The 56,997-nt window shown below is 74.2% G+C and carries 43 protein-coding genes and 1 pseudogene (2 of these 44 only partly in view); 21 read left to right on the top strand and 23 right to left on the bottom strand.

Annotated elements, in window-relative coordinates:
- From ANAE109_RS04330 to ANAE109_RS04375, 10 genes are all read left to right on the top strand, one after another.
- A protein-coding gene (locus ANAE109_RS04330; protein WP_011985163.1) for a hypothetical protein crosses the window boundary here: on the top strand, nucleotides 1-381 show its 3' portion. Its footprint begins 63 nt before the window's first position; 381 of the gene's 444 nt are visible here — the last part of the coding sequence; its start codon lies off the left edge, out of view; the stop codon is at nucleotides 379-381.
- Nucleotides 378-1,229 (top strand): SCO family protein, encoded by an 852-nt coding sequence (locus ANAE109_RS04335; protein ID WP_011985164.1) that lies wholly within the window; start codon nucleotides 378-380, stop codon nucleotides 1,227-1,229. Before ANAE109_RS04330 ends, ANAE109_RS04335 begins: the two co-directional genes overlap by 4 nt.
- On the top strand, nucleotides 1,226-2,281 hold the full coding sequence (coxB, locus tag ANAE109_RS04340) for a cytochrome c oxidase subunit II (RefSeq protein ID WP_011985165.1): 1,056 nt from the start codon (nucleotides 1,226-1,228) through the stop codon (nucleotides 2,279-2,281). Before ANAE109_RS04335 ends, coxB begins: the two co-directional genes overlap by 4 nt.
- Nucleotides 2,256-3,923 (top strand): cbb3-type cytochrome c oxidase subunit I, encoded by a 1,668-nt coding sequence (locus tag ANAE109_RS04345; protein ID WP_011985166.1) that lies wholly within the window; start codon nucleotides 2,256-2,258, stop codon nucleotides 3,921-3,923. Before coxB ends, ANAE109_RS04345 begins: the two co-directional genes overlap by 26 nt.
- Nucleotides 3,913-4,548, top strand: coding sequence for a cytochrome c oxidase subunit 3 family protein (locus ANAE109_RS04350; RefSeq protein WP_011985167.1), 636 nt, complete (start codon nucleotides 3,913-3,915; stop codon nucleotides 4,546-4,548). Before ANAE109_RS04345 ends, ANAE109_RS04350 begins: the two co-directional genes overlap by 11 nt.
- Before the next feature lie 13 nt (nucleotides 4,549-4,561).
- Nucleotides 4,562-4,963 (top strand): cytochrome C oxidase subunit IV family protein, encoded by a 402-nt coding sequence (locus tag ANAE109_RS04355; protein ID WP_011985168.1) that lies wholly within the window; start codon nucleotides 4,562-4,564, stop codon nucleotides 4,961-4,963.
- Nucleotides 4,964-5,268: 305 nt separating this feature from the next.
- Nucleotides 5,269-6,663: a sigma-54 dependent transcriptional regulator gene (locus ANAE109_RS04360; RefSeq protein WP_011985169.1), complete on the top strand. Its 1,395-nt coding sequence runs from the start codon at nucleotides 5,269-5,271 to the stop codon at nucleotides 6,661-6,663.
- Nucleotides 6,664-6,775: 112 nt separating this feature from the next.
- The gene (locus ANAE109_RS04365) at nucleotides 6,776-7,435 is read left to right on the top strand and encodes a hypothetical protein (RefSeq protein ID WP_011985170.1); all 660 of its coding nucleotides are present in this window, start codon (nucleotides 6,776-6,778) and stop codon (nucleotides 7,433-7,435) included.
- A 506-nt stretch (nucleotides 7,436-7,941) separates the two neighbouring features.
- Entirely contained in the window at nucleotides 7,942-12,552 is a 4,611-nt protein-coding gene (gltB, locus tag ANAE109_RS04370) for a glutamate synthase large subunit (RefSeq protein ID WP_041448827.1), read from the top strand.
- 63 nt (nucleotides 12,553-12,615) lie between these two features.
- Nucleotides 12,616-14,103 (top strand): glutamate synthase subunit beta, encoded by a 1,488-nt coding sequence (locus ANAE109_RS04375; RefSeq protein WP_011985172.1) that lies wholly within the window; start codon nucleotides 12,616-12,618, stop codon nucleotides 14,101-14,103.
- On the opposite strand, the gene ANAE109_RS04380 is transcribed toward ANAE109_RS04375, so the two are convergent.
- From ANAE109_RS04380 to fdh, 7 genes are all read right to left on the bottom strand, one after another.
- Nucleotides 14,100-14,966, bottom strand: coding sequence for a DMT family transporter (locus ANAE109_RS04380; protein ID WP_011985173.1), 867 nt, complete (start codon nucleotides 14,964-14,966; stop codon nucleotides 14,100-14,102). The genes ANAE109_RS04375 and ANAE109_RS04380 overlap by 4 nt on opposite strands.
- Nucleotides 14,967-14,971: 5 nt before the next feature.
- The gene (locus ANAE109_RS04385) at nucleotides 14,972-17,842 is read right to left on the bottom strand and encodes a DUF748 domain-containing protein (protein ID WP_041448119.1); all 2,871 of its coding nucleotides are present in this window, start codon (nucleotides 17,840-17,842) and stop codon (nucleotides 14,972-14,974) included.
- 84 nt (nucleotides 17,843-17,926) lie between these two features.
- A complete protein-coding gene (locus ANAE109_RS04390; RefSeq protein WP_011985175.1) occupies nucleotides 17,927-19,255 on the bottom strand; it encodes an OFA family MFS transporter in 1,329 nt (442 codons plus the stop codon).
- A 21-nt stretch (nucleotides 19,256-19,276) separates the two neighbouring features.
- Nucleotides 19,277-20,332: a GTP 3',8-cyclase MoaA gene (gene moaA, locus ANAE109_RS04395; protein ID WP_011985176.1), complete on the bottom strand. Its 1,056-nt coding sequence runs from the start codon at nucleotides 20,330-20,332 to the stop codon at nucleotides 19,277-19,279.
- Complete coding sequence (gene nrfD, locus ANAE109_RS04400; RefSeq protein WP_011985177.1) at nucleotides 20,316-21,485, bottom strand: NrfD/PsrC family molybdoenzyme membrane anchor subunit; 1,170 nt, start codon at nucleotides 21,483-21,485, stop codon at nucleotides 20,316-20,318. Before nrfD ends, moaA begins: the two co-directional genes overlap by 17 nt.
- Entirely contained in the window at nucleotides 21,485-22,414 is a 930-nt protein-coding gene (locus tag ANAE109_RS04405) for a 4Fe-4S dicluster domain-containing protein (RefSeq protein ID WP_011985178.1), read from the bottom strand. The genes nrfD and ANAE109_RS04405 overlap by 1 nt, the downstream gene beginning before the upstream one ends.
- 2 nt (nucleotides 22,415-22,416) lie before the next feature.
- Complete coding sequence (gene fdh, locus ANAE109_RS04410) at nucleotides 22,417-25,698, bottom strand: formate dehydrogenase (RefSeq protein WP_083776796.1); 3,282 nt, start codon at nucleotides 25,696-25,698, stop codon at nucleotides 22,417-22,419.
- 179 nt (nucleotides 25,699-25,877) lie between these two features.
- Here fdh and ANAE109_RS04420 point away from each other — a divergent pair, with 179 nt between their 5' ends.
- Complete coding sequence (locus tag ANAE109_RS04420; RefSeq protein WP_011985181.1) at nucleotides 25,878-27,989, top strand: ATP-binding domain-containing protein; 2,112 nt, start codon at nucleotides 25,878-25,880, stop codon at nucleotides 27,987-27,989.
- Between the two features lie 171 nt (nucleotides 27,990-28,160).
- Nucleotides 28,161-28,664 (top strand): thiol peroxidase, encoded by a 504-nt coding sequence (tpx, locus tag ANAE109_RS04425; protein WP_011985182.1) that lies wholly within the window; start codon nucleotides 28,161-28,163, stop codon nucleotides 28,662-28,664.
- A 62-nt stretch (nucleotides 28,665-28,726) separates the two neighbouring features.
- Here the strand turns inward: tpx and ANAE109_RS04430 are convergent, their stop codons facing one another.
- The 7 genes and pseudogenes from ANAE109_RS04430 to ANAE109_RS04465 form a co-directional block, all read right to left on the bottom strand.
- Complete coding sequence (locus tag ANAE109_RS04430; RefSeq protein ID WP_011985183.1) at nucleotides 28,727-29,728, bottom strand: cupin domain-containing protein; 1,002 nt, start codon at nucleotides 29,726-29,728, stop codon at nucleotides 28,727-28,729.
- A 366-nt stretch (nucleotides 29,729-30,094) separates the two neighbouring features.
- Nucleotides 30,095-31,041, bottom strand: a pseudogene (locus ANAE109_RS23935) (HNH endonuclease).
- 1,135 nt (nucleotides 31,042-32,176) lie between these two features.
- Nucleotides 32,177-33,289: a hypothetical protein gene (locus tag ANAE109_RS04445; protein WP_011985184.1), complete on the bottom strand. Its 1,113-nt coding sequence runs from the start codon at nucleotides 33,287-33,289 to the stop codon at nucleotides 32,177-32,179.
- 8 nt (nucleotides 33,290-33,297) lie between these two features.
- Nucleotides 33,298-35,895: a TonB-dependent receptor domain-containing protein gene (locus ANAE109_RS04450; protein ID WP_011985185.1), complete on the bottom strand. Its 2,598-nt coding sequence runs from the start codon at nucleotides 35,893-35,895 to the stop codon at nucleotides 33,298-33,300.
- Between the two features lie 5 nt (nucleotides 35,896-35,900).
- A complete protein-coding gene (locus ANAE109_RS04455) occupies nucleotides 35,901-36,641 on the bottom strand; it encodes a TonB family protein (RefSeq protein ID WP_011985186.1) in 741 nt (246 codons plus the stop codon).
- Nucleotides 36,638-37,063 carry a biopolymer transporter ExbD gene (locus ANAE109_RS04460; protein ID WP_011985187.1) on the bottom strand — a complete coding sequence of 142 codons (426 nt, stop codon included), beginning with the start codon at nucleotides 37,061-37,063 and terminating at the stop codon, nucleotides 36,638-36,640. Before ANAE109_RS04460 ends, ANAE109_RS04455 begins: the two co-directional genes overlap by 4 nt.
- A gap of 27 nt (nucleotides 37,064-37,090) precedes the next feature.
- A complete protein-coding gene (locus ANAE109_RS04465) occupies nucleotides 37,091-37,813 on the bottom strand; it encodes a MotA/TolQ/ExbB proton channel family protein (RefSeq protein ID WP_011985188.1) in 723 nt (240 codons plus the stop codon).
- Nucleotides 37,814-38,062: 249 nt separating this feature from the next.
- On the opposite strand from ANAE109_RS04465, the gene ANAE109_RS04470 reads away from it, so the two are divergent.
- From ANAE109_RS04470 to ANAE109_RS04485, 4 genes are all read left to right on the top strand, one after another.
- Nucleotides 38,063-39,145: an LA_2272 family surface repeat-containing protein gene (locus ANAE109_RS04470; protein ID WP_011985189.1), complete on the top strand. Its 1,083-nt coding sequence runs from the start codon at nucleotides 38,063-38,065 to the stop codon at nucleotides 39,143-39,145.
- An 81-nt stretch (nucleotides 39,146-39,226) separates the two neighbouring features.
- Complete coding sequence (locus tag ANAE109_RS04475) at nucleotides 39,227-39,730, top strand: RNA polymerase sigma factor (RefSeq protein ID WP_011985190.1); 504 nt, start codon at nucleotides 39,227-39,229, stop codon at nucleotides 39,728-39,730.
- Nucleotides 39,727-40,497 (top strand): hypothetical protein, encoded by a 771-nt coding sequence (locus tag ANAE109_RS04480; RefSeq protein ID WP_011985191.1) that lies wholly within the window; start codon nucleotides 39,727-39,729, stop codon nucleotides 40,495-40,497. Before ANAE109_RS04475 ends, ANAE109_RS04480 begins: the two co-directional genes overlap by 4 nt.
- Before the next feature lie 71 nt (nucleotides 40,498-40,568).
- Nucleotides 40,569-42,680: a caspase family protein gene (locus tag ANAE109_RS04485; RefSeq protein WP_041448833.1), complete on the top strand. Its 2,112-nt coding sequence runs from the start codon at nucleotides 40,569-40,571 to the stop codon at nucleotides 42,678-42,680.
- A 10-nt stretch (nucleotides 42,681-42,690) separates the two neighbouring features.
- On the opposite strand, the gene ANAE109_RS04490 is transcribed toward ANAE109_RS04485, so the two are convergent.
- Complete coding sequence (locus ANAE109_RS04490; protein WP_011985193.1) at nucleotides 42,691-44,775, bottom strand: ABC-F family ATP-binding cassette domain-containing protein; 2,085 nt, start codon at nucleotides 44,773-44,775, stop codon at nucleotides 42,691-42,693.
- 138 nt (nucleotides 44,776-44,913) lie between these two features.
- Between ANAE109_RS04490 and ANAE109_RS04495 the strand changes: the two genes are divergently transcribed.
- The 3 genes from ANAE109_RS04495 (at nucleotide 44,914) to ANAE109_RS04505 (ending at nucleotide 47,494) form a co-directional block, all read left to right on the top strand.
- Nucleotides 44,914-45,351, top strand: coding sequence for a Spy/CpxP family protein refolding chaperone (locus ANAE109_RS04495; RefSeq protein ID WP_011985194.1), 438 nt, complete (start codon nucleotides 44,914-44,916; stop codon nucleotides 45,349-45,351).
- 80 nt (nucleotides 45,352-45,431) lie between these two features.
- On the top strand, nucleotides 45,432-46,136 hold the full coding sequence (locus tag ANAE109_RS04500) for a response regulator transcription factor (protein WP_011985195.1): 705 nt from the start codon (nucleotides 45,432-45,434) through the stop codon (nucleotides 46,134-46,136).
- The gene (locus ANAE109_RS04505; RefSeq protein WP_011985196.1) at nucleotides 46,133-47,494 is read left to right on the top strand and encodes a cell wall metabolism sensor histidine kinase WalK; all 1,362 of its coding nucleotides are present in this window, start codon (nucleotides 46,133-46,135) and stop codon (nucleotides 47,492-47,494) included. Before ANAE109_RS04500 ends, ANAE109_RS04505 begins: the two co-directional genes overlap by 4 nt.
- A 52-nt stretch (nucleotides 47,495-47,546) precedes the next feature.
- On the opposite strand, the gene ANAE109_RS04510 is transcribed toward ANAE109_RS04505, so the two are convergent.
- On the bottom strand, nucleotides 47,547-47,753 hold the full coding sequence (locus ANAE109_RS04510) for a hypothetical protein (protein ID WP_011985197.1): 207 nt from the start codon (nucleotides 47,751-47,753) through the stop codon (nucleotides 47,547-47,549).
- 90 nt (nucleotides 47,754-47,843) lie between these two features.
- Here ANAE109_RS04510 and ANAE109_RS04515 point away from each other — a divergent pair, with 90 nt between their 5' ends.
- Together ANAE109_RS04515 and ANAE109_RS04520 are read left to right on the top strand one after the other, a co-directional pair.
- Entirely contained in the window at nucleotides 47,844-48,488 is a 645-nt protein-coding gene (locus ANAE109_RS04515) for an ABATE domain-containing protein (RefSeq protein WP_011985198.1), read from the top strand.
- A gap of 27 nt (nucleotides 48,489-48,515) precedes the next feature.
- Nucleotides 48,516-49,229 carry a TetR/AcrR family transcriptional regulator gene (locus tag ANAE109_RS04520; RefSeq protein WP_011985199.1) on the top strand — a complete coding sequence of 238 codons (714 nt, stop codon included), beginning with the start codon at nucleotides 48,516-48,518 and terminating at the stop codon, nucleotides 49,227-49,229.
- Here the strand turns inward: ANAE109_RS04520 and ANAE109_RS04525 are convergent.
- The 7 genes from ANAE109_RS04525 to ANAE109_RS04555 form a co-directional block, all read right to left on the bottom strand.
- Nucleotides 49,193-50,044 (bottom strand): SDR family NAD(P)-dependent oxidoreductase, encoded by an 852-nt coding sequence (locus ANAE109_RS04525; protein WP_041448835.1) that lies wholly within the window; start codon nucleotides 50,042-50,044, stop codon nucleotides 49,193-49,195. The genes ANAE109_RS04520 and ANAE109_RS04525 overlap by 37 nt on opposite strands.
- Before the next feature lie 117 nt (nucleotides 50,045-50,161).
- A complete protein-coding gene (locus ANAE109_RS04530; RefSeq protein WP_041448123.1) occupies nucleotides 50,162-50,611 on the bottom strand; it encodes a hypothetical protein in 450 nt (149 codons plus the stop codon).
- A gap of 29 nt (nucleotides 50,612-50,640) precedes the next feature.
- A complete protein-coding gene (pruA, locus tag ANAE109_RS04535; protein ID WP_011985202.1) occupies nucleotides 50,641-52,272 on the bottom strand; it encodes an L-glutamate gamma-semialdehyde dehydrogenase in 1,632 nt (543 codons plus the stop codon).
- A 120-nt stretch (nucleotides 52,273-52,392) separates the two neighbouring features.
- Entirely contained in the window at nucleotides 52,393-52,974 is a 582-nt protein-coding gene (locus ANAE109_RS04540; RefSeq protein ID WP_143827896.1) for a hypothetical protein, read from the bottom strand.
- 139 nt (nucleotides 52,975-53,113) lie between these two features.
- Nucleotides 53,114-54,487 carry a sigma-54 dependent transcriptional regulator gene (locus tag ANAE109_RS04545; RefSeq protein WP_011985204.1) on the bottom strand — a complete coding sequence of 458 codons (1,374 nt, stop codon included), beginning with the start codon at nucleotides 54,485-54,487 and terminating at the stop codon, nucleotides 53,114-53,116.
- Nucleotides 54,484-55,806 (bottom strand): PAS domain-containing sensor histidine kinase, encoded by a 1,323-nt coding sequence (locus tag ANAE109_RS04550; protein ID WP_041448836.1) that lies wholly within the window; start codon nucleotides 55,804-55,806, stop codon nucleotides 54,484-54,486. The genes ANAE109_RS04545 and ANAE109_RS04550 overlap by 4 nt, the downstream gene beginning before the upstream one ends.
- Before the next feature lie 64 nt (nucleotides 55,807-55,870).
- On the bottom strand, nucleotides 55,871-56,997 hold the 3' portion of the coding sequence (locus ANAE109_RS04555) for a TolC family protein (RefSeq protein ID WP_234945240.1). The gene runs 256 nt beyond the window's last position; only the last 1,127 of its 1,383 coding nucleotides appear in the window; the start codon falls outside the window, past its right edge — the gene reads right to left on this strand; its stop codon occupies nucleotides 55,871-55,873.

Here is a 56,997-nt window from a genome sequence, read left to right on the forward strand (position 1 = left end):
CGGTCCGAGGAGGATCGGATCTCGAGCGGCAAGGTCGTGTCCGTCGGCGTCGCGTCGCTGGTGGTGTTCTTCCTCGCCTCCCTGGCCGCCGTGGGCTACCTGCGCCTGCGGCAGAGCGAGCACCCGAAGGCCCCGGTGCCGGCGGAGCTCGGCCAGTCGAAGATCGCGATGGTCGAGCAGGACGTGTTCGACCTGGCGGTGCGCGGGGCGCGCGACCGCGCCCGCAAGCGGGAGCGGCTCGGCTCGTACGGCTGGGTGGATCGCGAGGCGGGCGTGGCGCACATGCCCATCGAGCGGGCGATGGACCTGGTCGCCAAGGGCGTCCGGCCGCCGGCGGCGCCGCGGGGCGCCGAGGCGGCGCCGCCAGGGGCGCAGCCATGACGCGCCGCCTGGCCGCCCTCGCCGCGCTCCTCGCGCTCGCCGGGCCGCGCCCGGCCGCGGCGCAGTTCTGGACGCGCGAGCCGCCGAAGGGCCCGCCCACCGATCAGCCGCCGGCGGTGCTGCAGGACGTGGGGGTCGAGGAGCGGCTCGGCAACCGCGTGCCGCTCGAGCTCACCTTCACGGACTGGACGGGCCGTCCGTTCCGGCTCGGCGACGCCTTCGACGGCCACAAGCCGGTGGTGCTCACCCTCGTCTACTACGACTGCCCCATGCTCTGCGGCCTCATCCTCTCCGGCATGGCGAAGGCCATGCGCGAGAACGGCCTCGCGCTGGGCCGGGACTACGCCGCGGTGACCGTCTCGTTCGATCCGGAGGAGAAGCCGGCGCAGGCGGCGGAGCGCCGCCGCGGCTACCTCCAGTCGCTCGGCCGCGAGGACGAGGGACGCGAGTGGCCGTTCCTCGTGGGCACGGAGCAGGCCTCCCGCCAGCTCGCCGACGCGGTGGGCTTCCGCTACGCGTACGACCCGGCCACCAAGGAGTGGGCGCACATCGCGGCGATCTTCGTGCTCACGCCGGACGGTACGGTGTCGCGCTACCTCTACGGCATCGAGTATCCGCCGAAGGACTTCCGGCTCTCGGTCGTCGAGGCCGCGGACGGCAAGGTCGGCACCAGCTTCGACAAGTTCCTCCTCACCTGTTACCGCTACGACCCCGCGTCCCGGAAGTACGAGCCGTACGCGTGGGGCTTCGTGCGCGCCGGGGGCCTCGCGGTGCTCCTCGCGCTCTCGAGCCTCATCGGCGGGCTCGTCTGGCGGGAGCGCAGGGGGAAGGCGAGGCGCACGTCATGAACGAGCTCCTCCGCAGGCTCCTGTTCCTCCCGGAGCAGGCATCGGACTACGCCCGGCAGGTCGACGGGCTGCACTACTTCATCATCGCCACGACGATGATCGCGGCGGCGGGGGTGTTCCTCACCGCGATCTTCTTCTTCGTCCGCTACCGGCGGCGCACGGGCAGCGACGTGACGCCCCACGTCGCGCCGCGCGGGATCCACGAGGCGCTCTTCGTGGGCGTGCCCCTCGCGCTGTTCCTCGTGTGGTTCGCGATCGGCTTCCCCCAGTACGTGAAGCTCCAGCTGCCGCCCAAGGACGCGATGGACGTCTTCGTGCAGGGCAAGAAGTGGATGTGGAAGTTCGCCTACGCGGGCGGCCCGAGCTCGATCGACACGCTGCGGGTGCCGGCGGGCCGCCCGGTGCGGCTGCTCATCACCTCGCGAGACGTCATCCACTCGTTCTACGTGCCGGCGCTGCGCGTGAAGATGGACGCGCTGCCCGGGCGCTACACGCAGACCTGGTTCCAGGCCGAGAAGGCCGGCCGCTACGAGATCTTCTGCACGGAGTACTGCGGGCTCGGCCACTCCGCCATGCTGGGCGAGCTCGTGGTGATGCCGCAGGAGGAGTTCGACGTCTGGATCGCCGAGCAGCGCCGCGGCGCCGCCGCGGTGGCGCAGGACTCCTCGCCCTCCGGCGAGCGCGTGATGCCGGCGGCGAACATCGCCGAGGAGGGGCGCCGCGTCGCCTCCGAGCAGGGCTGCCTCAAGTGCCACAGCGTGGACGGCACCCGGCACATCGGGCCGACCTGGGTGGACCTCTACCTCCGCCAGGAGAGGCTGAAGGACGGCAAGACGATCGTCGCCGACGAGGCGTACCTCACGAAGTCGATGATGGACCCCGCCGCGGAGATCGTGGCCGGGTTCCAGAACGTCATGCCCACCTACCAGGGCAGGCTGTCGCCCCCCGAGGTGGCGGCGGTCGTCGAGTACATCAAGACCCTCAAGACGCAGGCGGTCCGCTCCGGCCCGTCGGAAGGCCCGGTCTATGAATCCATCCCTCGCCCGCAGTGAAGTCCCGGAGTGGAACCCCCGGAACTACCTGAACTCGCCCGCGACCGGCCTCAAGTCCTGGCTGCTCACGCAGGACCACAAGCGCATCGGGGTGATGTTCCTCGTCGCGACGACCATCTCGTTCGCGCTGGGCGGGTTCTTCGCGCTCCTCATCCGGCTCGAGCTGCTCACGCCCGGGCCGACGATCATGGACGCGATGACCTACAACCGCATGTTCACGCTCCACGGCGTGGTCATGATCTTCCTCTTCATGATCCCCGCCATCCCGAGCGGCTTCGGAAACTTCCTCCTGCCGATCATGATCGGCGCGAAGGACGTGGCGTTTCCCAAGCTGAACCTGCTCAGCTTCTACGTGTACCTGGCGGGCGCGGTGGTCGCGCTCTTCGGCATGGTGCAGGGCGGGGCGGACACCGGCTGGACGTTCTACACGCCGTACTCCACGACGACGATCACCAAGGTGGTGCCGGTGCTCCTCGGCGCGTTCATCCTGGGCTTCTCGTCGATCCTCACCGGGCTCAACTTCATCGTGACGACCCACACGATGCGCGCGCCCGGCATGGGCTGGACGCGCCTGCCGCTGTTCGTGTGGTCGATCTACGCGACCTCGGTCATCCAGATCCTCGCGACGCCGGTGCTCGGCATGTCGCTCCTGCTCGTCGCGGTCGAGCACGCGTTCGGCTGGGGCATCTTCGATCCCGCCCGCGGCGGGGACCCGGTGCTCTTCCAGCACTTCTTCTGGTTCTACTCGCACCCCGCCGTCTACATCATGGTGCTGCCGGCCATGGCGGTGATCTCGGAGGTGGTCTGCGCCTTCTCGCGCAAGAACATCTTCGGCTACAAGGCCGTCGCCTACTCGTCGCTCGGGATCGCGTTCGTGGGCTTCTTCACGTGGGGTCACCACATGTTCACGTCGGGGCAATCCGCCTTCAACGGCGGCGTCTTCGGCGTGCTCTCGATGTTCGTGGGCATCTTCACGGCCATCAAGGTCTTCAACTGGACCGCCACCCTCTACAAGGGCTCGATCTACTTCGCGACGCCGTTCGCGTACTTCGCCGGCTTCCTCTTCTTCCTCGTCTTCGGGGGGATGACCGGGATCGCGCTCGCGACGGTGTCGCTCGACGTGCACTGGCACGACACCTACTTCATCGTCGCCCACTTCCACTTCATCATGGTCGGCGCGACCGTGATGGCCTTCCTGGCCGCGCTCCACTACTGGTTCCCGAAGATCGCGGGGAAGCGGCTGCCGGAGGGGTGGGGCCTCGTCGCCGCGGTGATGATCATCCTCGGCTTCAACTTCACGTTCATCCCGCAGTTCCTGCTCGGGAACGAGGGGATGCCGCGCCGCTACTTCTCCTACCCGGAGAAGTTCTGGGCGCTGAACGTCGCCTCGACGGCCGGCGCGTCCGTCCTCGCGCTCGGCCTCGTCATCGTGCTCGTCTACACGCTCATCGCGCTGAAGTGGGGGCCGGTGGCGGGCGCGAACCCATGGAACTCCCGCGGCTTCGAGTGGGCCACGCCGTCGCCGCCGCCGCCCGAGAACTACGAGACCACGCCGGTCTACACGCACGGCCCGCACGAGTACGACACGCCGGACACCGAGCTCCCTCCGGCCGCCACTCCCGAGCCGAAGCATGCCAGCTGACACGACCTACCTCGCGCACCACTTCGAGAGCCTCGACAAGCAGACGCACGCCGCGCGGCTCGGCATGTGGCTCTTCCTCGCGACCGAGGTGCTGCTGTTCACCGCCCTCTTCGCCGGCTACGGCGTGTACCGCTTCCTGTACGCGGACGCGTTCCGGGTCGCGAGCCGGGGCCTCGCGACCTGGATCGGCGTGGTGAACACCATCGTGCTGGTGACGAGCTCGTTCACGGTGGCGATGGGGCTCGACCGCCAGACCCGCGGCGACGGGCGCGGGACGCGGCTGCTGTTCGCCGTCTCGTTCCTGCTCGCGGTCGTGTTCCTCGGCTTCAAGGCGGTGGAGTACTCGCACCACTTCCACGCCGGGGAGCTGCCGGGGCGCTTCTACACGAGCGAGCACGCGCAGGGGCCGGGCGGGCCCATCTTCTACGCCCTCTACTTCCTCATCACCGGGCTGCACGCGATCCACGTCGTCATCGGCATGACGGTCCTGGCCATCATCGGCTGGCGCGCCGGCAGCGGCGCCTACACGGCCGAGTACCACGTCCCGGTGGAGCTCGCCGGGCTGTACTGGCACCTCGTCGATCTCATCTGGATCTTCGTCTTCCCGCTCATCTACCTCATCTAGGAGGGCGTCCCGCATGGCCTCGCACGGCAACGGCAACGTCTCGCACGCCGAGCACGACCTCATGCACCACTCGCACGCGGGCCGGTACGTCGTGGTCTGGGGCGCGCTCCTCGCCCTCACCCTCGCCACGTACCTCCTCGCGAAGATCCACATCCCGGGCGGCTTCGGGATCGCGGTGGCCCTCGTGATCGCGACCGCGAAGGGCGCGCTCGTGGCGCTCTTCTTCATGCACCTGTGGGATCAGCGGGGCGCGAACCGGCTCGTGTTCGTCACCTCGCTCGTGTTCGTGGCGCTGCTCATCGGCCTCACCGTCGCGGACTACGCCACGCGCTTCCCGCTGGCGAACCCGCCCGGCAGCGAGGGCGCGCTCCCCGCGAGCGACTACTCGCCCCCGCCGGCGTCGCGGACGCACTGAGGCTCCGCCCGGCGCGCGGGGCAGGTTCGCCTGCGTACGGACTCCGCGCACCCAGGCGCCTGGCGCCCGTCGGGGCGCCCGCGATCCGCGACGCCGCCGTTCGAGGCTCCCCGCGTGCGCGCAGCGCTGAAAAGGCGAGGGCGCGTGCGCCTCGACGTGCGTCGGGATATTCATCAAGGGCGGCGGGCCGTTGGCGGCGTGCGGGCCCTCGGACGGCCTGAGAAGCGAAGCGCAGGCCCGCAATTCCTGCACGAAAAAACGTGCGAAAGCCGGGTACGCCGCTTGCTACGCGTTCGGCCGGTTTCATGTCTCGAGATCGCATCCTCGTCATCGACGCGAACCCGCTGGAGGGTGCGTCGCTCAGGGCCGCCCTGTTCGAGCGCGGGTTCGACGCCGTCGAGGCGTCGACCGCCGACGGGGCGATCGCCCTCGTGCCGACGTTCGGCCCGGGGGCCGTCCTCGCCGACGCGACGCTCCCCGGCTGCGACGGCGCCGCCATGGTGGAGCGCCTGCGCGCCGTGCGCTCCGACGCGTCGGTGGTGGTGTCCACGCCGCCCGATCGGATCGACGCGGCCGTCGCTGCCATGCGGGCCGGAGCGGAGAGCTACCTGGTCCGGCCGCTCGATCCCGCGCAGACCGTGATCGTGGTCGAGAAGGCCCTCGAGCGCCGCCGGCTTCGCAGCGACCGCGCGGCGCTCCGGGAGCGCGTGCGCGAGCGGGCGGCGATCGTCGGCACCTCCCCCGAGCTGACCGCGCTCGTCGAGGTGCTCCGCCGGGTCGCGCCGACCAAGGCGACCGTCCTCGTGCAGGGGGAGGTCGGCGCCGGCAAGGCGCACGTCGCGCAGGCGCTGCACGAGGGCTCCCCGCGCCGCGACCACCCCTTCGTGCGGGTGAACTGCGCGGCCCGTTCGGAGGCGCTGCTGGAGGCCGAGCTGTTCGGGCACGAGGCGGGCGCGTTCGGCGACTCGGAGCAGCGTCGGCCCGGGCGGCTCGAGGAGGCGGATGGCGGCACGCTCTACCTCGACGAGGTGGGGCGCCTCCCCGCGTCGGTCCAGGTGAGGCTGCTGCGCGTGCTCCAGCAGGGCGAGCTGGAGCGCGTGGGCGGGCGAGAGACGATCCGGGTGGACGTGCGCGTGGTGGCCGGCACGCAGCGGGATCTCGCCGAGGAGATCCGCGCCGGCACCTTCCGCGACGACCTGTACTACCGCCTCAACGTGGTGTCGCTCGCGCTTCCGCCGCTCCGCGCGCGCAAGAGCGACATCCCCGCGCTCATCGCGCACCTCCTCGCGACGTCGCCGGCCGCGGCGGCGAAGCGCATCACGGGCGTGACGCCCGGCGCGCTGTCGGCGCTCTTCGGCTACGACTGGCCCGGCAACGTCCGGGAGCTCGCCTCGGTGGTGGAGCGCGCGGTCGCCGTCGCGCGCGGCACCGAGCTCGCCGCGGAGGATCTCTCGCCGGTGCTCCAGGGCGGGGGCGCCGAGGACGCGGGCGTCATGGCGCTCATCCCCGGCGCGTCGCTGTTCGAGATCGAGCGCGAGGCGATCCTGCGGACGCTCGAGCAGGTGGGCGGCTCCACCGCGCGCGCGGCCGAGATCCTCGGGGTCTCCGTCCGGAAGATCCAGTACCGGCTGAAGGAGTACCGGACGGGCGGCGCGCCCCACGACGCCGCGATCATCGCCCTCGACCTGCCGAGGCGCTGATCCCGCGCCCGCGCCCCGACGATCCCGCCGGCCGCTCGCCGCGGCGGTCGCCTGACGAACGGGCGCGCCCGGTGGAGGTGACCTCGATGAAGTCCGGTCACTATTTTCGGGAATGGCTTCGGAACGAATCGAATTCGGCAGCGTCCTGGAGAAGAAGGGCTCGGACGCCAAGCTCTGGCTCCTCATCATCCCCGCGATCGTGGCCGTCGTCGGCGTCGCCGGCTACGGCATCGCCCAGACCTCCAAGATCGGCGCGCTGGAACGTGACGCGCAGGCCGCGCGGCAGCAGGCGGCCGAGCTCCAGAAGACCGTCGAGCAGCGCGACAAGCTGCTCACGGAGGCGCGCGCCGACGAGACGGTCCAGCGCTCGGCCGGCGCGGCGGTCGCGCTGTTCTACGGCGTGAACCCCCGCGCGCACGAGAGCGGGGTGGCGTTCGCTCACCCGTCCGAGCACGCCGTCCGGGCCTACTTCTACGGGCTCACCGCGCCGCCCGAGGGGCAGGAGTACGTGGTCGCGGCGCGCACCAGGGGCGGGGAGGCCAAGGCGCTCGGCTCCGTGCTCCCCGGCAACGACGGCACCGGGTTCCTCCTCGCCAAGGACGTCCCCGAGGACACCGTGGCGGTCGAGCTCCTGCTGCGACCGCGCGGCGAGGAGCGCCTCGACGGCGCAGAGCCGCGCGTGTCGGCGAGCTACCCGGGCCAGGGCCAGCGCGGCGTCCTCACCGAGGCGCCCGCAGTCCAGGCGCGGCGCGGCCGCCCGACCCGCGGCTAGGGCTAGGGCGCGAGCGGCGCCAGGGGAGGCGCGGTCGCGCGCAGGGAGGTGAGACGCTCCCGGCGGCGGAGCTGGTCGGGGTTTCCACGCGAGCGGAGCGTCGGGCGAGGCGACCCCTGGGCGGCGCGATCTCCGTCGGGCGGATCGGGCGGGCGTGCGTGCGAGCGTCCACGGGGAGAGCACGCTTCCCGGGCATCCGACGCGCCGTTGCACGTCCGCCGAGCAACCGCTCAGCGCGCGTGCTCGATGAGCGGGCAGCAGCGCGCCCGGATCTCGTGCACGCCGCGAATGCGTGGCGGGCAGTCTTGACGGGCGCGGGTCCCGTTCGAGAAACTCGTTTCCTTGCTCGAGCAGCGGTTCTCCGCACCCGGTGCGTCCGGGTGCGCGGCGCGCCCCGGTTGAGCGGCGGCGGCGCACGGCGTGCAAACGCGAACTCCGATGATCCCGTCGAGCGGAGGCGCCGCGGCCGTCGCGGCGCGGAGGATTTTCAAAAAGTGAAGGGGAAGATGATCGAGACAGGCTATCCCGGGAAGCAGGGCCTCTATGACCCGCAGTACGAGCACGACGCCTGCGGGTTCGGGTTCGTCGCCGACATCAAGGGCCGCGCCTCCCACGACATCCTCTCCAAGGCGCTCCAGGTGCTCGTCAACCTGGAGCACCGCGGCGCCGTGGGCGCCGAGAAGAACACGGGCGACGGGGCGGGCATCCTGTTCCAGCTCCCGCACGCCTTCCTCGCGGCGGAGAGCGAGAAGGTCGGGCGCCGCCTGCCGCGGCCGGGCCACTACGCGGCGGGCATGGTGTTCCTGCCGCCGAACGAGGCCGGCCGCGCCGAGTGCGCTCGCATCTTCGAGGCGGTGGTGCGCGAGGAGGGGCAGCAGGTGCTCGGCTGGCGGGACGTGCCCGTCGACGGCGGCACCCTCGGTCCCACCGCGCAGGCCAGCCAGCCGGTGATCCGGCAGATCCTGGTCGGGCGTGGCCCGGACTGCCCGGACGCGATGAGCTTCGAGCGGAAGCTCTACGTGATCCGGCGCCTCGTGGAGAAGAAGGTCTCGCGCTCGGCCATCCCCGGGCGGACGCACTTCTACGTGCCGTCGCTGTCCCACAAGACCATCGTCTACAAGGGCATGCTGAACGCGCCGCAGCTCCGCGCGTTCTACCCGGACCTGTCGCACCCGGCGCTCGTCACCGCGATCGCGATGGTCCACTCCCGCTTCTCGACGAACACCTTCCCGTCCTGGTCGCGGGCGCACCCGTACCGCTACATCTCGCACAACGGCGAGATCAACACGCTGCGCGGCAACATCAACTGGATGCACGCGCGGCAGTCGATGATGCGCTCGTCGCTGTTCGGCGAGGACATGCAGAAGATCCTCACCGTGGTCGACAGCGAGGGCTCCGACTCGGCGATGTTCGACAACGTGCTCGAGCTGCTCACGCTCTCCGGGCGCGAGCTGCCCCACGCGATGATGATGATGGTGCCGGAGCCGTGGAACCGGCACGAGTCGATGACCGCGGCGAGGCGCGCGTTCTACGAGTTCCACTCCTGCCTGATGGAGCCGTGGGACGGCCCGGCCTCCATCGCCTTCACGGACGGCGTCCGCGTCGGGGCGGTCCTCGACCGCAACGGCCTGCGCCCCTCGCGCTACTACGTCACGAAGGACGACCTCGTCGTGATGGCGTCGGAGGTGGGCGTCCTCGACCTCCCCGCCGAGCGGATCCTGCGCAAGGGCCGGCTGCAGCCGGGGCGCATGTTCCTCGTCGACACGTCCGAGGGCCGCATCGTCGCCGACGAGGAGCTGAAGGAGCGCATCGCCAAGCAGCACCCTTACCGCGAGTGGATCGAGCGCTACGCCGTGCGGCTCGACGAGCTGCCCCGGCCGGAGCGGGTGATCGAGCCCGACCACGAGACGGTGCTGCGGCGGCAGGAGGTCTTCGGCTACACCGCCGAGGACGTGAAGATGCTCATCACGCCCATGGCGATCGAGGGCACCGAGCCCATCGGCTCCATGGGCAACGACGCGCCGCTCGCGGTGCTGTCGGAGAAGCCCCAGCCGCTCTTCGCCTACTTCAAGCAGCTCTTCGCGCAGGTGACGAACCCGCCGGTCGACGCCATCCGCGAGGAGATCATCATGGCGGTCGAGACCGCCGTGGGGCCGGAGGGGAACCTCCTCGAGCCGGGGCCGGACGCCTGCCGGCAGCTGTCGCTCCCCACGCCGGTGCTGCGTAACGAGGAGCTCGAGAAGATCCGCGGCCTCGACGGCGGCCAGGCCTCGAAGGGGCTCCGCGCCATCACGCTGCCCATCCTCTTCCGCGCGAAGGACGGCGGCGCCGGGCTGCGCAAGGCGCTCGAGGACCTGCGCTTCAAGGCCTCGGAGTGCATCGCCGAGGGCTACAACATCATCGTCCTGTCGGACCGCGGCCACGACGCCGAGGACGCCCCCATCCCCTCGCTCCTGGCCGTCGCCGCGGTGCACCACCACCTCATCCGCGAGGGCACCCGCACCCGCATCGGGCTCGTGCTCGAGTCCGGCGAGCCGCGCGAGGTGCACCACTTCGCGCTGCTCGTGGCCTACGGCGCGTCCGCGGTGAACCCCTACCTCGCCTTCGAGACCATCCACGATCAGGTGAAGCTCGGGCTCATCTCCGGGACCGGCGCCGACGCCGAGAAGAAGTACGTGAAGGCGGTGAGCAAGGGGATCGTGAAGGTGATCTCCAAGATGGGGATCTCCACGATCCAGAGCTACCACGGCGCCCAGGTGTTCGAGGCGGTGGGCCTGAACCAGGACTTCATCGACGAGTACTTCACCTGGACGGCGACGCGGGTCGGCGGCGTCGGCATCGACGTCGTCGCGAAGGAGGCGCGGCTCCGCAACGAGCGCGGCTTCCCGCCCAAGCGGCCCATCTACCACACGAGCCTCCCCGCCGGCGGCCAGTACAAGTGGCGCGCCACGGGCGAGCACCACCTCTTCAACCCGGAGACGGTGCACAAGCTCCAGTTCGCGTGCCGCTCGGGGAGCTACTCGCTCTTCAAGGAGTACACGGCGCTCGTCGACCACCAGGCGCGCAACCTGAACACGCTGCGCGGCCTCATGGACCTCGTGCCCGGTCCGAAGCCGGTCCCCATCGACGAGGTCGAGCCGGTGGAGTCCATCATGCGCCGCTTCAAGACCGGCGCCATGAGCTACGGCTCCATCTCCCAGGAGGCGCACGAGGCGCTCGCCGTCGCGATGAACCGCATCGGCGGCAAGTCGAACACCGGCGAGGGCGGCGAGGACCCGGCGCGCTACGAGCGGTCGCCGGGCGGCGACTCGAAGAACAGCGCCATCAAGCAGGTCGCCTCGGGGCGGTTCGGCGTCACGAGCCAGTACCTCGTGAACGCCCGCGAGCTGCAGATCAAGATGGCCCAGGGCGCGAAGCCGGGCGAGGGCGGCCAGCTCCCCGGCTCCAAGGTCTACCCGTGGATCGCGAAGGTGCGCCACGCCACCCCGGGCGTGGGGCTCATCTCGCCCCCCCCGCACCACGACATCTACTCGATCGAGGACCTCGCCCAGCTCATCCACGATCTCAAGAACGCGAACCACCGCGCGCGCGTGTCGGTGAAGCTCGTGGCGGAGGTCGGCGTCGGCACCATCGCCGCGGGCGTCGCGAAGGCCCACGCCGACGTGGTGCTCATCTCGGGGCACGACGGCGGCACCGGCGCCTCGCCGCTCACCTCCATCAAGCACGCGGGCATCCCCTGGGAGCTCGGCCTCGCCGAGACGCACCAGGTGCTCGTGATGAACGACCTCCGCTCGCGCATCGTGGTGGAGGTGGACGGTCAGCTGAAGACCGGCCGCGACGTCGTCGTCGGCGCGCTCCTCGGCGCCGAGGAGTTCGGCTTCGCCACCGCGCCGCTCGTGGTCCTCGGCTGCGTGATGATGCGCGCCTGCCACCTGAACACCTGCCCGGTGGGCGTGGCGACGCAGGACCCCAAGCTCCGCGCCAAGTTCACCGGAGATCCGGGCCACGTCGTCACCTTCATGCGCTTCGTCGCCCAGGAGGTCCGCGAGATCATGGCCGAGCTCGGCTACCGCACCATCGACGAGATGGTCGGCCGGTCCGAGCGCATCGAGATGCGGCGCGCGGTGGACCACTGGAAGGCCCGCAACCTCGACTTCGGCCGGATCCTGTTCAAGCCCACCGTCCCGAGGAGCTACGGGCGCACCTGCCAGATCCCGCAGGACCACGGCATCGAGCAGACGCTCGACGCGACCACGCTCCTCGACCTGGCGCGCCCCGCCCTGGAGGAGGGGAAGCCGGTGCGCGCGACGCTGCCGATCCGGAACACCATGCGGGTCGTCGGCACGATGACGGGCAGCGAGGTGACCCGCCGGTACGGCGCGGCCGGTCTGCCCGAGGACACCATCCAGCTCCACTTCAGGGGCTCGGCGGGCCAGTCCTTCGGCGCGTTCGTCCCGCGGGGCATGACCCTCGTCCTGGAGGGCGACTCGAACGACTACGTCGGCAAGGGGCTCTCGGGCGGCAAGATCGTCGTCCATCCCCCGCGCGACGCGACCTTCGTCCCGGAGGAGAACATCATCATCGGCAACGTCGCCTTCTACGGGGCGACCGGCGGCGAGGCGTACGTCCGCGGCCTCGCCGGCGAGCGGTTCTGCGTGCGCAACTCCGGCCTGCACGCCGTGGTGGAGGGCGTCGGCGATCACGGCTGCGAGTACATGACCGGCGGCCGGGTGGTGGTGCTCGGGCCCACCGGGCGCAACTTCGCCGCCGGCATGTCGGGCGGCGTCGCGTACGTCCTCGACCAGGACGGCCAGTTCGCCACCCGCTGCAACAGGCAGATGGTCGGCCTCGCGCGCCTCGAGGACGTGGAGGAGATCGCGGCGGTCAAGGCGATGATCGAGAAGCACGTGCAGTGGACCGACAGCGGCCACGCGCGCCGCCTGCTCGAGCGCTGGTCCGACACCGTGCCGCGCATCGTGCGCGTCCTGCCGAACGACTACCGGCGCGTGGTCGAGGCGCAGGCGAGGATGCGGGAGAAGGGCCTCACCGCCGAGGAGGCGGAGATGGCCGCGTTCGAGGAGAACGCGCGCGACGAGGCGCGCGTCGGCGGGAACTAGGAACCCTTCGACTTCGGGCGCGCCGGGAGCCGGCGCGCCTACGCTCAGGGTGAACGGAAAAGCATGGGAAAGCCCACCGGATTCATGGAGTACCCGCGCGAGCCGAAGCACGATCGGCCGCCGCTCGAACGCATCAGGGACTGGAGCGAGGCCCACCCGCCGTACGGGGAGGACACCCTCCGCGCGCAGGGCGCCCGCTGCATGGACTGCGGCATCCCGTTCTGCCACACGGGGACGCTCATCGCCGGCATGGCCGCGGGGTGCCCGGTCAACAACCTCATCCCCGAGTGGAACGACCTCGTCTACCGCGGCCAGTGGCAGGAGGCGTACATCCGGCTCGCCAAGACGAACAACTTCCCGGAGTTCACGGGGCGCGTGTGTCCTGCGCCGTGCGAGGGGAGCTGCACGCTCGGCATCGACGAGCCGCCCGTCACCATCAAGCTCATCGAGTCGGAGATCATCGACCGCGCGTTCGCCGAGGGGTGGGTGGTCCCGCAGCCGCCCGCGGTGCGGACGGGCAAGCGCGTCGCGATCGTGGGCTCCGGCCCCGCCGGGCTCGCCGCCGCGCAGCAGCTCAACAGGGCTGGCCACACCGTCACCGTGTTCGAGCGGGCCGATCGCGCCGGCGGGCTCCTCATGTACGGGATCCCGAACATGAAGCTCGACAAGGGCGTGGTCGAGCGGCGGGTGCAGCTCATCGCCGACGAGGGCGTGCGCTTCGTCACCGAGACGGAGATCGGCAAGCACATCCCGGCGCAGCGGCTGCTCAAGGACTTCGACGCCGTGGTGCTCGCCGGCGGCGCCACGCAGGCGCGCGACCTGCCCGTCGAGGGGCGCGAGCTGCAGGGCATCCACCTCGCCATGGAGTTCCTGCACGCGAACACGAAGTCGCTGCTCGACTCCCGCCACGCGGACGGGCGGTTCGTCTCGGCGAAGGGCCACGACGTGGTGGTCATCGGGGGCGGAGACACCGGGACCGACTGCGTCGGCACCGCCATCCGCCACGGCGCGCGGAGCGTCGTCCAGCTCGAGATCCTCCCCCAGCCGCCCCTCGAGCGCGCGGCGGACAACCCGTGGCCGCAGTGGCCCAAGGTCCTCAAGGTGGACTACGGCCAGGAGGAGGCGAAGGCGCTGTGGGGGAACGATCCCCGGCGCTGGCGCGTGCTCACGAAGCGCTTCGTGGGCGACGCCGAGGGCCGCGTGAAGGAGCTGCACGTCGTGGACGTCGAGTGGGCGAAGGGCCCGGACGGACGCTTCGGGCCGAGGGAGCTCCCCGGCTCGGAGCGCGTCATCCCGGCGAACCTGGTCCTCCTCGCGCTCGGCTTCGTGGGGCCCGAGAAGCCCATGCTCAAGCAGCTCGGCGTGAAGCTCGACGACCGCGGCAACGTCTGGACGGACGAGGCCAAGATGACGAGCGTGCCGGGGGTGTTCGCGGCGGGTGACATGAGCCGCGGGCAGTCGCTGGTGGTGTGGGCGATCCGCGAGGGGCGGGAGGCCGCGCAGTCGGTGGACCGGTACCTCTCCTACGGAGAGACCGTCCTCCCTCCCTAGCCCCGCCGGCGAGCGAGCGTCAGCGCGATCCCGCACAGGATCGCGGCCGCCGAGAGGACGAGCCGCGCCGTGACGTGCTCGCCGAGCAGCGCCACGCCGCCGGCGGCCGCGAGCACGGGCACCGCGAGCTGGAAGGCGGCGGCGCGCGTGGCGCCGAGCGCCGGCACGACGGCGTACCAGAGCGTGTAGCCGCCGCCGGACGCGAGCGCGCCCGAGGCGACGGCGAGCACGGCGCCGGCCGCGGTGAGCCGCGCCTCCGAGGCCAGGAGGTGCGCCGCCGCGAGCGGCGCGGCGAGCGCCGTCGCGCGGACGAAGTTGTCGGCGGTCGTCGCGAGCGGATCGCGGGCCGACCGCCCGCGCAGCGAGTAGACGCCCCACGCCGCTCCCGCGAGGACCATGGAGGCGGCCGCGGGGACGGTCGCCCCGTGCGCGCCGGGGCGCGTCAGGGCCGCGAGGCCGCCGAGCGCGAGCGCGATGCCGAGCCACTGGGGCCTCGTCGGGCGGGCGCCCTGCGCGACGGCGACGCCGATCATGGTGACCTGCACGGCGGCGAAGAGCAGCAGCGCGCCCGTGCCGGTGGGGACGTGCACGTAGGAGAGGGAGAACGCCGCCGCGTAGACGAGGAGGGCCGCGGCCGAGGCCCAGCTCCCGCCGCCGCGCCGCCGGCGGCCGGCCGCCGCGGCGAGCACCGCCAGGAACGCCGCCCCGGACGCGATCCGGATGGCCGTGAAGCTCGCCGGGTCCGCGCGCCCGCCGCGGAGCGCGGCGCGCGCGAGGAGCGAGTTCGCCGCGAAGCAGACGAGCGCCGCGGCGGCGAGGAGGGCGGTGGCCGCGCGCGATCGCGGCGCGGGGAGCGCCGGCATCGTCCTCACCTGGCCGTGAAGTACACCCGCGCGCCCTTCTCCCGCCCCGCGCGCTCGCCGCCCTGCGTCAGGAAGAGCCGGGCCTGATCGACCCCCGCCGCGAGGAGCACCTCCCTGGCGCGCTGCGCCCGCTCGGCGGCGAGCGAGCGGTAGGCGTCGAGCGGCACCTCCTCGGCGGCCGCGAGGCGCTCCTCCATCTCCTGCTGCGAGGGCTGCGGGGGCGCGGCCTCGCCCGGCTTGCGCCCGGCCGGCGGGAAGGCGGCGGCGTGCGCGGCGCGCACGAGGCGGCCGCGCTCGTCCGCCGTCAGCGTCACCTCGTCCAGCGACGGCGGCGGCGGTCGCATCGCCGCGGCCTTCGCGCGCCGGAGCGAGCGCTCCAGCGCGGCGCGCCGCAGGGCGGGGCCGTCCTGCTCGGGATCGGCCGAGCCCTCCAGCTCGAGCCCGAGCGCGGGCCGCTCCGCGAGCGATCGCGCGAGCATCCCGAGCCGCTCCCCCGCGGCCGGGGCGTCCGCGGTCCCCGGCGTGAACTCCAGGAGCGAGAGGTCGGCGGAGTCGCCTCCTGCGAGCGCGGCCAGCGCGCTGAACGGCGAGGCCGCCACCTTCACGAGCACGTTCAGGACCGTCCGCCAGATCACCTTGCCGAGGTGGAACTCGGGGTCGTCGAGGTCCCCCTCGACCGGGACGTCCAGGAGGATGACGCCGTTCCGATCCTGGAGCAGCGCGAGCGCGAGCCGCACCGGGATCTTCGTCGCGTCGGGGCTGTTCGTCGCCTCGCCGAGCGTGAACTGGTTCACCTTCACGACGTTCGTCGAGGTGAGCTTCCGGCGCTCGATCGTGTAGCGGAGATCGAGGTCGAGCTTGCCCTTCTGGATGCCGTAGCCGAGGAACTTCCCGGCGTACGTGCCGAGCGGCGACAGATCGACGCCCTGGGAGGCCACCGTGAGCTGCGTGTAGGCCTCCTTCTGGAGCGGGTTGAGCGTTCCCGCGACGCGCACGGGCGACGCGCCCTCGACCTGGAGCTTCACGTCCACGGTCGACCGCACCCTGGGATCGGAGGACAGCCTCGTCACGCTCGCGTCGGCGCCGGTGACGTTCACGAGCGCGGGCGGGCTCACCGAGCGATCGACGAACGAGGCGCGGCCCCGCACCACCTGGACGGCGCCGATCGCGGTCCGCCACTCGGGCGCGGCGGCCGCGCGGGCCGGCGCCGCGGGCCTCGCGGGCGGGGGCGGGGCGCGCAGCGCGCGCTCGAAGCTCGTCGCGCCGTCCTCCCAGAGGTAGGCCTTGACCCGCGGCTCCACGAGCCGGACGAGCCGCACCGACGCGCGCGGCGGCGTGGACGCGGCGTCGATCCCGCTCACCTCGAGGGCGCGCCAGCGGAGCAGGTCCTCGTTGCCCCGCTCCGCGACGGAGAGCCCGTCGAGGCGCACGTCGCCGGCGAACTTCCAGCGCGGCGCCTCGCCGGACGCGTCGAGCTCGACCCTGGCCTTCGCCCCGGCGCGGCCGCCGGTGAGCCGCGCCGTGACGTCGGGCTCGAGGTACGGCTGGAGCGGCGCGAGGTCGAGATCGACGGCGTCGAGCTCGAGCGTCCCCTTGCTCGCGAACGGCTGCACCGGTCCCTTCACGGACAGCCGCCCGCGTCCGTTCCAGACGAGCGACAGCGCGAGGGGCCAGGTGGCGTCGACGTCGGGCCGGAGCTGCTCGAGCCGGAGCTGCACCTCGGTGAGCGGCAGCACGACCGGCCGGGCCGGGGTGCGGTCCTCGAGCTCCACGGCGAGGCCGGTGACCGCCAGCGCGCCGACCGACCACCTCCACGGGCTGGGCGGGGACGGCGGCGGGGCCATCCGCTCGAGCTCGAGCTCGCCGCCGGGCTCGCGCAGCACGCGCACGCGGCCGCCGCGGAGCGCGACCGCGGCGACCTTGGCGCGCTGCGCGAGCGCGTCCACGTCGATCCCGGTCACCTCGATGCGCGAGAGCTTCACGGCCGGGTCGGGCACGCCGCGCGGCCCCATGGCGAGCCGGTCCACCGTCAGCCTGCCGCCCGCGAGCGCGAGCACGCGCCGGGCGGCGCCCCACTCCAGCTCGTACCGCGTCTCGAAGTCGAGGCGCCCGTCGTGCAGGTCGGCGGGGAGCTGGTCCTGGAGGTAGGGCGCGTACTTGGGGAGCTGGATCCCCTCGAACGCGAGCGTCCCCGCGGAACGGAGCGGCTCCGTGCGGACCGTGCCCGTCCAGCGGAAGGTCTCGCCGGACTCGGTCGTGCCCGCGAACGCGTAGGGGCTGTCGCCGCCGCCCCTCGTGCGGAAGGACTCGAGCCGGACGGTGAGCGGCCCGAGGAGGGTGTCGAACGCCGGGCGGCGGGTCGCGTCGCGGAACGTCACGCTCGCCTCCTCCACCGCGAGCCTCCCGATGGAGACCCGCGGTCCGCCCTGCGCTTCTCCGGGCGGCGGCGGCGCGGCCGCAGGCTGCCCCTCGGGCTCGAGCAGGTCCTGGAAGGTCAGCGCGCCGTCGGCGGCGAGGCCGACGTGCAGGGAGGGCCTCACGAGCCGGATCTCCGCGAGGCCGAGCTCGCCGAGGACGAGCCGGTGCGGGGCCAGCCGGACGTAGAGGGACTCCCAGCCGGCGAACGGCGCGCCGTCGCGGTGCTTCACGGCGAGCCCCTCGATGGTGAGCGACAGGGCGAGCGGGTTCACGCGGACCTTCGCGACGGTGACGTCGCGGTGGAGCGCGGCCGAGCCCTCCTTCACGAGGACGCGCCGGAGGAGGGCGGGCGCGGCGAGGAAGCCGAGCGCGGTGTAGACGGCGAAGAGCGCGAGGAGGGTGACGGCGACGCGGACGAGCCGCCGCTTCCGCGGCGGTGTGGGCGTGGGGGCGGCCATGGGCACCTTTAACCACCAGGTGCCCATGGCGCGCAACGGGCGCCCCCCAGGGTGCGCACCCGGCCGGCGAGGGGCTCGCGCCGATCAGGCCGCGGCGCCGCGCTTCGGGAACAGGTGCGCCCACCGAGCGGCGCCCTCGCGCGAGGCGCCGGGGCGGCGCGTGACGACCGGCAGGATCGCCGCCACGAGCAGCATCGCGGCGATCACCGGCAGGGCGCCGGAGAACGAGCCGGTCAGGTCCTTCACCAGCGACACGAAGATCGGACCGACCACCCCGCCCACGCCCCAGGCCAGCAGGATCCACCCGTAGTTCACGCCCATGTACTTCGTGCCGAAGTAGTCGGCGGTGAACGACGGCATCGTCCCGAACCCGCCGCCGTAGCCGAGCAGCACGACCGCGAAGAGGACGGAGACCACGGGCAGCGAGTGGACGCCCCCGACGAGGAAGAAGATCACGGCCTGCGAGCCGTAGATGAGGAGGTACGCGGCGTTCCGGCCGATGCGGTCCGAGACGGCGCCCCAGAAGAACCGGCCGAGCCCGTTGAAGAGGGCGATGAACCCGTAGACCGCGAGCGCCGCCTCGGGCGCGGTCCCGGTGAGCTCGCGCATGATCGGCACGGCGTTCGAGATGAACAGGATGCCGGCGGTGACGTTCAGGAAGAGCATCGCCCAGAGCGCCCAGAACTGGGGCGTGCGAAGCGCCTCGGAGGGCGCGTAGTCGCGGGCCACGCGCGAGGGGGCCGTCGCCGGCGCCGCGCCCGGCACCGCGCCTTGGGCGGGCGGGTCTCGCAGCGCGAGCGCGCAGAGCCCGCCCAGCGCCGCGAAGACGACCCCGGACCAGACGAAGGTCCGCATGACGGTGCTCACCGCCTCCGGGGAGAGCGCCCGGCCGCCGCCCGCCGCGACGACGGCCGCCGCCTCGCGGGACGCCGCCGCGAACGCGGGGATCGCCTTCAGGACGTTGTTGTAGAAGAACGCGCCGAGCCCGAAGCCCATCACGACCATGCCGCTGCCGAGCCCGCGCCGATCGGGGAACCACTTCGTCACCGCGGCGACCGGCGTGACGTACCCGAGCCCGAGCCCGAGCCCGCCGATCACCCCGTACGTCGCGTAGAGCCACGGCGCTCCCAGGCCAGGGGTGCCGAGCCCCGCGAGCACGTTGCCGAGCCCCCACAGGAGGAGGCCCGTCACCGCCACCTGCCGCGGTCCCCGGGCGTCCTGCCAACGCCCGCCGACGACCGCGCCGATCCCGAGGAACAGGATCGCGAGGGAGAAGCTCCAGGTGGTGGTGGTGTTCGACCAGCCGAAGGCCGCGATGAGCGGCTGCGTGAAGAGGCTCCAGGAGTAGACGGTCCCGAGGCACGCCATCGCCACCGTCCCCGCCGCGGCGATGAGCCAGCGATTCGAAGCCATCAGGACCTCCCGCCGCGCAGCCTACCCTCCTATCCCGCGCATCGCGAGCAGCACGAGCCCCGAGCGCGCCTCCTCCATGTGGTGGCGCGGCGCCTTCCGCCCGAGCGCGCCCGCGACCGCCTCCGCGAGCGCCTCGTCCGGCTCGCCCGCACGCATCCGATCCCGCAGCTGCACGCGATCGGCGCCGCCGAGGCAGGCCTGGAACCCCCCGTCCGCCGCGATCCTCGCCCGGTTGCAGTCCTCGCAGAAGTTCTCGGTCATCGCGCCGATGAACCCGACGAGCCCCTCGCGTCCGTCGCGATCCCGCCCGCGCATGTGGCGGGCGGGGCCCCAGCCGCGGAAGCGGTCCGGGGTCAGGGAGATGCCGGCCTCCTCCAGCCGGCGGCGGACCTCGGCGAGCGGGACGACCTCGCCCCCTGCGAACGGCATCTGCTCGATGAACCGTGGGAGGGCGCCGCGGTCCCAGGCGTAGCGCACGAGGTCGGCCACCTCGTCCTCGTTCACGCCGGGCATCACCACGGTGTTGATCTTGAGCGAGCGGAACTTCCCCGCGGCCGCGTCGATGCCCGAGAGGATCCGCTCGAGCCGCGCCGCCTGGCCGGAGACGCCGCGGAGGCGCTCCGGCGCGAGCGTGTCGAGGGACACGTTCAGCGCGCCGAGCCCCGCCCCACGGAAGGGCTCGACGAGCTCGTCGAGCCGGTGGCCGTTGGTGGTGATCGCGACGTCCTCGATGCCCGGGGTCCCCGCCGCGTCCGCGACGAGCTCGACCACGTCCTTGCGGAGCGTCGGCTCGCCGCCGGTGAGCCGGACGCGCCGCACGCCCAGCGCGGCGAAGAGCCGGAAGAGCCGGGCCAGCTCGGCTCGCGAGAGGAGGGCGTCCGGGGGCTCGTGCGCCGCGGGGGAACAGTAGGTGCAGCGGAAGTTGCAGCGATCCGTGAGCGAGACGCGCAGGTAGCTGATGTTCCGGCCCTGCGCGTCCACGAGCGCGCCGCGCGGGTTGCACGCGCCGTTCACCGCTGCGCCCGCGGCGGGGCGCGTGGCCGGCTGCGGCCCGGCGAGATCAGGGGAACGCTCCATGCTCCACCGATTCCTGGCCCGTCGCTTCGATCCCGCGCGGCGCGGGCATCCGTCCGGGCGCCTCTCCCTTCCTAAGAACCTCCGCGGCCCCGCGCCCGGCGCGCTGCTGTTCGAACGTCGCGTGCGGGTCCCGGGCGGAGGCCCGGCCCGCCGCGACCACCCCGAAGCGGACGGCGAGCGTCCCCAGCGTGCCGAGCACGCCCGAGGCGATCCGCAGGCCCGGCGAGCCGCGGCGCAGCAGGTCGAGGACCGCCGATGCCGCGAGCGACGCGCGCGCCACCCGGAGCAGGACGCCCGCCTCTCCGCGGCCCAGCGGGTGGCGCACGCGCTCGACCTGCGCCTCGCGGTGGAGCGCCCAGGTGAGCGCGAGCTCTCCGCCCTTCGCGACGAGCCCGAAGCGGCGGGCCATCTCGCCGCCCGCGCCGGGCGGCGGCCAGAGATCCATGGCGGCGCCTGCGCTCACGGCCCCGGAGAAGGCGAACAGCATCGGGAGGGTGTTGCGCGTCTGCTGCCACACCGGGACGGCGGTGTTGGCGAGCAGCACGCCGGTGTAGCCGACGAGGGGGAGCCCTACGAGCCCCGCCCCGAGCCCCGCCAGGTCGGCCGGGCGCCGCAGGCCCCGCGCGCCGATCGCCTCCGGCAGCGCCGCCGCACCGGACAGGGCGCCGAACGCGGACAGCGTCCAGGTCCCCATGTTCATCGGGGACGTCGGGCGGAACACCCTCAGCATCGCGAGGAAGCGCGAGGGGCGGCCGAGGTCCGCGATGAGGAGCCCGGCGCTCGCGACCGCGCCGCCCGCGGCGACGAGCCGGCACCGCCGGACGAGGCCCGCCGTGTCGCGTCCGCCGGCGAGCTGGGCGGCGGCGCCGAGCACCGCGGCCGCGCCCGCGAGGCCGCCCACGTAGAAGTACGCCGGGATCATCCACCTCCACACGGGCTCCTTCAGCACCGGCAGGCCGTGGTAGCTCGGCCCCTCGGCCTCCTCTCGCGCGCGCTCCGCCGTGAACCGCTCGAGCCGCGCGAGCGCGGCCGCCGCCCGCCCGGGCGAGGCGCGCTGCGCGGACCCCTCGCCGGCGAGGCGCCCCACCGCCGGATCCACGTTGCGCCCGTCGCGGGCCGCCTGCTGCCGCCGCAGCGGATCGCTCGCGTCCATCACGTCCTCCGCGCAGAGACCACCGCCGCCATCGCGAGCGCCGCGAGCGAGAGCACGCCGGCGGCCATCGATCGCCACGACCGCACGATCTTCGCGGTGGGCACCACCGGATCGGGGGGGAGGTTGTAGACCTCCGGCCGATCGCACAGCAGGAAGAACGCGTGAAGCCCCTCGGTGCCCGGCTGGCTCGCCGCGTCCTCGCCGTACAGGTACGCGTCGCCCACGCCGCGCGCGCGCAGCTGCTCGACGCGGCGGCGGGCCCGCGCCCGCAGGTCGTCGAGCGCGCCGAACTGGATCGACGCGGTCGGGCAGGCCTTCGCGCACGCCGGCACCATCCCGCCCCTCAGCCGGTCGTAGCAGAGGGTGCACTTCCAGGCGCGCCCGTCCTCCTCGCGCCGCTCGATCACGCCGAACGGGCACGCGGACACGCAGTACCCGCAGCCGTTGCACACGTCCGGCTGCACGTAGACCGACCCGAACTCGGTGCGCACGATCGCGCCGGTGGGGCAGGCCTCCAGGCAGCCGGCGCGCTCGCAGTGCTTGCAGACGTCGGACATCATGAGCCAGGAGAACCTGCCGAGCGCGCGCTCCGTCGGGCCGAGCGCCACCGGCGTCTCCAGGTGCGTCGGCTGGATGTCGCCGAGCAGGCTCGTGGGTCCGGGCTGCCCGGCCGGGAACAGCTCGCCGAAGGCCCGGGCCCCGCCCTCGACGCCGTCGCGAGGGCTGCCCTGCCCCGGCAGCTCCGCGGCGCGCTCCACGAAGGCGACGTGGCGCCAGGTCGAGGCGCCGAGCATCCCGGTGTTGTCATAGCTCATCCCGGTGAAGCGGAAGCCGTCGTCGGGGAGCTGGTTCCACTGCTTGCACGCGACCTCGCACGCCTTGCAGCCGATGCAGAGCGTCGTGTCGGTGAAGAAGCCCAGCCGCTGCATGGCTACTTCCTCGGCTCGGTGGGCGGGTGGCGATGCGCCGTCCGGATCCCCGGGAGATCCCGCGGCGGCGGCGCGTGGGGCGGCTCGGGCCGGCGGAGCTCGAGCCCGTCGGTCGCGGACCGCCGTCCGCGGGAGTGGCGGCCCTCGCGGATGTCCGCGGTGAGCGCCTTCGACTCCTGGATCGAGACGTTCGGGTCGGCGACGAACGGGATGAGCTCGTTCGCGGGATCGCCGCGCACGCGCCCCACGTAGCTCCAGTGGTAGGGGAGGCCGATGGTGTGGAGCGTCCGGCCCCTGACGCGGAGCGGCTTCATCCGCTCCGTCACGAGCACGCGGCACTCGATCTCGCCGCGCGCGGTGGTGATCGTGGCCCAGCGCCCGTTCGCGAGCCCCTTCTCCGCGGCGAGCTCCGGGGAGATCTCGCAGAACAGCTCGGGCTGCAGCTCGGCGAGCCACGAGAGCCAGCGGCTCATCCCGCCCGCCGTGTGGTGCTCCGTGAGGCGGTACGTCGTGACCACGTACGGGAAGCGCGGATCCGCGAACGCCCGGTGGTACGGGTTGTCGCCGCGGTGCCACTCCATGCGGGCGGGGTTGCACTGCTGCCGGTAGAGCGGGTTCTCGATCACCGACTCCTCCGGCTCGTAGTGCGTCGGGAGCGGGCCGTCGAGGAGGCCCGACGGCGCGAAGAGCCAGCCCTTCCCGTCGGCCTGCATGATGAAGGGATCGTCGCCGGAGAGCGTGGCGAGCCCCTGCGCGTCGGGAGGAGGGCGGTACGAGGGCGGGCGGTCGGCGATGAAGTCCGGGACGTCGTACCCTGTCCACGCGCGCCTCTCCCCGTCCCACCAGACGTAGCGCTTCCGCTCCGACCAGGGGCGCCCCTGGGGATCCGCCGAGGCGCGGTTGTAGAGGATCCGCCGGTTGGACGGCCAGGCCCAGCCCCACTCCGGCGCCACCCAGTGCTGGTCGCCCTGCGGCTTGCGGCGCGCGGGCTGGTTCACGCCGTCCTTGTAGCACCCGGAGTAGATCCAGCAGCCGCACGCCGTCGAGCCGTCGTCGGCGAGCTCCTTGAACCCGGGCACCGGCCTGCCGTCCGCGACGGTGAACCCGTTCACCTCGCGCAGCACCGCCTCCGCGTCCGGCTCCTCGTGCCTCCCCTTCGTCGGGTAGTCCCAGGTGAGCGCGCGGAGCGCCTCGGCGTTTGGCCCCGGCTCGTCGGCGTAGAGGCGCTTCAGGCGGCGGCCGAGGTGGTACGCGAACCAGAGATCGCTGCGGCAGTCGCCGGGCGGCTCGATCGCCTGGTGGTGCCACTGCAGGCAGCGCTGCGTGTTCGTGAACGAGCCGTCCTTCTCGGTGTGCGCCGCGGCCGGGAAGAAGAACACCTCCGTCCGGATGTCCTCGGTGCGGATCTCGCCGCGGGCGATCTCCGGCGCCGTGCGCCAGAACTCGGCGGTCTCGGTGAGGGCGAAGTCCCGCACGACGAGCCAGTCGAGCGCGCGCAGGCCCTTGCGGTGGAGGCTCCCGTGCATCGAGCCGACGGTCGGGTTCTCGCCGAGGACGAGGTACCCCTTCACCTTCCCGTCCGCCATCTCGGAGACGGTCGTCATGTGCGAGTGGTTGCCCGACAGGCGCGGCAAAGCGTCGAACAGCCAGTCGTTCTCACGCGTCGCGGCGTCCCCGAACCACGCCCTCAGCAGCGACACGACGTACTTGGGCATCTCGCTCCACCAGCCGGACGGCGAGCGGTTGTTCTTCAGGTAGCGCTCGAGGCCCCGGTCCGGCAGGAGGGCGTGCGGCATGGGCAGGTAGCCGGGGAGCATGTCGAACAGCGTCGGGATGTCCGTCGAGCCCTGGATGGACGCGTGGCCGCGCAGCGCCATGATCCCGCCCCCCGGACGCCCGATGTTGCCGAGGAGGAGCTGCAGGATGGCCGCGGTGCGGATGTACTGGACGCCCACCGAGTGCTGCGTCCACCCGACGGCGTAGCAGAACGCCCCGGTCCGCTCGCGGCCGGAGTTGCGGCACAGGGTCTCGGCGACCTCGAGGAACAGCGGCTCGGGGATGCCGCACGTCTCCGCCACGACCTCCGGCGTGTAGCGGGAGAAGTGCCGCCTCAGGAGCTGGAAGACGCAGCGTGGGTCCTGCAGCGTGGGGTCGGTCCTGCGCTCGAGGACGTTGCCGTGCAGCGCCTCCCGGCCGGCGCCCTTCTCGGCGAAGAGCTCCTTGTGCCCGGCGGCGGGCACCGTGCCCGCGACGCCTTCGTACGACCAGGTCTCCGGGTCGTACGAGTTCGCCTCCGGGTCGAACCCGCTGAAGAGGCCCTCCAGGTCCTCGGTGTCCCGGAAGCGCTCGTCCACGAGGGTGGCCGCGTTCGTGTAGTGGAGGACGTACTCCTCGAACCAGCGCCGGTTCTCGATGACGTGGCGGACGAGGCCGCCGAGGAAGGCGATGTCGGAGCCGGGGCGGATGGGGACGTGGAGGTCGGAGACGGCGCTCGTGCGCGTGAAGCGCGGATCGACGTGGATGACCGTCGCGCCGCGGTTCTTCGCCTCCATCACCCAGCGGAAGGCGACCGGGTGGCACTCGGCCATGTTCGAGCCCTGCACGACGATCCAGTCGGCGTTCTGCAGGTCAGCGGGGAAGGTCGTCGCGCCGCCGCGGCCGAACGAGATCCCCAGACCGGGGACCGTGGAGCTGTGTCAGATCCGCGCCTGGTTCTCCACCTGCACGATGCCGAGCGCCGTGTAGAGCTTCTTGAGGAGGTAGTTCTCCTCGTTGTCGAGCGTCGCGCCGCCGAGGTGCGCGACCCCGAGCGAGCGACGCACCCGCGCGCCGTGATGCTTCGCGCCGGGATCCTCGATGCGTTCCTCGAAGGTCGCGTCGCGCGAGCGCTTCACGCGCTCGGCGACCATGTCCATCGCCCGCTCCAGCGGGATGCGCTCCCACGCCGTGGCGCCCGGCCTGCGGTGGAGGACGTGCTGCTCGCGGTGCGAGCCGGTGACGAGCTGGAAGGTCGCGGCGCCCTTCGGGCAGAGGCAGCCCTGGGACATGGGCGAGTCGGGATCCCCCTCGATGTCGATGATCCGCTCGTCCTTCACGTACACGAGCTGGCCGCAGCCGACGGCGCAGTACGGGCAGATGGAGCGGACCACGCGATCCGCCGAGGCGGTGCGGGGCGCGAGCTCGCGCGTCCGCTCGCTCATCGCGCTCGCGCCGAGGCCGGAGCCATCGCCCGAGACGAGCTGCCGTGCGACCGGCCAGTCGGAGATGACGGGCAGCCTGGGCATCGGGTGAACCCCCCGACGCGTCAGGGTGGGCACGCCGGGGACGTGATGCCAGCGCGGCCGCGAGACCGGGTCGCGGCGCGGCGCGGCTTGCCTGGGGCGACGTCAGGGCGGAGGGTAGGATGCCCCGCCGCCCGGACTGGCGTGCGGTCGTCCTGGCGCCGCGTTAAAAAGCTCGACCCTTGCCGAACCCGACGACCCAGCCGATCGCCCCCGCGGCCGACCTCGACGCCCGTGCGCGCGAGATCGTCGCCGAGGAGGAGGCCCTGCTCGCCGCGGTGCACGGCGCGCTCGGCGCGCGCGCGGCCGCCCGGAGCGGCGAGGGCGATCTCGCGGGCCGCCTACGGGAGCTGCGCGACGAGGCGCTCGAGTCCACCGCGAAGGACCTGCCGACCGTGTTCCAGGAGATGGGGCTCGTCCGCGCCGTCCTGGAGCGGCAGCGGCCGGACGGATTCCCCGACCCGAGCGCCCCGTACTTCGCCCACCTGCGCGTCCGCGAGGGCGGCGAGGTGCGCGACTACTGCCTGGGGCGCCACACCTTCGTGGATCGCGGCGCCGGCGTGCGCGTCGTGGACTGGCGTTACGCGCCGGTGTCGGCGCTCTTCTACCGGTACCGCGAGGGCGAGGAGTTCGAGGAGCCGTTCCCGGGCAGGGTGGCCGCGGGGGTGGTGGAGGCGCGGCGCGTGGTGGTGGTGGAGCGCGGGGTGCTGACGCGCGTCTCCACGGGCGAGCTGACCGTCGCGCGCGGCGCCGACGGCGTGTGGCGACGGCTCGCGGTCGAGGGCGCCGCGCTGGGCGGGGGCGCCGGCACCGCGGCGCGCGCCGGGGTGCTCGGCACGGGTGCGGGCGCGCGGGGACGCGTGGCGACGCCGGAGATCACCGCGCTGCTCGATCCCGAGCAGTTCGAGGCGGTCTCCTCGCCGCCGGATCGCCCCCTGCTCGTCATCGGCAGCGCCGGGAGCGGCAAGACGACCGTGGCGCTTCACCGCCTCGCCCGCATCGCCTTCGAGGATCCGCGGCGCTATCCGCCCTCCCGCATGCAGGTGGTCGTGCCCGAGCTCGGCCTCGCCCAGCTCGCCGCGCGGCTCCTCGAGCCGCTCGGGCTCGACCGCGCCGCCGTGCGGACCCTCGACGCGTGGTCCCGCGGGGCCTTCCAGAGCGTGTTCCGAGCGCCGCCCCCGCGCCTGTGCACGGACACGCCGCCGCTCGTCTCGCGCCTGAAGCGCCACCCGGCGCTGCACGAGACGCTCCGCCGCCGGCCGCGCCTGGCGGGGCAGCGGCCGGTGCTCTCCAAGCTGCGCCAGGAGCTCGGCGATCTGTTCGTGGACCGCGCGTTCCTCGAGGGCGTGGTCCGCGCGTCGGGAGGCGATCTCCCCACGACGGCGGTCGAGGAGACGCACCGCCACACCCGGCTGCAGCTGGCGCCGCCCCCGGACGACGCCATCGCCGGCGTGGACGCCGACCGGCGCGAGACGCTCGACGGGCTGGGCGTCTCGGAGGACACGCCGGAGGCGATCGCCGGTACGCTCGACCCGGAGGACCTGCCCATCCTGCTGTTCCTGGCGACGCTCGGCGGCGCCGGGAGCGGGAGGAAGCTCGCGCACCTCGTGGTGGACGAGGCGGAGGACGTCTCGCTGTTCGAGCTGTTCGCCCTGGGGCGGCACCTCGAGGGGAGGAGCGTCACGCTCGCGGGCGACGAGGCGCAGCAGACGTTCTCGTCGTACGCCGGCTGGCCCCAGGCGCTCGCGGCGCTGGGCGCGGAGCGGGCCGCGACCGTCCGCCTGGAGACGACGTACCGCTGCCCCCGGCCGATCGCGGAGGCCGCGCACGCCATCCTCGGCCCGCTCGCGCCGCGCGAGCTGCCGCGCACCGGCCGAGACGGCGCGCCGGTGTCGCGCTTCGACTTCCCCACCGAGGCGCACGCGCAGCTCTTCCTCGTCGGCGCCGTCCGCGATCTCGTGGAGCGCGAGCCGGACGCCTCGGTGGCGGTGGTCGCGCACTCCGCCGAGGTCGCGCGCGCGTTCCACCGGCTCCTCGCCGACATGCCGGAGGTGCGCCTCGCGCTCGACGGCCGCTTCTCGTTCCGGCCGGGGGTGGACGTGACCGACGTCGCGAGCGTGAAGGGCCTCGAGTTCGACTACGTCGTGGTCCCCGACGCCTCGGTCCGCGCCTACCCGGACACGGACGAGGCAAGGCGCCGCCTCCACGTCGCCGTCACCCGTGCCGCGCACCAGCTCTGGATCGCGGCCCCGGGCACGCCGTCGCCGCTCCTCCGCGCCATCCCGGCGGCGTGAGCGCCGTCACCCGGCGCGCGTGTGGCCCGTGGGCAGGAGCCGGCCGGCCGCCTCGCGGGTGCGACCGGAGCGCGCGACGGCGAGTGCGTCCCCGCTGGGGAGGAGCGGCGAACAATCCCGGCGCTCCGCGCGGGCGCGGGTTACAACCGCGCGAACTCGAACGGAGGATTCATGGCCCAGGTGACGCTCAAGGGGAACCCGATCCACACCAGCGGCGAGCTGCCGGCCGTCGGCGCCAAGGCGCCCGACTTCAAGCTCACGGGGGGCGATCTCAAGGACGTCTCGCTCGCCGACTTCAAGGGCAAGCGGAAGATCCTGAACATCGTCCCGAGCCTCGACACGGCCGTCTGCGCCACCTCGACCCGCAAGTTCAACGAGAAGGCGGGGCAGCTCGCGAACAGCGTGGTGCTCGTCGTCTCCGCGGACCTGCCGTTCGCGGCGAAGCGCTTCTGCACGACCGAGGGGCTCCAGAACGTCGTGACGCTCTCGCTCATGCGCGACAAGAAGTTCGCGCAGGACTACGGCATCCTGCTCACGGACGGCCCGCTCGCCGGCCTGTGCGGCCGCGCGGTGGTGGTCCTCGACGCGGACGACAAGGTGGTTTACCGCCAGCTCGTGCCCGAGATCGGCCAGGAGCCGGACTACGAGCCGGCCCTGAAGGCGGCGCAGGGATAGCTCGCTCCGGCGACGTCGCCAGCTCACGAGGCCAGCGGGATCGCCCGCTGGCCTCGAGTCGTCTACGTCCCCGCGCCCTCGACCGCCGCATCCAGCGGGAACGTCATGGCGCTGCGAGTCCCCACGAATGTCTTCCGCAAGCCGAGCCCGGGGAAGTCGGCGATCTCGATGGTCGTCGGCGACCAGGCGTCGCCGCCGAGCAGGTAGACGAGCTCGCCCTCCGGCGACGCGCGGACGCCGTGCGCCGGCTCGCCGGCGGGGAAGCCGAGGAAGTCGCCGGGGCCGATGGGCTCCTCGCGATCGCCGATCACCGCGATGCCGGCCCCGGAGAGGACGTACATCCACTCCTCGTCGTGCCGGTGCACGTGCTTCACGAACGACTCTCTCCCGGCGGGCACCACGCCGAGGCCCGCCGAGATCCGCTTCAACGCCGGCCGGGAGAGCCACGTCAGCCGGATCTCCGAGCGCGGGTTCTGGGGGTGATGGAAGATCCGCGGCTCGCCGCGCTCGGCGGCGCGAACGAGGAGGCGCGGCCGGTCGGCCGGCGGGCCCAGGCCGCACAGCTCGCGAGGCAGCTCCTTCATGCCCGGGATGAACTCGATCTCCGCCTCCATCGGGTAGACCGCGAGCTGGTTGCCGAACCGGACCACCCGGCGCCGCAGCCGCGGAAAGTCGGCGACCTCCACGTCCGCGATGATCTCCCCGCCCTCGAGCAGCAGGAGCCCCTCGTCCGCGGAGGCGTTGCGGACGTGGTGCGCCACGCCCGGCGGGAAGGCGACGAAGTCGCCGGGGCGGAGCTCGTGCTCCGCGTCGTCGAGCTCGACCACGGCGCGGCCCTGGAGGACGAACGCCCACTCCTCCTCGCGGTAGTGGACGTGGAAGATGGCGGACTCCTTGCCCGGTGGTAGCCACACCAGGTTCACCGCGATCCGCCGGAGACCGGCGGCGCGGGAGAGCATCCACCCGTGGACCTCGGACCGGGGGTTGTAGGGGTGGCTGTTCGAGTCTGCCGGACCGCGCTCGCTCGCGCGGACGAGGATGCGGGGGAGAGTGGCCTCGGGCATGACCGCAGCATAGCGCCGCGCGCCGGCCCCACCAGAGGGGAAGCGGTCGCAGGGGTGTCGCAGATTGCGCTGCCGATGAGGATGACGGGAACGTTCGACCGCGACCCCGACCGCGACCCCGACCCCGACCCCGACCCCGACCGCGACCCCGACCGCGACCGGGACCTCGACCTTGTCATTCGTCACATCGGCTCGCGCTGGCCTCGGGACGAGGTGCCGACCGCGCGACCGCGGTGGGCACGCGCGAGGGAGCACTACGAGCCAGGGAAGCCGGCTACGAGGGGCCGGAGAGGCGGCGTAGCCGCGCATCCGCCGCGTCGCCGCAACGCGCTGCGGTGGGCTTAGCTCCCGTTCCGCCGTCCGCGGTCACGTGGCCCACAGTCCCTGCTGGATGGCACCCGGCGCGGCTCCGGCGTACCCCGTCCGCTCGGAGGCGCTCTCACGCCGGAAACGATCCATGTGCTCGCGCCCGTAGGTCTGTTCGGCGTGCAACAGGTTGTGCGACTTGCAGGCGACTCGGAGGTTCTCGACCGTCGAGGGTCCGCCCAGGGCCTTCGGGTGGATGTGGTCGAGCTCCAGCTGCCAGCGGCTGTCGCAGCGCCGCTCGTCCGGACCGACCCACGCGCAGCGTCCGCCGTCGCGCTTCCAGACCTCGCGCCGCACTATCGCCGGGATCGTGCTCGTGGGCGCGGCGGACTCGGCGGAGGGACGTGGCTCCCGGTCCTTCCGCTGCCGCTGCCGCTGCGGCGCGATCGCGCCCTTGCGCCTGCCGTGCGTCTCGATGGCGCAGCGGATGGCCTCGCGGAGCACCGCCGCGAGATCGCCGTCCGGGATCATGTGCGAGATCGCGGCGGGAGCGCGGCGGGAGCGCGGTCGGGCAGCTTGCGCACGCCCGCCCGCGGAGCGGTGCGCGCCTGGAGCGAGGCGACGAGGTGATCCACCTCGGCCTTGGTGCGGTAGGCGGCCCGGGCGACGAGGTCGGGCAGGTTCTCCTCGGTCAGTACATGGCCGAGCAGCTGGACGGTGGAGATGCAAAGGCGGCCATCCCGAAGCGCGCCCTCGAGGCTGGGGAACCGGCGCAGCACCCGCATCGCCTGGATGCGTCGCCCGGCCGCGCCCTCGCGCAGGTGGAGCACCTCCAGGCAATACGCCCAGAGCGAGGGGTACCCGGCGTCCACGTACGCGCGGCGGCGATCGAACACCTCGAGGTGGAGGAGGAACTCGACCTGGACGTCGCGCTCCTGGCCTGCGAGCTCGCGCAGGCGCTGGGCGAGCAGGGTCGAGTCGAGGGCGGAAGGGGCGATCGCGGGCATGGTGCACCTCCTGTGCACCCTTCGTAACACGCGATTTCCGCACCTCCTGAGACGCGCCAGGATCGCGCCTGCGCCGCTTTCCGGGCCCGCCCCTTCGCCATCCACGCGGCGCGCGGGACGCGCAACGCGTGCCCTGTCTGCGCTCGCGAGGTGCGTGCTCTCGACGTGCCGAGGACGTCGGAGCGCGTTTCGCCTCGAACCACGTCAAGAGGGCAACGTTCACCCACCGCAACTGGGACTCGCGTGGCTCGCAGGAGCTATCGCTGGAGATGGCAAGAACTATTAGTGAATGTCGCCGCGCAACGGGAAACGTGCGTGCGACATCCTCGGACCTGCGCTGCCCGCTGCCCAATCCTCGCGCCGACGCGGGCGAAGACCCGCCGCGTGCGATGCGCAGAGGTGCACGCCGGGAACCGAGCGCATTTCCGATCGATGCCCGAGCGCCTCTGCGTCGAGCGGCTGCACGCGACCGACCCGCGTGCGCGTGCTGTCGCCGTGGGATGTGATGAATGAAGAGACCGCGACCTCGACCTCCGCCGGGACTGCGACTGCGACTGCGACCGCGACCGCGACGCTAGATGATCACGTATTTACGGAACGTGACACCATTCGGCATACGTCTGGCCAGCCACGAGCGAGCCCAGTCTCCCCGCCCGCAGCGCGCCGCCCTACGTGGCGGGACCTCGCGCCCGGAGGCGGGCCACTGGACGCGGTAGGCGCCGCCCGACGCACGGCCCGGCCTGCAACGCGGTTGGCCGCCAAGGCCCCTTCGTCCATCGTCGACTCCGCCCAATGCGGCCCCGCGTTGCCGCCGGCGTCTGCGGACGGCACCGGCCCCCCGTACCTTGTCTCCGTCCATCGTGGCCCGCCGAGGACGTGAGGTCCCGCCCCCGGCGGCGCGCCACCGTGCCCCCTTGATGGACGACCGTGGGAGCCCGCTCGTGCTTCGACAGGCTCCGCACGAGCGGGTGCGTGAGCGCCACCGTGCCCTTGATGGACGACCGTGGGACCCCGTTCGTGCTTCGACAGCCTCAGCACGAGCCGGTGTTGCCCCGTTCGTGCGTCGACAGGCTCAGCACGAGCGGGTGTTGCCCCGCTCGTGCACTGGGCCAGCATCTGCCGGGACGCGCACGCCTCACGGACCCACCGCGAGCGCCCCCGCCCGCCACGCCACCCCGCCCGCGAGATCGCGGACGACGACCCACACCGTCGGAGCGCCGGACGCCGGCGTGGTCAGCTCCGCCGCCTCGGAGGGGTGGTTCGTGTGCAGCTTCTCGAGCTCCCCGGCCGTCGTGAACCAGGAGAAGGCCCAGTCCTCCTGGCGCGTCGCGATGGGCTGTCCCGCCGCGTCGCTCTCGACGTAGGTCTCCCGGAGCTCCTCGAAGCTCGCGGGCAGGAGCGGCAGGAGCTGCACCTTCGCGCTCGACGCCACGGCCGCCGGCACCTCGCCCGGCGCGGGCAGGGCCGCGCCGTCGAGCGCCACTGCGGAGAGGACCGGGTTGTGGTTCGGCGCGGAGGGGGCCGCCGGCCCGCGGACGCGGAGCCGCTTCAGCGCCGCGACGTGGGCGCGGCGCGACCACTCCGCCTGGAAGCGCGCAGCGACGGCGCCGAGGAGCTCGCAGTCGCTCCCCACCGCGCTCGCGGGCGCGAGCTCCTCGGGCGTCACGTCGAGCGCGAGGGCGAGGTCGGTCACCTCGACGCCGAGGACGCGCTCGGGAGACGACGGGGGGAGGGACGACAGCGTGTAGTCCGCGGGCAGCGCGTACGCTGCTCGGGGCAGCGCGGCCGTCGAGGCGGGGTCGTCCGGATCGCGCCTCACCGCCACCGGGCCGCAGCCGTCTCGCCCGCAGGCCTCGAGGCCTCCGAAGCTGATCCCTCCCGTCACTCCGACGCCGGGGGCGGCACAGGCGGCCGCGAGCTCGGCGCCCGCGAGCAGCGCCGACGGATCGTCCAGCTCGGAGTAGCTCGCGCACGGGGAGGGGCGCGGGTCTCCCGGCGTGGGGGTGCACGCCACGTGGAGCACCACCGCGCGGCGCGCCGGATCTGCGGAGAAGGAGGGGTGGACGACGAGCGTCTCGAGCTCGGCCCGGGCGGGCGCGGCGCCGTCGGAGGCCGGGGCGAGCTCGGGGGGCTCGGCGCGGACCGCGAGCACGCGGAGCCCCTGCACCTCGGAGGCGGGGTCGAAGTCCGGCCCGCAGGCGGCCGTGAGCGCGAGGACGGGGACGAGGGCGACGAACGTGCGGTTCATGGGCGGTCCTAGTACTCGGCGCGGAGGCCGAAGGAGGGGAAGAGCGGGAGGCCGGAGTACCAGCCGCGCTGCGAGTAATCGAAGCTGTAGGCGACGGCCTCGGGGTTCTCGCGGTTGGTGACGTTCTGGACCTCGAGGTAGGCCGCGAAGGTCCAGGTGCGGGACGTCCACTTCTTGTCGACGCGGAGGTCGAGCTGGAAGAAGGGGGGCATGCGGCCCGACAGCTCACCGGTCTGGATGGGCTCGTAACGATCCGCGTCGGCGTCGTACACGGCGCCGCGGATGGGCTCGTACGGGCTGCCGCTCGTGAAGCGGGCGCGGAACCCGGCGGAGAGGCCGTGCCAGAGCTCGGGCAGCTCGAGGGTTCCCACCGCGACCACGTTGTGAGGCTGATCGTAGGCGTCCCCCTCGCTCTCGAGCCGGCTCCCCGCCGCGGCGGGCTCGCCCCGCTCCGCGCGCGAGAGCGAGTAGGAGACCCAGCCGAAGAAGCGGCCGTCCGGGTCCCAGCGCAGGAGCAGCTCGGCGCCGTAGGAGCGCCCCGTGCCCGCGCTCCGGTAGCGCTCGGCGACGAGCTGACCGTCTCGCGTGATCACCCCGTCGGAGGGGAGGGCGAGGTCGAAGAGCCGCTTGTAGTAGAGCTGCACGTCGAGGAGCAGCCGCGGCAGGAGCCGCTGCTCGGCGCCGAGCGAGTACTGCCAGGCGCCCTCCTCGTGGAGGTCGGGGTTGCCGAACTCCTCCGTGACGTACGGCAGCGGCGGCGCCTGGTGGTAGAGGCCGGCCGCGCCCTTCAGGGCGGTCTCGGGCCGGAGCTGCCAGCGGACGGCGAGGCGCGGGTCCACCCAGGAGAGGTCCGCGAGCGCGCGGTGCACGTCGGCGCGGACGCCGGGGACGACGAAGAGCCCGTCGACCGGCTCGAGGGTGGCCTCCACGAACGCGCCCGCCTCGACCCCGTCCATGGTCATGGCGAGGCGGCGGGTCTCGGCGTTCGGGTTCAGGATCTGGCCCGGCGGAGGGATCGGCGGCGCGTCCACCTCGATCCGGACCTTCGGGTACCACTGCCCGTCGACGCCCGTGACGAGCTTCACCCGCGGCGCGAGCTCGTGATGGACCTCCGCGCGGAGGTGGGTGCTCCAGAGCTCCTGCCGCATCCGGAACCGCTCGTCCGCGTCGACGTCCACGTCCTGCCAGCCGCCGCCGAGCGCGAGGCGGAGCCGGGTCGCCTCGCCGGCGCGGTGATCCCAGCGGAGCCCGGCCCGGTAGAAGCGGGTGCCGAACTCGAGGAAGTCCATGTCCTCGAGCGACTGGTCGTCCTCGACGCCGGTCAGGACCATCCGGTCGTCCGAGCCGAACACGTCCAGGCGGACGGTGTCGTCGGCGGTCGCCTTCCACGCGGCCTTCGCCTGCAGGTCGTAGTAGCGGGGCGCGGTGCTCACGCCGGGCGGGTCGTCCATGGACTCGACCGCGCGGGTCACCACCGCGTCGGCGTAGGAGCGCCGCGCCGCGATCGCGATGCCCAGATCCTCGGACGGCCGGCCCTCGTAGAGCGCGGTCGCGTGGTAGAGGTTCACGTCGGCGAGCGCGTGGGCCCGCTCGCCGGGATCCCGGGTGACGAGGTTCACGCGGCCGCCGATCGCCCGCCCGGAGCGGACGCCGAAGTTCCCCGCCTCGAACTCCACGTCCTTCAGGAGCTCGGACGAGTAGACGCTGGTGAGGCCGCCGAAGTGGAAGACCTGCGGGACCTCCTCGCCGTCCACGTACACGCGCGTGTCCCGGGGGTTGCCTCCGCGGACGATCAGCTCGCCGCTCAGGAAGGAGCGGGCCATGCCGGGGAGGTTCTGGATCACCTTCACCGCGTCGCCGGAGGCGCCCGCCACGCGCCGGATCTCCCCCGCCGCGATGGCGACGTGCGAGACCTGCTTCTCCTCCCGTTCGCCCACCACGACCGCCTCGTACTCGCCCTGGGCGGCGGTCTTCTGGAGCCAGTAGGTCACCTGGGTCGCGTTCCCCGGCTCGATGGTCTCGGTCGAGTCGAGGCGGACGTGGTCGACGTCCGTCACCACCACCTGCACCGCGCCGTCCGCCACGCCCGCGAGCGCGAACCGGCCGTCGCCGTCCGTGTGGGTGAGCTGGCCGCCCGCCTCCACCATCGCCCCCGCGACCGGGAGGCGGGTGCCGCGCTCGAGCACGCGGCCGAGGAGGTTCACGGGCGGCGGCGCGGGGGCGGCGGGCGGCGCGGAGAGCGAGAACGTGAAGCGGTACTCGATGCGGACGGGCGCGGGCGCTCCGTCGATCTCCGCGGGGGAGAAGCGGAGCTTCCGGGCGGCGGCGAGGGCCGCCTCGTCGAAGCCCTGACCGGCGGGGCCGGTGACCACCGCGTCGGTGACCTCGCCCGTCTCGGAGATCTCGACCTCGAGCATCACGACGCCGGTCAGGCCGGCCGCCCGCGCGGCCTCGGGGTACTCGGGCTCGACCGGCTGGATCACCTCGGGGGCGCGCGTGAGGACGCCGGTCTCCTGCGGCTGTCCCCGCGCGAGCGCGGGGGCGGCGCCCGCGGCGACGACGGCGAGGCCGAGCAGCGAGAGCAAGACGATGGGCGGGCGGCGCATGGGGTTCACTCCAGGACGAAGGTGTAGGTGAAGCGGATCTCGGTCTCGACGGCCTCGCCCTCGAGCAGGGGAGGCGAGAAGCGGAAGCGGAGCGCGGCGGCGCGGGCGGCCTCCCCCAGGGCGGGGCCCGGCGCGGAGAGCAGGCGCGCCGCGGCGACGCGGCCCTCCGCGTCGATCCGCAGGAGCAGCACGACCTGCCCCTCGAGCCCGTCCCGCCGCGCGTCCGCGGGGTACGGGATCTCCGGCCGCTCGAGCAGGCGCGGCTGCGCGGAGAGCCGGGCGGGCGAGGTCCGCGGGGCGGAGTAGGGCCTCACCGCCTCCGGATCGGCGGCGATCTCGGACGCCCTGCCGTGGAGCGTGTTCCCGACGCCCACCGCGAAGGCGCCGCCGGTGGTGGTCGACGAGAGCGACACGCCGACGCGCGGGACCGCGCGCGCCGCGGGGGCGGCGGGCGGTGGCGGCTCGTTCGGCGGAGGCGGTGGGGGCGGGTCCGCGGGCGGCGGGGGCAGCCTCGAGATCGCCACGCGGCGCGGCGCCGGCGGCGCCGCGGGAGGACGGGGCACGACCGGGGCGGGGGGCGGGGGGGCGGCCTCGAACTCGACCACCACCGGCGCGGGCCTCGCGGCGGGGCGCGCCTCCAGCCGCGCCGCCCAGGCGAAGCCGCCGGCGTGGATGGCGAGCGAGGCCACCGCCATCGCCGCGAGCGTGCGCGCCCGCGGCGAGCCGTCGGAGGGAGGTGAGGTCACGGCGCGCCTTCTCCCGAGGCGTCCCGCTCGATCTGGATCGCGAAGCGCGTCAGCCCCTCGCTCTTCACCAGATCGATGACGGACACCACCTCGCCGTGAGGCACCGCCCGGTCGGCGCCGATGAGCGCCCGCGCCTCGGCGCTCCTGGCGAGCGCCGCGCGCACGGCCGCGCGCGCCGCGTCGCGGCCGACCGGCTGACCGTCCAGGTAGAGCTTCCCGTCCCGATCGATCGCGAAGGCCAGGGTCGGGCCGACCGTCTCGCCGCCGTGGGCGGCGCGGGGCAGGTCGACCTCGATCCCCTCCTTCACGATGTACGACGCGGTGACCATGAAGATGATGAGGAGGACGAGGGTGATGTCGACGAGCGGCGTCACGTTGATGCCGGTGATCGCCTCGTCGCTGCCGTTCGAGTGGGCGGCCATGTTCGAGCTCCGGTGGCTTGCGCCCTGCTAGGCGGCGCCCTTCGACTCGTGAGGCTCGGGGCGGCGCGGGGCCCGGCCGTGGGCGTCGGGCTCGGCGCGCGCGGGCGGGCAGAGCCGGGCGCGCGCCGCGCGGACGTCGTCGCGCTCGAGGTGCGAGGCGAGGGCGTGGCCGACCGCCTCGGCGCGCGTGACGAGCGAGCGCAGCCAGCGCTGGAAGCCGTTGAACGCCACCACCGCCGGGATGGCCACGAAGATTCCGACCGCCGTCGCGACGAGCGCCTCGGAGATGCCGGACATCACCGCCGACGCGCCGGCGCCCTGGGCGGCGCCCACCGCGAGGTCCGAGAAGGCCCGGATGATCCCGACCACCGTGCCGAATAGGCCGAGGAACGGGGCGTTGTTCCCGAGGGTCCCCAGGAAGGAGAGGCCGCGCTCGTACGCGAGCCGGCGCTCGGCGATGGCGCACGCCACCGCCTCCTGGACCGCGGCCGGGCCGCCGTCCGCGGCATCGAGCGCCGCGCGCGCCACCTCGGCCTCGAGGCCGCGCTGGTGCTCGACGCGGCCCCGCGCCTCCTCGAGCCTGCCGTCCCGGAGCAGCGCGAGGAGGTCCGGGCACGCCCGGCGCCGGCGGGCGAAGTACACGGTCCGCTCGAGGATGACCGCGACCGACGCGACGGACAGGCCGACGAGGAGCAGCATCACCCACTCCGCGCCGGCGCGCGTGAAGAGCTCGAAGAGGGACTTCGTCATGTGTGACGCTCCGTGGACCGCGAAGGTGCGGCGCTGGGGTGGTGCCGGGGGGAACACCGCGGCGCGGGGATCGCGCTACCGGACCCGCCGGGACGGCGCGGAGCACGCCGGCGGCGGGCTGCGGCAGATCGCCCGGATCGAGAAGAAGAGCGAAGGTTTCGCGCCCGGCGGTAGCGCTCGCGCCGAGCGGCGGTGTTCCTCCTTCCGGACCCCGCAGATCGCCCCTCGATCACGGAAGGAACGACGCACATGCGGCTCCCGCTTCGCACCCTCGCCGCGCTCGCCGCGGCGGTGCCCGCCTTGGCTCTCGCCGGCCCGCCGCGCCCGGGGCCCTCCACGGAGGCCGCGCCCGCCCTCCGCGAGGTCCCGGTCGATCTCTCCCTGGTTCCGCCGCTCAGCCTGAACGGCGAGGGGCGGGTGAAGAACCACCTCTCCATCGGCGTCGTGGCTCGCTCCACCGTCCTGCGCGGCCTCGCGCTCGCGCCGGTGCACCTCGCCGACGAGGACGTCACCGGAGCGCAGGTGACCTGGGCCGCGGCGAGCGCGGGCGGCGTCGCGCGCGGCGTGCAGCTCGCGACGATCACCACGGTCGCGCGCGAGCTGCGGGGGGTGCAGGCAGCGCAGCTCGTGAACGTGGTCCGCGCCGGCGGCAGGGGCGTCCAGCTCGGCGGCGCCGCCAACCTCGCGCGCCGGCTCGACGGCGTGCAGGCCGCCGCCGTGAACGTCGCCGCCGGCCTTCGCGGCGTGCAGCTCGCCCTCGTGAACGTCGGCGGCGAGGTGGCCGGGACGCAGGTGGGGCTCGTGAACGTCGCTCGCCGGGTGCGCGGCGCGCAGGTGGGGCTCGTCAACCTGGCCGACGAGGCGGACGGCTCGGTTGGGGTGCTGTCGCTCGTGCGAGACGGCCGGCACGAGGTCGAGCTCTACGCGACCGAGCTCACGCCGCTCGCGGCGGGCGTCCGGCTGGGCGGGCGCCGCGCCTACGGCGTCCTCGCCGCCGGCGTGCAGCCCGACGCCCAGCCGCGCTCGGGCGAGCCGCTCTGGACCCTGGGCGGCGGCGCCGGAGTCGGGTTCGAGCCGTCGCAGCGGCTCGCGCTCGACCTGGATCTCGTCGCGCAGGCGGTCTCGCTCGGCGACTCCGCCGAGGCGGTGCTCGGCAGCCTGCGGGCGGTGGCCGCCTACCGGGCCACGCAGTGGATGGCGATCCACGCCGGGCCGACCGCGAACCTGTTCGTGTCGGACGAGGACCAGCCCGACGTGCACCTCGGATGGAAGCTCGACGCCGGCCGCTACGCCCGCGTGTGGCTGGGGTTCGTCGCGGGCGTGCGGATCTGATGGAGGCCCCCGGCCGCTCACGGCGGGGAGCGGGTTCGAGGTACAAGCTCGTTCGGCCCACGAGCCGAGAGAGGGGAGCGGGTGGCGGTCGACGTCGACGCGTACTACCGGGACCTCGCGCCGATGGTCCTGCGCCGCTGCCGCCGCCTCCTGCGTGACGAGGAGAAGGCCGTGGACGCCATGCACGACACGTTCGTGAACCTGCTCCGGGCGGAGGACCGGCTCCGGGACGAGGCCCCCTCGTCCCTGCTCCTCCGCATCGCCACCCGCGTGTGCCTGAACCTGCTCCGCTCCGAGCGGCGCAAGCCGGAGGACCGCGACGAGGAGGCGCTCCTCGACATCGCGGCGTCGGACGAGCCCGAGGCGCGCTCGCTGTCGCGCCTCGTGGTCTCGCGCCTGCTGGGCCGCGAGCAGGAGTCCACCCGGGTGATGGCGGTGCTCCACTACGTGGACGGCCTCACGCTCGAGGAGGTCGGGCGCGAGGTGGGGCTCACCGCGGCCGCGGTCCGCAAGCGGCTGGGCGGGCTCCGGCGGCGCGTCGCGGAGCAGGCCGGCGGGGCGCCGGCGAAGGAGGTGCAGCGATGAGCCCGGATCGCACTCCCGACTACCTCGTCGAGCGGCTCCACGCCGGCGATCTCCCGCCCGACGAGGCCGCGCGGGTGCGGGCCCGGCTCGAGGCGGAGGGCGGCGAGCGCCGGCTCGAGGCGCTCGCGCGCGAGGACGCCCTGCTCCGCGAGACCCACCCGCCGGGCCCCGCGCTCCGCGAGATCCGCCGCCGCGCCGCGCTCGGCGCGCCCGCGCGACGGCGAGCGCGCCGGCCCCTGCTGCTCGTCCCCGTGGCCGCGGCGGTCGCGCTCGCGGCGGTGCTCGTGCTGCGCATCCCCGGGGGCCACCTGGCGCCGGATCGGCGTGACGAGGACACGCGGATGAAGGGGCTCGCGCCGCGCCTCGAGGTGCACCGCAGCCACGGGGGCGGGGGCGCCGAGGAGCTCCGCGAGGGCGCGGTGGCGCGAGAGGGCGACCTGCTGCAGCTCTCCTACGTGGCGGCGGGCAGGAGGTACGGCGCCGTGGTCTCGGTCGACGGGCGCGGGATCGTCACGCTCCACTGGCCCGAGGAGGGCGGCCCGGCCGCCCCGCTCGCCCAGGCGGGGGCGGTGCCGCTCCCCCACGCCTACCTGCTGGATGACGCCCCCGCGTTCGAGCGTTTCTTCCTCGTGACGGGGGACAACGCCTTCGACTCGGCGACCGTGGTGGAGGCGGCGCGCCGGCTCGCGGCGGCCGGCCGCGCCCGCCAGGATCCCCTCCCGCTCCCCGCCGGACTCGACCAGCGGGCGCTCCTCCTCGTGAAGTGATGGCGCCACCCACCTGCGTCGAACGCCGCCGCAGCTCGATGCGAGCGGGGGTCGTCATGAAAGGCCTCGAGATGACTCGCTCCATCCTCGCGCTCGCCGCCGTGCTCTGCGCCGGCAGCGCGTCCGCCCAGGAGGTGCCGGACGCCGGGCGCGCGCAGCCCGGGGCCGTGCGCCGGCTCGCGATCGTCGCGGGCGCCAACGACGGCGGCGCCTCGCGCCCCCGGCTCCGCTACGCGATCTCGGACGCGGAGCGGGTCTCGCGGGTGCTGCAGCAGATGGGCGGCGTCGCCGGCGAGGACACCATCGTGCTCCTCGACCCGGGGGAGGCCAGGCTGCGCTCCGCCCTCGAGGAGCTCCGGTCGCGCGTGGAGCGCGCGCGGCGCGGCGGCCGCACCGAGGTGCTCTTCTACTACTCCGGCCACTCCGACGAGGAGGGGCTGCTGCTGCGGGGCGCGCGCGTCCCCTACGCCGAGCTCCGCCGCTGGCTGGAGGGGCTCGGGGCGGACATCCGCATCGCCATCCTCGACTCCTGCTCCTCCGGCGCCTTCACCCGCGGGAAGGGAGGCCTCCGCGCCGCGCCGTTCCTCGTGGACGCGTCCTCCCGGGTGAGCGGCCAGGTGATCCTCACCTCGAGCTCGGCCGACGAGGCGTCGCAGGAGTCGGACCGGGTCGGCGCGTCGTACTTCACGCACGCGCTGGTCACGGGCCTGCGCGGCGCGGCCGACGCGAGCCAGGACGGGAAGGTCACGCTCTCGGAGGTGTACCAGTTCGCGTTCGAGGAGACGCTCGCGCGGACGGAGCGGACCCGGGGCGGTCCGCAGCACGCGGTCTGGGACATCCAGCTGGTCGGGGCGGGGGAGGTGGTGCTGACGGACCTGCGCGGTACCGGCGCCACGCTCGTGTTCCCCGCCGCGACCGAGGGGCGCTTCTTCGTGCGCGACTCGGGAGAGCGGCTCGTGGCCGAGCTGCGCAAGCACGCCGGCCGGCCGCTGGAGCTCGCGCTCGATCCCGGCGGCTACCGGATCTCGCGCGAGGAGGCGGGGCGCCTGGTCGAGGCGCGCGTCGCCCTCGTGCAGGGCGGACGGACCGAGGTCGCCGGGGCGGGGTTCGCCGCGGTGCCCCGGGAGCTGACGGCGCTCCGGGGCGACTCGGTGGAGCAGCTCGCGGCCGTGCCGGTGGACCTCTCGATCTTCCCGCCCGTGTCGCTGAACGGCGATCGCTACGTCGTGAACCGGCTCCAGCTCGGCCTCATCGCGTCGCGCACGACGCGGCTGCGGGGCCTCGGGATCGCTCCGGTGCTGTGGGCGGACGAGGACGTGGTGGGAGGCTTCTTCTCGTACATCGGGAGCTCGGCGCGCGGCCGCGTCACCGGCGTGCAGGCGGGGATGGTCGCGAACGTGGCCGGCTCGCTCCGCGGCGTGCAGCTCACGCAGGGGCTGAACCTGGTGCGGGGCGACGCCGTCGGCTGGCAGCACTCCAGCGTGAGCTGGGCGATGGGGGCGGTGACCGGGCTCCAGTCCGGGCTGGTGAGCTACTCCGGGTCCGTGTCGGGCGCGCAGCTCGCGCTCACGTCGGTCTCCGGCGAGGTGCGCGGGGCGCAGGTCGCCCTCGTGAACGTGGGCGCCGGCGTGCGCGGCGTGCAGCTCGGGCTCGTCAACGTGGGCGGCCACGTGCGGGGCGCGCAGCTCGGCCTCGTGAACGTGGCCGACCGGGTCGACGGGGTGTCGCTGGGGCTCCTCCCGCTCGTCCGCGACGGCGAGCACAAGCTCCTCGTGCTGGGCGACGAGAACGGGATCCTCTCCACCGGGCTCCTGCTCGGGAGCCGCACCTTCCACACCATCGTGACCGCGGGCGTGCAGCGCTCCAGCGGCGGCGGGCGCTTCTGGTCCGGCCTCGGCCTCGGCGCGCACCGGGCGCGCGGCCGGTTCCTCCTCGACCTGGATCTCCTGGCCCAGCAGGTGGTGGACGAGGACGCGAACGTGCTCGCCACCGCGCGGCTGCTCGGGGGCTTTCAGCTCACGCCGTACGCGGCGCTGGTGGCAGGGCCGAGCCTGAGCATGTTCTGGGCGGAGAGCGACTTCCACCCGGGGCTCGGCGGCCTGCTCGAGCACGACCTCGGCGCGGGCGGAGTCCGGCGCGCCTGGCTGGGGTTCGCCGCGGGGCTGCGCGTCGGGCCGCGGTGAGCGGCCCGCGTCAGCTGCCCGTCTGGAGCGCCGCGAGCTCCTCCTGCGCCGTCTCCCACTCCGCGTAGAGTCGCGCCAGCTCCTCCTTCGCCGCGTGCTGCCGCTCGATGAGCGGCTTCGCGCGCGCGAAGTCCTGGTACAGCGCCGGGTCCGCCAGGGCCTCGGTCGCCTCGCGCTCCTCCCGCTCGAGCGCCTCGATGCGCGCCTCGAGCGCGGCGATCCGCTCGCGGAGCGGCTTCTCCAGCCGGTAGCGGGCGTTGCGCGCCTCGGCCTCCAGGCGGCGGCGCTCCTTGTCGTTCGCGGGCGGTGCGGCCGCCGACGACCCCGCGCGCGTCGGGCCGTCGCCGGCGGTGCCCGACGCCGCGGCGGCCGCCTCGAGCTCCTTCTGGTGGTAGAGCCAGTCGTCGAGGTTCCCCGGGAACGGCAGGAGGCCGCCGTCCTTCACCTCCCAGATCACCGTCGCGAGCTGGTTCAGGAAGCTCCGGTTGTGGGAGACGAAGAGCAGCGTCCCCCCGAAGCCCTTGAGCGCCTCGATGAGCGCCTCCGAGGAGTCGAGGTCGAGGTGGTTCGTCGGCTCGTCGAGCACGAGCAGGTTGGCGGGGACGAGCAGCAGCTTCGCGAGGGCGACGCGGGCGCGCTCGCCGCCGGACAGCACGCCGAGCCGCTTCTCGACGTCGTCGCCGGAGAAGAGGAACGAGCCCGCGACGCCGCGCACGTACGCCTCGCCCTTGTCGGGGACGAGATCCCAGAGGGTGTCGAGGACGGTGCGGTCGGGATCGAGCCCGCCCGGGGTTCGCATGGAACTTTCCGAGGCACGTGCGAGCGGAGGCGTAGCCGGATGAGGCTGCGCCGGAGCGAGCGGGGGGTCCGGGGGGGAGAGCCTCTCTTCCCCCCCGGCGAAATGATGCTGCGCGAAGTAGCCGGCGAGCACGCCGTGCCCGAGCTTCACCGCGCCGGCGTCGGCGGCGAGCTCGCCCGCCACGAGCTTGAGGAGGGTGGACTTCCCCGCGCCGTTCGCGCCGATGACGCCCACCCGCTCGCCGCGCTGGATGGCCGCGTCGAGCGAGCGGTAGACGACCCGCGGCCCGAACGCCTTGCGCACCCCCTCGAGGCGCAGCACCTCGCGCCCGGAGCGCGGCGCCTCGGCGAAGCGGAAGCGGACGGTGGCGCGGTGCTCGAGCACCTGCACCTCCTCCATCTTCTCGAGCAGCTTCTCCTTCGACTTCGCCTGGCGGGCCTTCGTCGCCTTCGCGCCGAACCGCTCGATGAACTCCTCGAGCTGGGCGCGCTTCGCGCCCTGCCGCTTCGCCTCGGCGAGGAGCCGCTCCTCCTCCTGGGCGCGCTGCCGCTTGTAGTCCTCGTAGTCGCCGGTGTACGCGCGCAGCCCCTCCGGCTCGAGCGCGAGCACGCGGTCGATCTGGCGGTTCAGGAACTCGCGGTCGTGGGAGACGAGGAGCAGCGCCCGGCGCGTGCCGCGCAGGAACGCGTCGAACCACTCGAGCGTCGGCACGTCGAGGTGGTTCGTCGGCTCGTCGAGGAGCAGGAGGTCGGGATCCTGGAGGAGGAGCCCGGCGAGCGCGGCGCGCATCTTCCAGCCGCCGGAGAACGTCCGCGCCGGGCGGGCGAGGTCGCCCGCCGTGAAGGCGAGGCCGCCCAGGATCCGCTCCGCGCGGTGGCGGCCGAAGCGCTCCTCGAAGTGGTCCAGCGCGGCGTGCAGGTCGGCGAGCGCGCCGGAGAGCTCGAGCTGCTCCTCCGGCTCCCGCGCCGCGGCGAGCGCGTCCTCGGCGGCGCGCAGCCGGACCTCGAGCTCGGCGCGGCCGGGGACGGTGGCGAGGACGGCCTCGACGAGCGGCAGGTCGGGGAGGGCGGCCACGTCCTGGGGGAGGTACCCGACCCGCGCGCCCCGGCGGAAGACCAGCTCGCCCGAGTCCGGGGAGAGCTGCCCGGCGAGGATGCGCATGAGCGACGACTTGCCGGTGCCGTTCGCGCCGACGAGGCCGATCCGGTCCTGCGGGCCGATGGCGAAGGTCTCCTCGTCGAGGAGGACCTTCGGCCCGTAGGCGAGGGAGATCGCGTTTCCGGCGGCGAGGCTCATTCGGCGCGAGGAGTTAACGTTTCTTCAAGCCGCGAACAAGCCCGCTCAACGCGGGGGGGCCATCGTCTGCACCGTCGGCGAGCCGGGAACGGGCGCCGGGCGCCGGCGCCAGCGCGCCGGGAATGAGGAGAAGAGCACATGCGCAAGACGATCTTCCTCGGGCTGGTCCTCGCTGTCGGCGTCGTCGGCCTCGCGGGGTTCGGCCGGAGCTGGCACCACCGCCACGATCCCGCCCGCATGGCGGAGTTCGTGACCGAGCGGGTGGACGACGCCCTCGACGACGTGGAGGCGACGCCGGAGCAGCGGGACAGGGTCCACGCGATCAAGGACCGGATGCTCGCCCGGGGCAAGGACCTGCACGCGACGCGCGCCGAGGACCGCGCCGCCTTCCTCGCCGCCTGGCGGTCCGACGCGCCCGACGCGGCGGCGCTCCACGCGCTCGTCGACCAGCGCGCCGACGCGATGCGCGCCTTCGCGCACGAGGCGGTGGACGCCGGCCTCGAGGTGCACGGCGCCCTCTCGCCCGAGCAGCGGGCGACGCTCGCCGAGAAGCTCGAGCGCCGGATGCACCGGTAGACGTCCCGGATCCGCCCGCCCCGCGACAGACGGGGCGAGCGGGTCCCCGCACCCGCCGCCGATTTCGTTAAGCTCCCTGCGTGACCGCCACGACGCCCGATCTCGTCCTCCTCGTCGAGGACGACCGCCGGCTCGCCGACCTGACCCGCGAGTACCTCGAGGGCCACGGCCTCGCCGTGGTGCACGTCGCCGACGGCCGGCGCGGCCTCGAGGAGGCGCTCTCGGGCCGGTACGAGGCGGTGCTGCTCGACCTCATGCTGCCCGGCAAGGACGGCCTCGAGGTCTGCCGCGAGCTGCGCGCCCGCTCCGACGTGCCCGTCATCGTGCTCACCGCGCGGGGCGAGGAGGCGGACCGCGTGCTCGGGCTCGAGCTGGGGGCGGACGACTACCTCGCGAAGCCGTTCTCGCCCCGCGAGCTGCTCGCGCGCATCCGGGCGATCGTCCGCCGCGCGCGCGGCCGCGCCGGGCCGGCCGCGTCGACGCTGCGCGTGGGCGGCCTCGTCGTCGATCCCGGGGCGCGGCGGGTGACGCTCGACGGCCGCGAGATCGCGCTCACCGGCTACGAGTTCGCGCTGCTCGACGCGCTCGCGCGCCGCGCCGGGCGCGTCCTGTCGCGCGAGCAGCTCATGGAGCTCGCCGGCGGCAGCGCGGAGGAGGCCTTCGACCGGTCCATCGACGTCCACGTGTCGCGGCTCCGCCAGAAGCTCGGCGACGATCCGAAGCGCCCGCGCCTCATCAAGACCGTGCGCGGCGCCGGCTACCTGCTCGCGGCGGAGGGGGAGTGACCGCGCCCGCGCGGCGTCACGGGCGCCTCTTCTGGCGGATCTACCTGCACGGCCTGCTGCTCCTCTTCCTCGTCGCGCTCGCGACCGCCTCGGTCGGATGGGCGCTGCGGCAGGGGGGGAGCTTCCACGAGCGCGGCAGCGGCGCGGCGAGCTACGCCGCCTCCCGCGTGGCAGAGCTCTCCGGCGAGCCCGCGCGCCTCCGCGACGAGCTCGCCCGCTGGCGCGAGTCGTTCGGGCTCGACGCGTCGGTGTACGGTCCGGACGGCGCGCTGCGCGCGACCAGCGTCGAGCCGCCGCTCGATCCGGGGCTCGCCGAGTCCCCCCCGCGCGACCGCCCGGTCCGCCTGCGGCGGCACGGGTTCGGCCGCGCGGTCCCGCTCGCGGACGGCGGCCTGCTCCTCATCGCGGGCGGGCCGCGCGAGCCGGATCCGCTCCGGGGCCTCGCGTTCATCGGCGCCGTCCTCGCCGCGCTCGCGCTCGGCTCGATCCCGCTCGCGCGCTCGATCGCGGCGCCCATCGAGCGGCTCACCGTGGCGGCGCGCGCGCTCGGCTCGGGCGACCTCTCGGCGCGCGCAGGGGTGAAGGGGCGCGGGGAGGTCGGCGAGCTCGGCAGGGCCTTCGACGAGATGGCCGAGCGCCTGGAGCGGCTCGTGCGCGGAGAGCAGGAGCTGCTCGCGAACGTGTCGCACGAGCTGCGCACGCCGCTCGCTCGCATCCGCGTGGCCCTCGAGCTCGCGGCGGAGGGCGACGTCGACCGGGCGCGTCGCTTCCTCGCCGAGATCGGGACCGACCTCGACGAGCTCGACCGGCTGGTCGAGGACGTCCTCGCCGCCGCGCGGCTCGACCTCGCCGCGGGAGGAGGCCCCGCCTGGCCCGTGACGCGGGCGCGCGTGGACCTCGACGTGGTGCTGGCGGAGGCGGCGGCACGGTTCCGCGAGGCGCACCCGGCCCGCACGCTCGACCTCCTCCTCCCGGAGTCGCTCCCCGCCGTCGACGGCGACGCCGCGCTCCTCCGCCGCCTCGTCGCGAACCTGCTCGACAACGCCGCCAAGTACTCCGAGCCGCCCGCGCCGGTCGCGCTCGCCGCCGGCGCCCGCGATGGAGGGATCGAGCTCGAGGTCCGCGATCAGGGGATCGGGATCGACCCCGACGACCTGTCGCGGGTGTTCACGCCCTTCTTCCGCACCGATCGCAGCCGCGCGCGGGGGACGGGTGGCGTCGGCATGGGGCTCGCCCTCGCGCGGCGCATCGCCGAGGCGCACGGGGGAACCATCACGGTCGAGAGCACGCCCGGGCGCGGGACGACGTTCCGGGTGGTGCTCCCCGCGAGCGGCGTCAGCGGGGCGCCGCACGACTGACGGCGGCGCCGCGCCACGCGCCACCGTCACGGCATCATCCGACCCCGGCCGCTCACATCGTCTCCGCCGCGCGCTCGCGCTCCGCCCCCGCGAGCTGCGACAGCGGCCCGACCACGCCGAGCGCCACCCAGCTCCAGAGCGACAGCCACACGGCCAGGACGAGCGCGCCGCCCAGGAGATCGCGGACGAGCCGCCAGCGGGCGCGCCAGGTCTCCTGCGGCAAGGAGGGGGAGAGGGTCAGCTTCACGGGACGGGCCATGACATCCTCCATCTAACCGGCATGATGCCGTGAGATGGTTAGATGTTGGTGGCGCTCGCCTAACCTGTCAAGTCGCATTAAGATGGTTACATGAAGCCCGCCGCTCACGCTGCGCCCCACCCCTTCGACCTCTCGGGCGGCAGGCTCTGCCTCGACTTCGCGAACACGGTGGGCGGCATGCGCGGCGTGCAGCCGAAGGAGCGTCTCGACGGTTACGCGGGGCTCGTCGACTTCGCGCTCCAGGCGGGAGCGGTGGACGAGCCGCTCGCCCGGCGGCTCGCCGCGGAGGCCCGGCGCCGGCCGCGCGAGGCCGAGGCCGCCTTCCGGGAGGCGCTCGCGCTCCGCGAGGCGCTCTACCGGATCTTCGTGGCGCGCGCGAACGGCGGCGAGCCGGCTCCGGACGACGTGGAGCTCCTCTCGGGCGCGCTCTCGCGCGCTCTCTCGCACCGGGCGATCGCCCGCCGGGGGGAGGGCTTCGCGCTCTCGTGGGAGGACGGCGCGGCGCTCGACGCGCCCCTCTGGCCCATCGTCCAGTCGGCCGCCGAGCTCCTCACCTCGGGCGCGGAGCTCGACCGGGTGCGGGTGTGCGGCCTCTACGAGAGCCAGGAGTGCAGCTGGCTGTTCCTCGATCAGACCCGGGCGCGGACGCGCCGCTGGTGCTCGATGGAGGACTGCGGCAACCGGGCGAAGGCGCGGCGGCACCACGCGCGCGCGAAGGGAGTGAAGGACGGGTGAGCGCCCCGGCCGTGATAGAGCAGTGTCATGGCCGACGTCCGCAGCCCAGACCCCAGCCGCCGCAGCGAACGGTCGCGGCAGGCCATCCTCGCGGCCGCCGCGGAGCTCGTCGGCGAGCTCGGCTACGCGAAGCTGACCATCGAGGCGGTGGCGGCTCGGGCGGGCGTCGGGAAGCAGACCATCTACCGGTGGTGGCCCTCCAAGGGCGCGGTCGTCCTGGACGCGTTCCTGGCGCTGACGGGAGGCGAGCCCGGGGCCGCGCTCCCCGACTCGGGCGACCTCGAGGCCGATCTGAAGACGGTGACGCGAGCCATCGTCGCCGAGCTCGAGGACCCTCGCTACGAGGTCGCGGCGCGCGCGCTGACGGTGGAATCGCAGGCGGACCCGGAGGTGGGGAGGCAGTTCGTAGAGGCGATGCTGCGGCCCTCCCTCCAGGCCACGCAGGAGCGGCTGAGGAGCGCCCAGAGGTCGGGACAGCTCGCGGCCGGCGTCGATCTCGAGGTCGGGGTGGAGCTGCTCTTCGCGCCTCTCTACTACCGCTGGCTGCTGCGCTACGCGCCGCTCTCCCAGGCGCACGCGGACAGGGTGGTGGACCTCGCGCTGGCGGGCCTGAGGACGCCTCCGCCTGCCAGCCGAAGGAAGCGGGGGGAGGGACGCCGGAGGCTCGAGGCCCGGGCCCGGAGCGCGGCGGCTCCCGGCCGGCCTCAGGCGGGCCACTCGAACCGCTCGTCCCGCCGGTAATCGTCCCGCCGGCGCTCGAGCGCCGCGCGGACGTGCCCCGGCGCGTCCTCCCCGATGAGCAGGCGCAGCGGGCCGTCCGCGCGATCCACGTGCGCGAGCAGCGCCCGCGCCGCGCTGGCGGGATCCGCGGAGGTGTCTGCCGCCTGCTGGCTCATGTCCCACGGCACCCTGGGGCTCCCGAACAGCGAGGCGCGCAGCGGATCGTACGCGGGCGCCGGGGTGGCGAAGCGCATGCTCGCCCACGCCCAGTCCGTCGCGAACCCGCCGAGCTCCGCGATCGTGACGCGGATGCCGAACGGGGCCACCTCGGCGGCGAGGGCCTCGCTGAACCCCTCCAGCGCCCACTTGCCCGCGTTGTAGAGGCCGAACGTCGCCATCGAGCCGACGCCGCCCACGCTCGAGATCTGGACGATGTGTCCGGAGCCTCGTCCGCGCAGGTGCGGGAGGACCGCCTGCGTGACCCACAGCGCGCCGAAGAGGTTGGTGTCGAGCTGCGCTCGGGCCTCCGCCTCGCCGATCTCCTCGGTCGCGCCGACCAGCCCGTACCCGGCGTTGTTCACCACGACGTCGAGGTGTCCGAACGCCTGGACCGCGCGCGCGACGGCCGCGAAGACCGCCGCGCGGTCGGTCACGTCCAGGGGGAGCACGAGGGCGCGCTCCGCGTGTGGACCGGCGAGGTCGGCGAGCGCCTCGGCGCGGCGGGCGGTGGCGACGACGGCGTCGCCGGCCTCGAGCGCGGCGGCCGCGAAGGCGCGGCCGAGCCCGCGGGCGGCGCCCGTGACGAACCAGACGCGGGGGGGAGAGGGTCTCGCCATGTGGGCTCCCGGGAGCGCTCGCTCGCTCGCGGGCGTCGCGAGACGGCGCGTCTCGCGAAGGACCATGCGCCCTCCCCGGCGCGGAGTCAAGACGGTACGTCTCGTCTCGGGAGGCGGCTAGAAGGTCTCCCCGCAGCCCGGGCAGCGCACCTTGCGCAGCAGGAGATCGCCGCGGCTCGACGCCGCGCCGCAGCTCGGGCACACGAGCCCGAACCACTCCTTGGCGCTGCGGCGGCCGAAGGCGAGGCTCACGGCGAGCATCGGACCCGCGAAGCCGAGCACGAGCGCGGCGACCTCGACGCCGCGCAGCCGGGAGGCGTTCGACAGGACCCCGGCGAGCGCCACGGCGAACACGAAGAAGCCGAGGAACCGGCCCCACAGCCAGGCGATGCGCCGCCGCGTCAGGATGCCGGCGAGGAGCAGGCCGAACAGGGCGGCGTACAGCCCGAGCTGGGCGGCCTGCGCCCAGGGCCGCTCCGGGCCGCGCACGACCAGGATCACCCCGACGCCGAGGAGCGCGACGACGAGCGAGACCGCCACCGCCGCGAGCCGGACGCTCCAGGGCATCGGGGGCCTCATCGCGCCCGCGCCCCCGCTCACTTCTCCCGCATGTACGGGTACTCGAAGCGGGTGGGCGGGTCGAAGGTCTCCTTGAGCGTCCGCAGCGAGGTCCAGCGCATCAGGTTCGCCAGGGAGCCCGCCTTGTCGTTCGTGCCGGACGCGCGCGCGCCGCCGAAGGGCTGCTGCCCGACCACCGCGCCGGTGGGCTTGTCGTTCACGTAGAAGTTGCCCGCCGCGTCCACGAGCCGGCGGGTCATGTCCGCGACCGCCTCGCGGTCGCGCGCGAACACCGCGCCGGTGAGGGCGTACGGGGACGTCGAGCCGCACAGCTCGAGCGCCTCGTCGAGGCGGATGTCGGCGTAGACGTAGATCGTCAGCACCGGGCCGAAGATCTCCTCCTCCATGAGCTGGAAGCGCGGGTTCACCGTCTCGATGACCGTCGGCTCGATGAAGAGGCCCTTCGAGTCGTCGCAGCGGCCGCCGAAGAGGAGCTTCGCCTGCGAGGAGGCGCGGGCGATGTCGATGTACTTCTTGATCCGGTCGAACGCGGGCTGGTCGATGACGGCGCCCATGAACGTCGTGAAGTCCTCCACCTCGCCCATCCTGATCTCGGCGGTCATGCCGAGGAGCCGCTCGCGCAGCTGCGGCCAGAGGCTCTCGGGGACGTACGCGCGCGACGCGGCGGAGCACTTCTGGCCCTGGTACTCGAAGGCCCCGCGGACGAGCGCCACGGCGGCGGCGTCCACGTCCGCCGAGGGGTGCACGAACACGAAGTCCTTGCCGCCCGTCTCGCCGACGATGCGCGGGTAGCCGCGGTAGCGCTCGAGGTTCTCGGCGATCGCGCGCCACATGCCGTGGAAGACGCCGGTCGAGCCGGTGAAGTGGAGGCCGGCGAGGTCCGGGCTGGCGATGGCGGGATCGCCGACGGCGCGGCCGGAGCCCGGGACGAAGTTGATGACGCCGGGCGGGAGGCCGGCCGCCTCGAGGAGCTTCAGGACGTGCCAGCCGGAGTAGACCGCCGAGGAGGCCGGCTTCCAGACCACGGTGTTCCCCATGAGCGCGGGCGCCGTGGGCAGGTTCGCCGCGATGGAGGTGAAGTTGAAGGGCGTGACCGCGAAGACGAACCCCTCGAGCGGCCGGTACTCGAGGCGGTTCCACTGCCCCGGCGCCGAGCGCGGCTGGTCGGCGAGGATCCGCTCCATGAAGTGGGGGTTCCAGCGCCAGAAGTCGACGATCTCGCACGCGGAGTCGATCTCGGCCTGGTGCGGCGTCTTCGACTGCCCGAGCATCGTGGCGGCGTTCAGCACCTGCCGCCACGGGCCAGCGAGCAGGTCCGCCGCCTTCAGGAAGATGGCGGCGCGGTCGTGCGGCTCCATCGCCGCCCAGGCCTTGCGCGCCTGCATCGCCGCCTCGATCGCCGCCTGCACCTCGGCCGGCCCCGCCTGGTGCCAGCGCGCGAGGCGCTGTCCGCGGCGATGAGGGACGCGCGCCTCCGCGATCCGGCCGGTGCGCACCTCGCGCCCGCCGATGACGAGCGGGATCTCGAGCTCGCGCCCGCCCAGCTCGGCGAGCTGCGCCTTCAGGGCGCCGCGCTCGGGCGTCCCGGGCGCGTAGGAGAGGACCGGCTCGTTGTGCGGATCGGGGATGCGGAACATGCCGTTCGCCATGGGCTCCTCCGGGTGTCGGGGCGGGCGGAATGTAACGCAGAAGGGCCCGAGCCGCCTGCACGGCGGACGCCCGGCGAGGGGTGGGTCGCGCACGCGCGCGGGGCGCGTCGCGCACCTCCGTCAGCGGTCCGGGCACATCGCGTAGAGCGGCTGCGCGAGGGCGAGCGGCGCGTCCGCCGCGGGCCTGGGGCGCGCCGCGGGAGCGGCCCGGCCACCCGGATCCTGCCGGAGGGCGGGTCGGCCCCGCGGACCCCAGTGGAGCCCCACCGTGCTGCCGATGGTGACGCCGGCGAGCTGCACCGGGAGCACCAGCCAGAAGCGTGGCGCGGCGAGGTAGCCGACGCCGAGCGCCGCGGCGTGGCCGAGGCTCGACAGGAGGAAGGCCTTCCAGAAGCCGCCCGCGGCGGGGTTCACGCGCGCGAGCCGCGCCGCCAGCGTCGCCCCGAGCGGCGGCAGGACGAGCGCGGCGCCGGCGAGCACGAAGGCGGCGGTGCGGAAGTTTCCGGCGCTCGGCTCGAAGGCGTCGCTCGCGAACAGCTGGAGCGTCGCGTACCCGATCCCGAGCACGGCCGCGTCGCCCGCGAGGACGCCGAGCCCGGCGGCGGCGAGCTCCCGACCCTGGAACGGGCCTGGATCGAGCGGCTGCGGGGCGAGGACGGGGCTCGCGACGGCGAGCCGGAGGACGAGCGCGAGCGCGACCATCGCTCGAACGATGGGGCGCCCGCGTGCTTCCGGATCGCCTGCGCGGGGAGGCAAGACGGGGCCGCCCCGCGAGGCCCACGCCCAGCACCCAAGGTGTAAGGTCGCCGGCGGCCGGAGGCGCGGCCGGGCGCCCTGGACCTCAGCGCCCGCCCGCCTCCTCGTCTCCCCCGCCGAGCCCGTACTTGCGAAGCTTGTCGTGGAGCGTGACCCGCGAGACGCCGAGCCGGCGGGCCGCCTCGCTGCGGTTCCCTCCCGCCGCGCGGAGCGCCTCCACGACGAGACCGCGCTCGAACGCCTCGACGCGCTGCTTCAGCGACGGCGGCGCGCCCGCCTCGACGCGCTCGCCCGTCGCGGCGCCGCCCGGCAGCAGGGAGAGGTCGAGCCCCTCCGGCGGGGAGAGCGCCACGAGCCCCTCGACCGCGTTCTCGAGCTCGCGCACGTTGCCGGGCCACGCGTGCGCGGCCAGGCGATCCATGAGCGCGTCGGGCACGCTGAGGGAGGCGAGCCCGAACCGCTCCGCGAAGCGCTGGAGGAAGTGGCGCGCGAGGACCGGGATGTCCTCTGGGCGCTCCCGCAGCGGCGGGACGCGCAGCTGGACGACGTCGAGCCGGTAGTAGAGATCCTCGCGGAACCTCCCCGCCCGCACCAGCTCCGGGAGATCGCGGTGCGTGGCGGCGATCACGCGCACGTCCACGTGCCGGACGCGCTCCTCGCCGACCGGCCGGACCTCGCCCTCCTGCAAGACCCGCAGGAGCTTTCCCTGCGCCGAGGGCGCGAGCTCCCCGACCTCGTCGAGCAGGAGCGTGCCGCCGTCGGCCTCGCCGAACAGCCCGGGCCGCGCGCGCACCGCGCCGGTGAAGGCGCCCTTCGCGTGCCCGAAGAGCTCCGCCTCGGCGAGCTCCGGCGTGAGCGCGGCGCAGTTGAAGCGCACGAACGGGCGGTCCGCGCGCCGCGAGGCCCGCACGATCGCCTCCGCCACGCGCTCCTTGCCCGTGCCGCTCTCGCCGGTGACGAGCACCGTCACGTCGCGCGGCGCCACGCGCGCGACCAGGACGGCGAGCCGGCGCATCGCCTCGGAGGCGAACACCATCGAGCGGGACAGCACCAGCTCGCTCTGGAGCCGCTCGTTGTCGTGGGCGAGCCGGACCGCCTCGAGCGCGCGGCGCACCACCGCGAGCAGCTCGTCGGTCTCGAAGGGCTTCTTGAAGTAGTCGTAGGCCCCGGCCTTCATCGCCTCGACCGCCTGCCGCTCAGAGCCGTGCGCCGTGACGAGCACGACCCGCGGCGCGCCGGGGCGCCCCACGAGGCGGCGCAGGAGCTCCATGCCGTCGACGCCCGGCATCCGCAGGTCCGTCACGACGAGCTCGGCGGGCGAGGCCGCGAGGCGCGCCAGCGCGGCGGCGCCGTCCGCCGCCTCGTCCACCGCCAGCCCCTCGCTCTCGAGGATCTCGCGCAGCGTGTAGCGGACGCCGGGGTCGTCGTCGACGACGAGGACGCGCGCGAGCGGGCTCATGCCGCGCGCCCCCCGCCGGCGTCCTCCGGACGCGCGGGCAGGACGAGCTCGGCAGCGGTGCCGCCGCCCGGCCGCGGCGCCAGCACGAGCTCGCCGCCGTGCTGCCGCGCCAGGGCGCGCGCGATGGTGAGGCCGAGGCCGGAGCCGCGCGGCTTGGTGGTGGCCCCGGGCGAGAAGAGCGCGTCGGCGAGCGACGGATCGACGCCGCGGCCGCGGTCGAGCACGCGCACCCGGGCGCCGCCGCCGGGATCGAGGGACGCCTCGACCTCGACCTGGGCGCGGGCGGGGCTCGCGTCGAGCGCGTTCTGCACGAGGTTGATGAGGATCTGCTTCACCTTGCGCGGATCGCAGCGGGCGGACACCCCTTCCGCCCGGACCACGATGGCGACGTCGCGCTCGCGCGCCATCCCCTCGTGCAGCGCCGCGACCTCCGCGCACAGCCCGCCGAGCTCCGCGTCCCCGAGCGCGAGCGGCACGAGCGGGCGGGAGAAGTTCAGGAACTCGTCCAGGATCGCCTGCATCCGGTCGACCTCGCGGCGGAGCACCTGCAGCCGCTCGACGGCCTTCCCCTCGGGGAGCCCCGGCGCGAGCAGCCCCGCGAGCCCCTTCACGCTCGCCAGCGGATTCTTGAGCTCGTGCGCGATCTCGGCGGAGAGCGCGGTGAGCTCCTCGGCGCGCTCCGCGTGCGCCTCGAGCGAGGCCTGCTGCGCCGCCAGCGCGCGCCGGATCATCCGGTCGAACGACCACCGGGTGGCGCGCCCGGCGCCGCTCGAGAACAGGAACACCAGGGAGAGCATCGCCGCGTGCGTGTAGAGGAAGGCGGGCGGCCCGATGCGGGGACCGCCGCCGAACACCTGCAGGTTCAGCTCCGCGAACGCGCCGGAGGCGCCGAGCGCGGCGAGCCCGAACACCGCCGCCGCCTGCACGGTGGAGAGGAGCAGGCTCGCGCGCCACGGCAGGAACACCCCGCCGATCATCCCGAGCGGCACGGCGATGTAGAGGAACGGGCTCGCGAGGCCGCCCGTGACGGCGGTGATCCCCATCTGCCAGACCGTCGCGATGATGAGGTTGCGCGGAACGGCACCGGGCGTGAACCCTCGCCGCCGGAAGCCGATCCACTCGCCGACGAAGAAGGCGCACATCCCCACGAGCGCCACGACGAGCGCGACGCGCCGCCACGGGGCGGGCTCGATCCAGGCGAGCCAGAGCGCCAGCGCCCCGATGGGCGGCAGCGCCGCGAGCCGCACGCCCGTCATCCGCCCGAAGAGGCGCGAGAGCTCCTCGTGCTGGATCTCGCGGTGGCCGGGAGGCGGGGGCATGGAGGGGACCTCGTTCCGGCCCGAGAAGATACGCCCGCGCGCGCGCCGCCGCATGCTTCGCACCTCAGGGTCCGCGCCCGGCGGCCCGGTCGAGTGAGATGCGCGCCTGGGCGGAGCGGGCGCGGGCGTCGGCGAGCTGGACGTCGGCCGCGTACAGCCGATCGTTCGCGTCGATCACGTCGAGGAAGGAGGCGACCCCCGCCTCGTAGCTGCGGCGCGCGGACGCGGCGGCGTCTCCCGCGAGGCGGCCCTGGGTCTCCGCCAGGCGGAGCCGCTCGCGGGCGACGGAGACGTCGCGCAGGGCGTCCCGGACCTGCTGGACGATGGCGAGCCGCTGCGCCTCCGCCGCCGCCTCGGCCCCGGCGCGCTGCGCCTCGGCCTGGCGGCGCTTCCCGTAGCGGAGCCCGCCGTCGTAGAGCGGCCAGGTGAGGTCCACGGTGGCGCGCCAGCCCTCCTGCTCGCCCGTGGGGTAGGGGACGTCGGAGGCGAAGATCGAGGCGCCGGCCGAGAGCTGCGGCGCGAGCCGCGCCCACGCCCCGCGCACCTGCGCGCCGGCGGCGTCCACCTGCGCGCGCTGCGCGGCGAGCTCCGGCCGGGCCGCGAGCGCGGCCTCGACGAGGGACCCGTCGTCCGCGGGCGGCGCCACCTCTCCGGCCGGCACCGCGACGCGCACGGGGGTCTCGCGCCCGAGGAGGATCCCGAGCGCGAGGCGGGCGCGCTCCAGCTCCGCGCGCGCGCGCACGAGATCGCTCTCGCGGCGCACCTGCTCGGTCCGCGCGCGCAGCGCGTCGAGCGGCGGCGCGGTGCCCGCCGCCACGCGCCGCTCGGCGCTCCGGGCGAGCTCGGCCGCGCTCTCGACGGCGCGCTCCGAGGCCGCGACCGCCTCGTCGGCCGCCACGGTCCCGTGCGCCGCCTGGGCGAACCCGGCGCGCACCTCGCGCCGCGTGGCCTCGGCGGAGAGCGACGCCGCGCGGGCGCCGCTGCGCGCGGCGGACAGCTCGAACCAGGCGTTCGGGACGACGAGGGGGACGCGCGCCGCGCCGGAGACGACGAACTGCTCCAGCGGCTGCATCACGATGCGCTCCGGCCGCGGCGCGCCGGGCTCCGTCGGGACGAGGCCGGGCTGGACGGCCGCCTCGTCGCTGTTGCGCGTGTAGCTCGCGCCGGCCGAGAGGGTGGGGAGGAGCGGCG

It is taken from the genome of Anaeromyxobacter sp. Fw109-5, from assembly GCF_000017505.1.
Classification (GTDB): domain Bacteria; phylum Myxococcota; class Myxococcia; order Myxococcales; family Anaeromyxobacteraceae; genus Anaeromyxobacter.

Excerpts from the sequence above, each read along its gene's own strand:
- ANAE109_RS04335 (WP_011985164.1), top strand. The coding sequence starts at position 378 with ATGACGCGCCGCCTGGCCGCCCTCGCCGCGCTCCTCGCGCTCGCCGGG.
- ANAE109_RS04515 (WP_011985198.1), top strand. The coding sequence starts at position 47,844 with ATGAAGCCCGCCGCTCACGCTGCGCCCCACCCCTTCGACCTCTCGGGC.
- tpx (WP_011985182.1), top strand. The coding sequence starts at position 28,161 with ATGGCCCAGGTGACGCTCAAGGGGAACCCGATCCACACCAGCGGCGAG.
- gltB (WP_041448827.1), top strand. The coding sequence starts at position 7,942 with ATGATCGAGACAGGCTATCCCGGGAAGCAGGGCCTCTATGACCCGCAG.
- ANAE109_RS04385 (WP_041448119.1), bottom strand. The coding sequence starts at position 17,842 with ATGGCCGCCCCCACGCCCACACCGCCGCGGAAGCGGCGGCTCGTCCGC.
- ANAE109_RS04480 (WP_011985191.1), top strand. The coding sequence starts at position 39,727 with ATGAGCCCGGATCGCACTCCCGACTACCTCGTCGAGCGGCTCCACGCC.
- ANAE109_RS04490 (WP_011985193.1), bottom strand. The coding sequence starts at position 44,775 with ATGAGCCTCGCCGCCGGAAACGCGATCTCCCTCGCCTACGGGCCGAAG.
- ANAE109_RS04365 (WP_011985170.1), top strand. The coding sequence starts at position 6,776 with ATGGCTTCGGAACGAATCGAATTCGGCAGCGTCCTGGAGAAGAAGGGC.
- ANAE109_RS04355 (WP_011985168.1), top strand. The coding sequence starts at position 4,562 with ATGGCCTCGCACGGCAACGGCAACGTCTCGCACGCCGAGCACGACCTC.
- ANAE109_RS04390 (WP_011985175.1), bottom strand. The coding sequence starts at position 19,255 with ATGGCTTCGAATCGCTGGCTCATCGCCGCGGCGGGGACGGTGGCGATG.
- ANAE109_RS04510 (WP_011985197.1), bottom strand. The coding sequence starts at position 47,753 with ATGGCCCGTCCCGTGAAGCTGACCCTCTCCCCCTCCTTGCCGCAGGAG.
- ANAE109_RS04520 (WP_011985199.1), top strand. The coding sequence starts at position 48,516 with ATGGCCGACGTCCGCAGCCCAGACCCCAGCCGCCGCAGCGAACGGTCG.
- ANAE109_RS04485 (WP_041448833.1), top strand. The coding sequence starts at position 40,569 with ATGACTCGCTCCATCCTCGCGCTCGCCGCCGTGCTCTGCGCCGGCAGC.
- ANAE109_RS04545 (WP_011985204.1), bottom strand. The coding sequence starts at position 54,487 with ATGAGCCCGCTCGCGCGCGTCCTCGTCGTCGACGACGACCCCGGCGTC.
- ANAE109_RS04405 (WP_011985178.1), bottom strand. The coding sequence starts at position 22,414 with ATGCAGCGGCTGGGCTTCTTCACCGACACGACGCTCTGCATCGGCTGC.
- ANAE109_RS04445 (WP_011985184.1), bottom strand. The coding sequence starts at position 33,289 with ATGAACCGCACGTTCGTCGCCCTCGTCCCCGTCCTCGCGCTCACGGCC.
- ANAE109_RS04525 (WP_041448835.1), bottom strand. The coding sequence starts at position 50,044 with ATGGCGAGACCCTCTCCCCCCCGCGTCTGGTTCGTCACGGGCGCCGCC.
- ANAE109_RS04360 (WP_011985169.1), top strand. The coding sequence starts at position 5,269 with ATGTCTCGAGATCGCATCCTCGTCATCGACGCGAACCCGCTGGAGGGT.
- pruA (WP_011985202.1), bottom strand. The coding sequence starts at position 52,272 with ATGGCGAACGGCATGTTCCGCATCCCCGATCCGCACAACGAGCCGGTC.
- ANAE109_RS04470 (WP_011985189.1), top strand. The coding sequence starts at position 38,063 with ATGCGGCTCCCGCTTCGCACCCTCGCCGCGCTCGCCGCGGCGGTGCCC.
- moaA (WP_011985176.1), bottom strand. The coding sequence starts at position 20,332 with ATGGAGCGTTCCCCTGATCTCGCCGGGCCGCAGCCGGCCACGCGCCCC.
- ANAE109_RS04450 (WP_011985185.1), bottom strand. The coding sequence starts at position 35,895 with ATGCGCCGCCCGCCCATCGTCTTGCTCTCGCTGCTCGGCCTCGCCGTC.
- ANAE109_RS04550 (WP_041448836.1), bottom strand. The coding sequence starts at position 55,806 with ATGCCCCCGCCTCCCGGCCACCGCGAGATCCAGCACGAGGAGCTCTCG.
- ANAE109_RS04495 (WP_011985194.1), top strand. The coding sequence starts at position 44,914 with ATGCGCAAGACGATCTTCCTCGGGCTGGTCCTCGCTGTCGGCGTCGTC.
- ANAE109_RS04540 (WP_143827896.1), bottom strand. The coding sequence starts at position 52,974 with ATGGTCGCGCTCGCGCTCGTCCTCCGGCTCGCCGTCGCGAGCCCCGTC.
- ANAE109_RS04350 (WP_011985167.1), top strand. The coding sequence starts at position 3,913 with ATGCCAGCTGACACGACCTACCTCGCGCACCACTTCGAGAGCCTCGAC.
- ANAE109_RS04430 (WP_011985183.1), bottom strand. The coding sequence starts at position 29,728 with ATGCCCGAGGCCACTCTCCCCCGCATCCTCGTCCGCGCGAGCGAGCGC.
- ANAE109_RS04375 (WP_011985172.1), top strand. The coding sequence starts at position 12,616 with ATGGGAAAGCCCACCGGATTCATGGAGTACCCGCGCGAGCCGAAGCAC.
- nrfD (WP_011985177.1), bottom strand. The coding sequence starts at position 21,485 with ATGGACGCGAGCGATCCGCTGCGGCGGCAGCAGGCGGCCCGCGACGGG.
- ANAE109_RS04380 (WP_011985173.1), bottom strand. The coding sequence starts at position 14,966 with ATGCCGGCGCTCCCCGCGCCGCGATCGCGCGCGGCCACCGCCCTCCTC.
- ANAE109_RS04530 (WP_041448123.1), bottom strand. The coding sequence starts at position 50,611 with ATGCCCTGGAGCGTCCGGCTCGCGGCGGTGGCGGTCTCGCTCGTCGTC.
- coxB (WP_011985165.1), top strand. The coding sequence starts at position 1,226 with ATGAACGAGCTCCTCCGCAGGCTCCTGTTCCTCCCGGAGCAGGCATCG.
- ANAE109_RS04465 (WP_011985188.1), bottom strand. The coding sequence starts at position 37,813 with ATGACGAAGTCCCTCTTCGAGCTCTTCACGCGCGCCGGCGCGGAGTGG.
- ANAE109_RS04460 (WP_011985187.1), bottom strand. The coding sequence starts at position 37,063 with ATGGCCGCCCACTCGAACGGCAGCGACGAGGCGATCACCGGCATCAAC.
- ANAE109_RS04345 (WP_011985166.1), top strand. The coding sequence starts at position 2,256 with ATGAATCCATCCCTCGCCCGCAGTGAAGTCCCGGAGTGGAACCCCCGG.